This window comes from Actinomadura fibrosa, from assembly GCF_900659615.1.
Taxonomy (GTDB): domain Bacteria; phylum Actinomycetota; class Actinomycetes; order Streptosporangiales; family Streptosporangiaceae; genus Spirillospora; species Spirillospora fibrosa.
This window is the reverse complement of record NZ_CAACUY010000062.1, coordinates 1-43,177: the sequence shown is the minus strand read 5'-3', so window position 1 is coordinate 43,177 and position 43,177 is coordinate 1. Positions and strand designations below refer to the sequence as shown.

General features: G+C 74.1%; 27 protein-coding genes and 1 pseudogene. 15 read left to right on the top strand and 13 right to left on the bottom strand.

The features are described from left to right. From E1300_RS21895 to E1300_RS21885, 3 genes and pseudogenes are all read right to left on the bottom strand, one after another. A pseudogene (locus E1300_RS21895) lies at positions 1-288 on the bottom strand (hypothetical protein); the annotation flags it as partial. A gap of 13 nt (positions 289-301) precedes the next feature. Then, the gene (locus tag E1300_RS21890; RefSeq protein WP_131758898.1) at positions 302-1,885 is read right to left on the bottom strand and encodes an Hsp70 family protein; all 1,584 of its coding nucleotides are present in this window, start codon (positions 1,883-1,885) and stop codon (positions 302-304) included. 7 nt (positions 1,886-1,892) lie between these two features. Further along, complete coding sequence (locus E1300_RS21885; protein WP_242619312.1) at positions 1,893-2,792, bottom strand: nucleotide exchange factor GrpE; 900 nt, start codon at positions 2,790-2,792, stop codon at positions 1,893-1,895. A 184-nt stretch (positions 2,793-2,976) separates the two neighbouring features. On the opposite strand from E1300_RS21885, the gene E1300_RS21880 reads away from it, so the two are divergent. Both E1300_RS21880 and E1300_RS21875 read left to right on the top strand, forming a co-directional pair. After that, complete coding sequence (locus E1300_RS21880) at positions 2,977-3,615, top strand: ACT domain-containing protein (RefSeq protein ID WP_131758897.1); 639 nt, start codon at positions 2,977-2,979, stop codon at positions 3,613-3,615. 123 nt (positions 3,616-3,738) lie between these two features. Next, entirely contained in the window at positions 3,739-5,298 is a 1,560-nt protein-coding gene (locus E1300_RS21875) for an AMP-binding protein (protein WP_131758896.1), read from the top strand. 27 nt (positions 5,299-5,325) lie between these two features. Here E1300_RS21875 and E1300_RS21870 read toward each other — a convergent pair whose 3' ends face one another. Beyond that, a complete protein-coding gene (locus E1300_RS21870) occupies positions 5,326-6,270 on the bottom strand; it encodes a carbohydrate kinase family protein (protein ID WP_131758895.1) in 945 nt (314 codons plus the stop codon). A 113-nt stretch (positions 6,271-6,383) separates the two neighbouring features. On the opposite strand from E1300_RS21870, the gene E1300_RS21865 reads away from it, so the two are divergent. From E1300_RS21865 to E1300_RS21855, 3 genes are read left to right on the top strand one after another with little or no spacing between them, the layout of a single operon-like run. Then, positions 6,384-7,031, top strand: coding sequence for a class II aldolase/adducin family protein (locus E1300_RS21865; RefSeq protein ID WP_131758894.1), 648 nt, complete (start codon positions 6,384-6,386; stop codon positions 7,029-7,031). 31 nt (positions 7,032-7,062) lie between these two features. Further along, positions 7,063-7,866 carry an enoyl-CoA hydratase gene (locus E1300_RS21860; RefSeq protein WP_131758893.1) on the top strand — a complete coding sequence of 268 codons (804 nt, stop codon included), beginning with the start codon at positions 7,063-7,065 and terminating at the stop codon, positions 7,864-7,866. Positions 7,867-7,923: 57 nt separating this feature from the next. Continuing rightward, positions 7,924-8,352 carry a TIGR03668 family PPOX class F420-dependent oxidoreductase gene (locus tag E1300_RS21855; protein ID WP_131758892.1) on the top strand — a complete coding sequence of 143 codons (429 nt, stop codon included), beginning with the start codon at positions 7,924-7,926 and terminating at the stop codon, positions 8,350-8,352. A 9-nt stretch (positions 8,353-8,361) separates the two neighbouring features. Here the strand turns inward: E1300_RS21855 and E1300_RS21850 are convergent, their stop codons facing one another. The 3 genes from E1300_RS21850 to E1300_RS21840 all read right to left on the bottom strand — a co-directional run bounded on the left by E1300_RS21850 (position 8,362) and on the right by E1300_RS21840 (position 11,090). Further along, on the bottom strand, positions 8,362-9,171 hold the full coding sequence (locus tag E1300_RS21850; RefSeq protein ID WP_165502927.1) for an alpha/beta fold hydrolase: 810 nt from the start codon (positions 9,169-9,171) through the stop codon (positions 8,362-8,364). Positions 9,172-9,246: 75 nt separating this feature from the next. Then, entirely contained in the window at positions 9,247-10,254 is a 1,008-nt protein-coding gene (locus tag E1300_RS21845) for an ADP-ribosylglycohydrolase family protein (RefSeq protein WP_242619311.1), read from the bottom strand. Between the two features lie 20 nt (positions 10,255-10,274). Next, complete coding sequence (locus E1300_RS21840) at positions 10,275-11,090, bottom strand: AraC family transcriptional regulator (protein ID WP_242619310.1); 816 nt, start codon at positions 11,088-11,090, stop codon at positions 10,275-10,277. Positions 11,091-11,158: 68 nt separating this feature from the next. Here E1300_RS21840 and E1300_RS21835 point away from each other — a divergent pair, with 68 nt between their 5' ends. After that, positions 11,159-11,569: a DUF2000 domain-containing protein gene (locus E1300_RS21835; protein ID WP_131758890.1), complete on the top strand. Its 411-nt coding sequence runs from the start codon at positions 11,159-11,161 to the stop codon at positions 11,567-11,569. Here the strand turns inward: E1300_RS21835 and E1300_RS21830 are convergent. From E1300_RS21830 to E1300_RS21820, 3 genes are read right to left on the bottom strand one after another with little or no spacing between them, the layout of a single operon-like run. Then, the gene (locus E1300_RS21830) at positions 11,544-12,647 is read right to left on the bottom strand and encodes an acyl-CoA dehydrogenase family protein (RefSeq protein ID WP_131758889.1); all 1,104 of its coding nucleotides are present in this window, start codon (positions 12,645-12,647) and stop codon (positions 11,544-11,546) included. The genes E1300_RS21835 and E1300_RS21830 overlap by 26 nt on opposite strands. A gap of 48 nt (positions 12,648-12,695) precedes the next feature. Continuing rightward, a complete protein-coding gene (locus E1300_RS21825) occupies positions 12,696-13,178 on the bottom strand; it encodes a nucleoside deaminase (protein ID WP_131758888.1) in 483 nt (160 codons plus the stop codon). A 52-nt stretch (positions 13,179-13,230) separates the two neighbouring features. Next, positions 13,231-13,464 carry a hypothetical protein gene (locus E1300_RS21820; RefSeq protein ID WP_131758887.1) on the bottom strand — a complete coding sequence of 78 codons (234 nt, stop codon included), beginning with the start codon at positions 13,462-13,464 and terminating at the stop codon, positions 13,231-13,233. 184 nt (positions 13,465-13,648) lie between these two features. Between E1300_RS21820 and E1300_RS21815 the strand changes: the two genes are divergently transcribed. Together E1300_RS21815 and E1300_RS21810 are read left to right on the top strand one after the other, a co-directional pair. Then, entirely contained in the window at positions 13,649-14,233 is a 585-nt protein-coding gene (locus tag E1300_RS21815) for a Uma2 family endonuclease (RefSeq protein ID WP_207399885.1), read from the top strand. Positions 14,234-14,298: 65 nt separating this feature from the next. Further along, positions 14,299-14,859, top strand: coding sequence for a Uma2 family endonuclease (locus E1300_RS21810; protein WP_131758886.1), 561 nt, complete (start codon positions 14,299-14,301; stop codon positions 14,857-14,859). Between the two features lie 11 nt (positions 14,860-14,870). On the opposite strand, the gene sbnB is transcribed toward E1300_RS21810, so the two are convergent. Both sbnB and sbnA read right to left on the bottom strand, forming a co-directional pair. Then, on the bottom strand, positions 14,871-15,896 hold the full coding sequence (gene sbnB, locus E1300_RS21805; protein WP_131758885.1) for a 2,3-diaminopropionate biosynthesis protein SbnB: 1,026 nt from the start codon (positions 15,894-15,896) through the stop codon (positions 14,871-14,873). 26 nt (positions 15,897-15,922) lie between these two features. Then, entirely contained in the window at positions 15,923-16,912 is a 990-nt protein-coding gene (gene sbnA / locus E1300_RS21800; protein ID WP_131758884.1) for a 2,3-diaminopropionate biosynthesis protein SbnA, read from the bottom strand. Between the two features lie 245 nt (positions 16,913-17,157). Here sbnA and E1300_RS21795 point away from each other — a divergent pair, with 245 nt between their 5' ends. The 7 genes from E1300_RS21795 to E1300_RS21765 all read left to right on the top strand — a co-directional run bounded on the left by E1300_RS21795 (position 17,158) and on the right by E1300_RS21765 (position 42,135). After that, on the top strand, positions 17,158-18,681 hold the full coding sequence (locus E1300_RS21795; protein ID WP_131758883.1) for an amino acid adenylation domain-containing protein: 1,524 nt from the start codon (positions 17,158-17,160) through the stop codon (positions 18,679-18,681). A gap of 488 nt (positions 18,682-19,169) precedes the next feature. Beyond that, on the top strand, positions 19,170-28,766 hold the full coding sequence (locus E1300_RS21790; RefSeq protein WP_131758882.1) for a non-ribosomal peptide synthetase: 9,597 nt from the start codon (positions 19,170-19,172) through the stop codon (positions 28,764-28,766). Then, positions 28,763-36,517 carry a non-ribosomal peptide synthetase gene (locus tag E1300_RS21785; protein ID WP_131758881.1) on the top strand — a complete coding sequence of 2,585 codons (7,755 nt, stop codon included), beginning with the start codon at positions 28,763-28,765 and terminating at the stop codon, positions 36,515-36,517. The genes E1300_RS21790 and E1300_RS21785 overlap by 4 nt, the downstream gene beginning before the upstream one ends. Further along, on the top strand, positions 36,514-40,500 hold the full coding sequence (locus tag E1300_RS21780) for a non-ribosomal peptide synthetase (RefSeq protein ID WP_242619309.1): 3,987 nt from the start codon (positions 36,514-36,516) through the stop codon (positions 40,498-40,500). The genes E1300_RS21785 and E1300_RS21780 overlap by 4 nt, the downstream gene beginning before the upstream one ends. 42 nt (positions 40,501-40,542) lie before the next feature. Further along, positions 40,543-40,752: an MbtH family protein gene (locus E1300_RS21775; RefSeq protein ID WP_131758879.1), complete on the top strand. Its 210-nt coding sequence runs from the start codon at positions 40,543-40,545 to the stop codon at positions 40,750-40,752. Then, positions 40,745-41,401, top strand: coding sequence for a GNAT family N-acetyltransferase (locus E1300_RS21770; protein ID WP_242619308.1), 657 nt, complete (start codon positions 40,745-40,747; stop codon positions 41,399-41,401). The genes E1300_RS21775 and E1300_RS21770 overlap by 8 nt, the downstream gene beginning before the upstream one ends. After that, a complete protein-coding gene (locus E1300_RS21765) occupies positions 41,398-42,135 on the top strand; it encodes a thioesterase II family protein (protein ID WP_207399884.1) in 738 nt (245 codons plus the stop codon). Before E1300_RS21770 ends, E1300_RS21765 begins: the two co-directional genes overlap by 4 nt. Before the next feature lie 85 nt (positions 42,136-42,220). Here the strand turns inward: E1300_RS21765 and E1300_RS21760 are convergent. Beyond that, positions 42,221-43,177 (bottom strand): S1 family peptidase (locus tag E1300_RS21760; RefSeq protein ID WP_131758878.1); only part of this gene is annotated, 957 nt, incomplete at its 5' end.

Genomic DNA, 43,177 nt, shown 5'->3' with positions numbered 1-43,177 from the left:
TGTGCTCTTCCGATCTAGGCGCAGGTCGCCGCGCTCGGCGGCGGCGAACAGCGGCGCGAGCTCGCGGTGCTCGGCCTCCAGCCGGTCGATGAGCCGCCGGTACTTCAGCTGGCCGCGCGACCGCCGCCAGCACTGCCGGACCTCCCGGACCCGCGCCGCGACGGCCTCCGCCGTCAGCTCGTCCGGGCCGGGCAGCGCGTACCGGAGCCGCAGGTCCGCCGGCGGCTGGTCGCCCGCGGCGCGCGCCGGCTCCAGCACGTCCCGCCGGTAGTCCTCGTCGAACGGCACGGAGGCGCCCGCCTCAGCTCACCTGGACCCGGGAGAGCGCCTTGCGGGAGCGTTCGACCTCCTCCTCGGACATGCCGCCGACGTCGACCTTCAGCTCCAGCCGCTCGCCGGTCTCCTTCTCCACCGCGGTGACGTTGAGGAGGCCGGACGCGTCCAGCGCGAACGTCACGCCGATCGGCCAGCCCGCCTTCTTGCCCGGCGGGACGCGGATCTCCCCGGTGGCGATCTCGGTGTTGTCGATCAGCTCGGCCGACTCGACGCTGCCCGCCTGCTCCATGACGCGGATGTCGGCGGACGTCTGGTCGTCGTAGACGGTGAAGAAGTCCTCGGTCTTCGCCGCGGGGAGGTCGTCGTTGGCGTGCACGAGGTGCGCGACGGTCTCGGCGCCGGTCTCGCGGTCGACCACGACGATGCCGAACGCGTGCGAGGCGACCGTCTTGATCTGCCGGCCGGCGATCTGCTTGCGCTGCTCGGCGGACAGGCCCGCCCGGCTCGCCATCTCCTCGGCGCGCTCTGCCGCGCCCTCCCGGACGAGCCGCCGGTACGTCTCCTCGAACGCGTACAGCGCCGCGCCCTTGGCGACGGCGAGGTCGGGGTCCTGGAGGCGCGGCGCGAGGCCGACCTCCGTCTCCAGCCGCGCCGCCACCACCGGCATCTTGGTGGACCCGCCGACGAGGACGAGGTCGTCGTAGTCGTGCACGCCCTTGTCGGCGGCGGTCGCGAGGGTCCGGCCGGTGATCTCGACGGTGCGGTCGAGGAGGTCCTTGGTCAGCTCCTCCAGCTTCTCCCGGGTCACCTCGACCGCCGCGACGCGCCCGCCGTGCATGACGCGGACGGTGTGCGCGGTGCGGGTCGTCAGGGCCTTCTTGGCGTCCTCGGCGTCGCGGCGGAGCTGCTGCTCGGTCTGCCGGTCGTCGAGCGGGTCGCCGGCGTCCGGGTGCTCGGCGCGGAACCGCTCCGCCAGGTGCTCGACGAGCCGCGCGTCCCAGTCGGCGCCGCCGAGCTCGTGGTCGCCGTCGGTGCACACGACCTCGATGTGGCCGCCGCGCAGCGCGATGACCGTCGTGTCGAACGTGCCGCCGCCGAGGTCGTAGACGAGGATCGTGCGGTCGGTCTCCGGGTTCAGCACCCCGTAGGTGATCGCGGCGGCGATCGGCTCGGACACGATGTCGATGACGTTCAGCCCCGCGATCCGGCCGGCCTTGCGCGTCGCGTCGCGCTCGGCGGCGCCGAAGTAGGCCGGGACGGTGATGACCACGTCCCGGGTCTCCTCGCCGGTCGTGGTGCGCGCGTCGGTGGCGAGCTTCAGCAGGATGAACGCCGACAGCTCCTCGGGGGTGAAGTCGATCCCGTGGATCGGGCGGGTGACGTCGCGGCCCATGTCCCGCTTGATCAGGCTGACGACGTTGTCGGGGTCCAGGACGGCGGTGTCCTTGGCGGTGGCGCCGACCACGACGTTCTCGCCGCTCTCGAAGTACACCACCGACGGCGTGGTGTCGGTGCCCTCCAGGTTGCGGAGGACCGCGGGCCGTCCCACGTCGTCGATGGAGGCGATGCACGAGTACGTGGTTCCGAGGTCGATCCCGTAGACAGCCATGTTCCTCTCACCCATCGGTGCCGAGTCCGGTGTTCATCGTCCCGCCGCGCCCGGTCGCGCGGCGGGGACTTGACCCAGCCCTGACGGCGGTCCCGGCGTCGCCGGCCTCGCCGTTCCGGCCGGGCCCGCCCGCTCCGGGCCCGTCGCCGCCGAGCCTGCCGACGCAGACGGCGGCCTTGCGGAGCACCTTGCCGCCCTGCTCGAACCCGTCGGACTGGACGGTCACCACAGTGCCGTCCCGGCCGGGCTCGGTGACGGATGTGACCGCGACCGGCCGGTGCCGGGCCGCGTCGTAGGGGTCGCCGGGCTGGACCCGGAACCGCTCCACGCCGAGCCTGGCGAGCGCGTCGGCGACGTCGTCGGCGACGGCCTCCAGCAGCGCGGCGGCGTGCCGCGGGTCGGGCGGGTCGCCGTCCGGGGCGGCCAGCCGCCCGGACTCGCGGCGCGCCTGGTCGTGCAGCCGGTACAGGGCGGCGCGGACGGGTTCCAGCATCTGCTGGAGCTCGCCCCGGCGGAGCCGCTGGTTCTCCTCGTGCAGCCGGTCGATGACGGCCTCCCGGTGGGCGGCGCGCTCGTGCTCGCGGTCCAGCCGCGCGGTGAGCCCGGCGATGGCGTCGCGCAGCTCGGCCTGGAAGGCGGCGGTCTCTCCGTCCGTGTTCGGCTCGCTGCCGGCCGGAGCGTTCTTCGCCGAACCGTTCCCGGCGGAGCCCTTGGCTGCCGAGCCGTTCTCTGCCGGACCGTCCGCCGCCGGGCCGTTCGCCGCCGAGGCGTCGTCGGTCAGAGCGCTCTCCGCCGGCTCGGGCCCCGGCGCGCCCTCGGCGGCGGGCGCCGCGCCGTCCTCGCCGGGCGACGGCTCCGGCCGGGCTCCGGAGCCCGCGCTGACTGGACGATCGGGGTCCCTCGACACGTGCAGTTACCTTAATGGTGAGGCGGCGTGCGGCGATAGATCTGCAGTTGACCTTCCGTGGACTCTAGTTTTACCCCCCTCCCGCGTTCCAGCACCGGGTTCTCGGCGGCGACACGCTCGGGTAACACGATGGAAACGCGCCTCCCGCAACCTGAGGGCACTCACACGGATACAGGAGGTGGCGATGTTGCTGCGGATCCGCGTACGCCTGCCGGACCGCCCCGGGTCGCTGGGGCAGGTGGCGCGCACCCTGGGCGCCGCGGGTGCCGACGTCGTCCAGATGGCGGTGCTGGAGCGCGCGGAGGGCCGGGCGCTGGACGACTTCACGGTCGCGTGGCCCGCCGGGGCGGGCATCGAGCGGCTGACCGGGGGTCTGGGCTCGGTGCCCGGTGTGGACGTCGTCGGCATCTGGCCGACGGTCGAGCCGCAGGGGGCGTTCCCGGACGCCACGGTGATCGGGCAGGTCGCGGCCGTCCCGGAGCGCGGGGCGGAGATCCTCGCCGACGCCGTCCCGGGCATCCTCAGCGCCGACTGGGCCGCGCTGGCCGAGGACGGGCCCGGCGGCGAGACAGTGCTCGTGCACGCGAGCGTCGGGGGGATGGAGGGCGCCCGGCTGCCCGGGCTGCGGCCGCTGCGCCCGCGGGCCTTCACCGCCCCGGACGGCGTGCAGTACGCCGTCTGCCCGCTGGGGACGGGCGGTCTCGCGCTCGTGATCGCGCGGACCGGCGCCCCGCCGTTCCACGCGACCGAGGTGCTCCGGCTGGAGCAGCTCGCCGCGGCGGCGGCCGCCGTGCTCCCCGCGGAACTGGTGAGCACTTCCTGACCGTTCGCCGCCCCCCGGCGCCGTACCTTCATGTCCGAAATCCGGGTTCGGGACTGTTCCTCCTGGTCGCCACCGTTCTAGAGTCACATTCTAGGAATTGTCGCGTTCCACGGAGGTGGCTCCATGGCCGAACTGCTCCGCCCGCACGCCGCGGCCGATCCGGACGGCGCCGCGCTCGCCGACGAGCGGGGAAGCACGTCCTGGCGGGACCTCGACGCGCGGACCGACCGGCTGGCGGGCGCGCTGCGCGGCCTCGGCCTGGGCGTCGGGGACGCGATCGCGATCCACTCCGGCAACCGCCGCGAGTACTTCGAGCTGATGTGCGCCGCCGGGCACATCGGGCTCCGGTTCGTCCTGGTCAACTGGCACTGGACGGCCGACGAGCTGCGCTACGTGCTGGAGGACGCCGGGGTGCGCGCGCTGTTCTCCGAGGACGCCTTCGGGGACGTCGCGCGGGAGGCGTCCGAGGGGCTCGGCCTGACCGCGCGGGTGGCGCTCGGCGAGGGCATCGGCGGCTTCACCCCGTACGAGGAGTTCCTCGCCGGCGGGGAGCCCGGGGGAGGGACCGGGATCCCCGACCCGGCGATGGGCTATCCGATGTTCTACACGTCGGGCACCACGGGCCGCCCGAAGGGCGTGTCCCGCAAGCTCATGGCGGCGGGCGCGCCGATCGAGACCGTGAAGCTGATCGGCGACGTGTTCGCCGAGGTGCTCCGGATCCCCGACCCCGGCCGGACGCTGCTCGTCGGGCCCGTCTACCACTCGGCCCAGTGGCTGTGGTCGTACATGTTCCTGCTGGCCGGACGGCCGGTGGTGATGCGGCGGAACTTCGACGCGGCGGAGACGCTGCGGCTCATCGACGAGCACGCCATCACGAACGTCCACCTGGTGCCGACGCAGTTCGTCCGGCTGCTCCGGCTGGACGAGGAGACCCGCGCGTCGTTCGACGGCTCCAGCCTCCAGGTCGTCTGGCACGGCGCCGCGCCCTGCCCGCCGGAGGTCAAGCGGCGGATGATCGACTGGCTCGGCCCGATCGTGCACGAGTACTACGGGTCCACCGAGGCGTCGGTGAACAGCGTCATCACCGCGTCCGAGTGGCTGGAGCGGCCGGGCAGCGTGGGCCGCCCGCTGCCGACCACCGAGGTCCGGATCCTGCGCCCGGACGGTGAGCCCGCCGCGCCCGGCGAGCGCGGCCAGATCTACTTCCGGTACACGAGCGGCGACGACGTCGAGTACTGGGGCGACGAGGAGAAGACCCGCTCGGTGCACCGCGCGGACGGCCTGTTCACCACCGGCGACGTCGGCTACCTGGACGAGGACGGCTACCTCTTCCTCGCCGACCGCGTCATCGACATGATCATCAGTGGCGGGGTGAACATCTACCCGGCCGAGATCGAGGGCGTGCTGATCACCCATCCGGCCGTCCGGGACGTGGCGGTGTTCGGCGTGCCGGACGAGGAGTTCGGCGAGCAGGTGAAGGCGGCCGTCGAGCTCGCCCCGGGCACGGAGCCGTCCGGCGCCCTCGCCGAGGAGCTGATCGCGCACGTCCGGGCCTCGCTGGCCGGGTACAAGGCGCCCCGCTCGGTCGACTTCGTCGAGGCGATGCCGCGGACGCCCACCGGCAAGCTCTACAAGCGGCTCCTGCGCGACCCCTACTGGGCGGAGCAGAAGCAGAAGATCTGACTCTTGAAGCGGCCCCGGACGAGGGGCTTACTTCAGGAGGGCGAGGACGGCGTCCAGGTCGGTGAGGCAGGCGTCGGAACCGAGCCCCTGCGCGACGGTCGCGGCCGCGGCGGTGCCCCAGCGCGCCGCCTCGGCGACGTCCCGGCCGTGCAGGAGGCCGGTGATGAACCCGGCGCAGTACGCGTCGCCGCATCCGGTCGTGTCGACGACCTCGACCGGGAGCGCGGGCAGCCGCCGCACGCCGTCGGCCGTCGCGACGAGGCTGCCCTTCTCGCCGAGGGTGACGACGACCGAGGCGGGCCCCTCGGCGAGCAGCGCGAGCGCGGCCCGCTCCACGTCCTGCTCGCCCGTCATCGCCACCGCCTGCTCCTCGTTGGGGAGGAAGTGGTCGACGTGCGGGAGGAACGCGGCGGCGCCCCGGACGAGGTCGGGCATGTTCGACAGCAGGTCCATCGTCACGACCGTGCCGCCGGCGCGCGCGGCCTCCAGGACCGTGAAGAAGGCCGGGTCGTTCAGCCCGAACGTGACGTCCGGACCGCCGAGGTGCACGACGGCCGCCGCCGCGAGCAGGCCGGCGCCGACCGCGCCGGGGGTGAGGGTCAGGTTCGCGCCGGGCACGTGGAAGCTCGGGCGGCCCCCGTCCGGGCGGATCGGCAGGATGGACGCGCTGGTCTGGTCGGCGGTGCGGCGGACGAGCCCGCCGACGTCCACGCCCTCCCGCGTCATGATCGTGACGAGCAGGTCGCCGAGGTCGTCCTCGCCGATGGCGCCGACCGAGACGACGGCGTTGCCGAGCCGGGCGAGCGCCACCGCGGTCCCGGCGGCGGCGCCGGCCGCGGTCACCCTGATCCGGTCGACGACGACGGTGTCCTGGCCGGCCGGGATGCCCTCGACGGGACGGGCGAGCACGTCGAGGATGTGGGCCCCGACCGTGACGACAGGGCGGGGCTCGGCGTCGGTCGGCGCGGCCATCGGGGTCTCCCTGGTGCTCGGTGCGGGGCCGGCCCACGGCCGGCCGGTTCGGTTGATGATCGGCAGAGCCGTAGCGTACGCCGTGGAGCCCGTCGGACGTGAGAGGTGTTCACATGTTGCTGGAGGACGAGCGGACCGCGCTGTGCCGCATCGGGACCAGGCTGGCGGAGACGGGGCTGGTGACCGGCGCGTCCGGCAACATCAGCGTCCGGGCGGGCGACCTGGTCGCGGTCACGCCGGGCGGGATGATGCTCGACCGGATGGAGCCCGCCGACTGCCCGGTCGTCGACGTCGCGGGACGGCTGGTGGACGGGGAGCGCGCCCCCTCGTCCGAGACCCCGATGCACCTGGCGCTGTACGAGGCGACGCCCGGCACGGCGATCGTCCACACGCACTCCACCTATGGGGCGGTCGTGGCGAGCACCATGACCGAGCTGCCGCCGATCCACTACAACACCCTCCTGCTGGGCGGCGTGGTGCGGGTCGCCGAGTACGCCACCTACGGCACGCCCGAGCTGGCGGAGAACGTCCGGAAGGCCATGGAGGGCGGCAAGCGGGCCGCGCTTATGGCCAACCACGGCGGCGTGGCGATCGGCCGCGACCTGGACGAGGCGTTCGAGAACGCGCGCCTGCTGGAGTGGCTGTGCGGCGTGTACGTGCGGGCGAAGACGATCGGCGAGCCGCGGATCCTGACGGACGAGGAGCTGGCGCGGGTGGTCGAGCGGGGGCTCACGCCGCCGGAGTTCCCGCGTGTAACCTAGCGCTTGCTAGGTAGTGCTACCGGGAGGTCGGATGCCCTTCGTTCGGATCGACGCGCCGCGGCCCGGCGTCGCCCTCGTCACCCTCGACCGGCCGGAGCGGATGAACGCGATGGCGTTCGACGTCATGGTGCCGTTCCGCGAGGCCCTGGAGGAGGTGAGCCGGGACAACGCCGTCCGCGCCGTCGTCGTCACGGGCGCCGGGCGCGGCTTCTGCTCCGGCGCCGACCTGGAGTCGCCGGGCCGGATCCCCGGCATCGACGGGCTCACCGTGTCCTCGATCGCGCTGCGCTCGATGGAGCTGCTCGACGACGTCGTCCGCGCGATGCGGCGCGTCCACCAGCCGGTCATCGCCGCGGTCAACGGCCCCGCGATCGGCGGCGGGCTGTGCCTCGCGCTCGCCGCCGACATCCGCGTCGCCTCCGAGGCCGCCCTGTTCCGCGCGGCGGGCATCAACAACGGGCTGACCGCGAGCGAGCTCGGCCTCAGCTACCTGCTGCCGCGCGCGATCGGCGCGTCCCGCGCGTTCGAGATCATGCTGTCCGGACGGGACGTCGGCGCCGGCGAGGCCGAGCGGATCGGCCTCGTCTCCCGGACCGTCCCCGGCGAGAAGCTCCTCGACGACTGCTACGACCTCGCCGAGCGGATCGCCGCGTTCAGCCGCCCCGGCGTGGAGCTGACCAAGCGGATGCTGTGGTCGAGCCTGGACGCGGCGAGCCTGGAGGCCCACATGGGCCAGGAGGGGCTCGCGCAGCTGTTCGTCCGGCTCACCACGCGGAACTTCGAGGAGGCGATCAAGGCGCGCAAGGAGGGCCGCCCGCCCGAGTTCGCGGACTGACGCCCGCGGCGGGCGCCGCCGTGGCGGGACGGCGGCCGGCGTGGGAGGCTGCTCGGCGTGCCCAGGCTCTCACCGGACGGCGCCCGCCGCCTGCTCGCCGCGGCGCCCGTCGCGCGCCTCGCGACCGTCGGCGAGGACGGCCGGCCGCACCTCGTCCCCGTGACGTTCGCCGTGCACCGCGGGACCGTCTACACCGCGGTCGACCACAAGCCGAAGAGCAGCCGCGCCCTGCGGCGGCTGGCCAACATCCGCGCCAACCCCCGCGTCGCGCTGCTCGCCGACCACTACGAGGACGACTGGGACCGCCTCTGGTGGGTCCGCGTGGACGGCCACGCGGCCGTCGTCGAGGACGCCGCCGCCATGGCCGGTCCGATCGGGCTCCTCGCGGCCCGCTACCCGCAGTACCGCGACCGCCCGCCCGAGGGCCCGCTCATCGCCGTGACCATCGACGACTGGACCGGCTGGTCGGCGTCCGAGGAGTCCTGACCAGGCTTTTCAGGCCTGGCCGAGGGAGCGCTGGAACCGCTCGACGGCCTCGGCGATCCGCTCCGGGAACTCGACGTGCGGGTGGTGCCCGGCGCCCTCCAGCAGGACGACCTCCGCGTCCAGGCGTCCCGCGACCCACGCGGCCTCGGCGGCGGGGTCGGGCCAGTCGACGTCGGCCGTGCCCATGATGACCAGCGCGGGCGCGGTCACCCGGTCGAGCCGCGCCTCGGCCTCGGCGTGCGACATGGACATGTACTCGGCGATCACCTTGCTCCGGCCGGGCCGCTTGAGGCTCGCCGCGAGCAGCGCCTTGTGCTCGGCGAAGTCGGCCGGGGGCTTCGGCTCCCACTTGGGGTAGTAGCCCAGGTAGAGCGGGCGGGCGAGCCCGGGGACCCGGAACAGCGCCATGGTCAGCCTCTGCGCGAACCCGGCCTCGCCGTCGCGGACGAACGGCGCCGACAGCACGAGCCCGCCGATCAGCTCGGGCGCCTCGGCGGCCGCCCACACGCCCGCCGCCGCGCCGTTCGAGCAGCCGTAGACGAGCGCGGGCCCCGCGTCCAGGTGCCGCAGCAGCGCGACCAGGTCGCGGCCGAGCGGGGTGCTCCCGTACTCGGGCCACGCGGCGTCGCTGTCGCCCATCCCGCGCTGGTCGACGGTCACGACCCGGTACCCGGCCTTCAGCAGCAGCGGCCTGAGGAACCGGAACTGCGAGCGGAGGTCGAGCATCGACGGCAGGCAGACGACGAGCGGCCCGGCGCCCTCGTCGTCGTAGGCGAGGCGGCCGTCGGGAAGGTCGAGGTAGCGGGTCTGCTCGCTCATCGCGTTCTCCAGTGCTCGTAACTCAGTAGCTCTATGGCTAAGAACATTAGCCATAGAGCTTCGCCCTGTCAATGCTCAGTCCCAGGCGGCGCCGATCCGCGCGAGGTCGCCCGCGTACTCGATGCGGCCGGCCCACCCGCCCGGCCACGCGTCCATGCCGAGGTGCGCCCCCGCGAAGGCGCCCGCGAGGCAGGCGATCGAGTCGGAGTCGCCGGAGCTCGCGGCGCCCCGCCGGATCGCCGCGACCGGCTCGTCCGGGAACAGCAGGAAGCACAGCAGGCCGGTGGCCAGCGCCTCTTCGGCGATCCAGCCCGCGCCCGTCGCCTCGCACGGGTCGGACGAGCGGTCCGGCGAGGCGAGGGCCGCGTCGAGGCGGTCGAGCACGACGAGGCACTCGTCCCAGCCCCGGGAGATGAACGTCGCCGGGTCGGTCATGCCGGGCCGCCGCCACAGATCGCCCAGCCAGCGCTCGTGGTAGACGGCCCGCTGCGCGTGGCAGCGGTCGCGCAGCGCCGCCGGGAGATCGGCGGGCGCCGTCCCGTCGGCCAGCCACCGGACGGCGAACGCGGTCAGCTCGCTCGCGGCCAGGCCGGTCGGATGCCCGTGCGTCATCGCGGCCTGGAGCTGCGACGCGCCCGCCCGCGTCTCGTCCGTCAGGCCCGGCGCCAGGCCGACCGGCGCCACCCGCATGTTCGCTCCGCAGCCCTTGGACCCGGCCTGGGTCGCCTTCACCCACGGCTTCCCGGCCTCAAGGCCCCGGCACGCGCGGATGCACGTCTGGCCGGGCGCGCGAGTGTTGTCCGGGCTGTTCAGCCAGTCGACGAAGCGCCGCCGCCACATCGGCGTGACCAGCTCGGGGGTGAACGGCGGGTTCGCCAGGGCGTCCAGCAGCGCCAGGCCGACGGCGATCGCCATCTGCGTGTCGTCGGTGACGAGCGCGGGGGAGCCGTCGAGCTCCGCCGGGCCGTCGTCCCCGAAGCGCCGCCGGATCTGCTTCATGCTCAGGAACTCGGTGGCCGCGCCGAGCGCGTCCCCGTACGCCAGCCCGAACATCGCCCCGCTGGCCCGTCGATTCGCGTCCATGGTGCAGATTGTTCCGTAGATCAGCCGGTACGGGCGTCCCGGTACGCGCCGGGCGTCATGCCGTAGCACCGGACGAACCAGCGCGTCAGATGGCTCTGGTCGGCGAAGCCCGCCCGCGCCGCCGCGTCCGCGAGCGCGGCGCCGGAACCGATGAGGCGCCGCGCCGCGCGCAGCCGGAGCTGCCGCTGGTAGTCGCCGGGTGCCATCCCGTACGCGGCCCGGAACGCCCGGTACAGCGCGAACCGGCTGCACCCGGCCGCGTCCGCCAGCGCGTCGGCCCCGACGTCCTCCAGATAGCGCGCGTCGAGCAGTTCCCGGGCGCGCTCGGCGGACGACCGCCCGGCGTGCGCGCCCCCGACCCGGAGCCGCCCGGTGGAGGCCCGCGCCACCAGCGACCCGAGCGCGGCGGTGAGCAGCTCGTCCCGGCGCAGCGCCGGAGCGCCGCCGAGCAGCGCCGCGTGCAGCCCCCGCAGGTTCCGCGCGAGGACCGGATCCGCGACGACCGGCGACGCGAACAGCGGCGGGACCGCGGCCCCGTCCGCGACGTCGGCGAGCACGCCCGCCACCAGCTCGGGCCCGATATGGACGATCCGGTAGGTGAAGCCCAGCTCGTCCGCGGCGCGGCCGTCGTGCGGATCGTCCGGATTGAACGCCATCACCATCCCGGACGCGCTGGTGTGCGCGCCGCCCCGGCACCGGAACGCCTGATACCCGTCCTCGGTCACGCCGAACGAGTAGGCCTCGTGGCTGTGCCGGTGGTAGACGTGCCGCTCGAAGTGGGCGTGCATCGCCTCCAGCGGCCGGTCGGGCGACCGCCAGTACTCGCTCCAGTCCACGCCCCCAGTCTGGACCGGCGCACGAGCGTCCAAGACGCGGCGCCGCCCGCCGCGCCAGCGTGGCCCGCATGCGCTTCGACACCAAGATCGCGATCGCCGTCCGGGACGACCTGGCCGCCTGGCAGCGGCTCAACGTGACCGCGTTCCTCGCCGGCGCGGTGGCCCGGGGCGTCCCGGACATCGTCGGCGAGCCCTACGAGGACGGCTCCGGCAACACCTACCTGGCGATGTTCCGGCAGCCCGTCCTCGTCTACGAGGCGGACGCCGTGGGCCTCGCCACCGCGCACGGCAAGGCCCTGGTCCGCGGGATGCACCTCGCCGTCTACATCGAGGAGATGTTCGCTACCGGCAACGACGAGGACAACCGCGCGACCGTCCGCGCGGTCCCCGCCGACGGGATGCCGCTCGTCGGCATCGCCGTGCACGGCCCGCGGAACGCCGTCGACAAGGTCCTCAAGGGGCTTCGGCTCCACCCGTGATCCCGGCGAGCGCGCCGAGGCGCTCGCGGTGCCGGTCCGGCGTCCCGAAGAGCTGCCGCGACGCCTGCGCCCGCTTGAAGTACAGGTGGGCGTCGTGCTCCCACGTGAACCCGATGCCGCCGTGGAGCTGGATCGCCTCGCCCGCCGTGTGGACGAAGGCGTCCGAGCAGTACGCCTTCGCCAGCGCCGCGGCCGCCGGCAGCCCGCCGGGCGCCTCGTCGACCACCGCCGCCGCGTTGAGCACGGCCGACCGCGCCGACTCCACCAGCACGAACATGTCCGCGCACCGGTGCTTGACCGCCTGGAACGACCCGATCGGACGGCCGAACTGGCGGCGCACCTTCGCGTACTCGACGGTCATCTCCAGCGTCCGCTCCGCGCCGCCCAACTGCTCGGCCGCGAGCGCCACGGCGGCGACGTCCAGGGCCCGCGCCAGCGCGTCCTCCCCGCCGACCCGCCGCCCCGGGACGCCGTCCAGCCCGATCCGGGCCAGTCTCCGAGTCTGGTCGAGCGTCGGAACGAGCGTCCTGGTGAGGCCCTCCGCATGCCCGTCCACGACGTAAAGGCCCACGGACCCGTCCTCCTCGCGGGCCGCGACGACGAGGAGATCGGCGAGATGCCCGTCCAGCACGAACGCCTTGGCGCCCCGCAGCAGGCCGCCCTCGACGGTGGCCTCCACGGCGGCCGGATCCCAGAGACCGCGCTCCTCAGCGACGGCCAGGGTGGCGATGACCGTCCCGTCCGCGATGCCGGGCAGCAGGTCGTGCCCGCCCTCCCCGGCGAGCAGCGCCGCCGCCGCCACCGTCGTCGCGAGGAACGGCGCGCAGACGAGCGCCCTGCCCATCTCCTCGAACACCACCGCCAGCTCGCGGAACCCGAACCCGGCGCCGCCGTGCTCCTCCGGGACCGCGAGCCCCTGGAGGCCGAGCTGCCCGGCCATCTGCTTCCAGACGGCCGGGTCGTACCCCTCGTCCACCGCCATCAGCCTGCGCACCTCGGTCGCGGGCGACCGGTCGGCGAAGAAGCGCCGCAGCGCGTCCCGCAGCTCGCGCTGCTCCTCGGTGACGGCGAGCCTCATCGGGCGACCTCCCAAACAGATGCTTGCTTGGCCGCCATTCTGCCAGAGTCAGGACGCCGCGCGCCTGTGCAGCTCCCGGATCTCCGCCTCCAGCGCGGGCACGGGCCCGTCCACCTGGACGCCCGGAGCCACCTCCTGGACCGGGATCGCGTTCACCGGCCCCCGCTCGACGCCCAGCGCCGTCCGCCACTCCACGAGCTGCGCCGACGACGCCACGTAGACGATGCGCCCGAGCCCCACCCAGCCGTGCGCGGCCGAGCACATCGGGCAGTGCTCCCCGGACGTGAACACCGTCGCGACCGCGCGGTCCTCCGGCGCCATGTTGTTGGCCGCCCACCGCGCCAGCTCGAACTCGGGATGCCGTGTCTGGTCGCCGCCCGCCGTCCGGTTGCGGTCCTCGGCGAGCACCTCCCCAGACGCGGACACGAGCACGCTGCCGAACGGCTCGTCGGCCGCCTCCAGGGCCTCGGCCGCCAGTTCGAGGCAGCGCTTCAGATGGGCGAGCTCGGCGGGAGTCGGTTCGTAGGCCATGGCGGTCCCCTTCGCGGCGTGATCGGTCCGCGAATGATCCTAAGAGGCCGCCTCAGGGCGCCCAGTCATGCGACGCGAGCACGTACCCGTGGTCGGTCGAGCGCACATGGTTGACCGAGACCAGATGGCCCAGCGCAGCCCAGAGATCCTCCTCCGGACCGCCCACCAGCCGCCCGAGCGTCGCGAAGTCCGCCGCGCCGCCCCCCTTGTCGATCTCCGCGACGGTCTCGTACACCGTGAGCTCGAAGTCGCTCAGCTCCTGGACGTCACCACGCATGTCATCCATGACCCATCCGTGCCCGCTCCCGCCCCATCCATGACCCCGGAACACGCCGAACGCGAATCGCGCGCCCGACGCGTACGTCCGCACGAACACGCCTAGGCTGGGACCGGACGGCACGGAAACTACGATCTGTATGCGAAGGGTGGCGCTCTGCTTATAGCCTCGTCTCGGAGGAAAGGAGCAGAGCATGGCTGTGATGGTTCAAGAACCGCCGGTGCAAGAGGAGCAGGACGCCCTCCTCGAAGTCTTTCTCTCCCTCGACACCCCCAAGGGCTTCCGAGCCGAGCTGATCGACGGAGAGATCGTCGTGACACCACCCCCCGTGAGCCAGCATGAGATGATCGTCGGAGAGATCACCATGCAGGTTGGCCGAGACGCCTCCGCGCGGTTCCACGCTGCGGCTAACAAGGGCCTCATCATGCCGAGCGGAGGCCGTTGCCCCAGCGGCTACGTGATACCAGACGGCACATTCGCGCTCGCTGAACTCCTCGTGTTCAAGAACGAGAAACCCTGGACCGAGCCGGACGGCGTGGCCATGGTCGTGGAGGTCACCTCCAGGCGTGCAGAGCGGGATCGGGGAGCGAAGCGGTACTGCTACGCACGCGGAGGCATCCCGCTCTACCTGCTGGTGGACCGGGAACGGGAAGAAGTGACGCTCCACTCCAAGCCGGAAGACGGCGACTACCACCAACTGAACGTGATGCCGTACGGCAAACCGCTGCCGATCCCCGAGCCGTTCGGGTTCGACCTGGACACCGCCGACTTCTCCTGAGGGAGCCCGGAACCGAGCCGTCGTGTGCTGCCGTCGCGCGGCCTCGTTCAGTTCGAAGGAAGACAGTGGACAAGGATCCTCTTCTGGAAGGCTTCCTCGCCTTCGGGACTCCCAAGGGCTTCAAGGCCGAGCTGCTCGACGGGGAGATCGTCGTGACACCGCCCCCTGTGGGCAGGCATGAGAAGAGCATCAGCCGGCTGATCGCCCAGGTCGCCCAAGGCACCTCTGCCGAGCTCGATGTCGCGTGCAACATGGGGCTGATCCTGCCGAGCGGCGGTGATCACCCGGACGACCGGGTGATCCCGGACGCGACGTTCGGCCTCGCCGAGCTCGACATCTTCGATGACGAGGAGTCCTGGGTGGCGCCGGAGGGCGTGGCCATGGTCGTGGAGGTCACCGTGAAGCGGGCGGACCTTGCGGAACGGGACCGGGTGGCGAAGCGGTATGGCTATGCGCGTGGAGGGATTCCGCTCTACCTGCTCGTCGACCGGGAGCGGCGCGAGGTGACGTTGTTCAGCCAGCCTGAGGACGGGGACTACCGTCGGTCCTCGGGGGTCTCGTTCGGCAGGGCGTTGGCGTTGCCCGGGCCGTTCGGGTTCGAGTTGGACACCGCCGACTTCTGCTAGCGGCGGGGGTGTCAGCCGTAGCGCTTCAGTTCGTGGAAGAAGCCGGGGACGGTGATCAGGGCGCCGGAGGCGGAGACCTCGTCGTAGACGTAGCGGGCGACGGCGAGGTCGAGGACGCCGAGGCCGAAGGGGGAGAAGACCACGGGGCGGTCGGCGGGCGGGGTCGTGGCGCCGGTGAGGACGTCGTAGAGGGTGCCCGCGACGAAGTCGCGGTTGCCGACCTTCTGCTCGGCCAGGTGCGGGGACGTGTTGGCCTTCATGCAGTGCTCGACGTCGTCCACGACGTTGCAGGACGCGAGGATGATCTCGGGGGAGAGGTCGCGCAGGGAGACGTGCAGGACGAGGGGGTTGTGCGCGAACCAGGCCGGGTCGTGGACGTGGGGTTCGCCGGCGACGGTGGCGAACACGATGAGGTCGGACGCGCGGATCAGCGACTCGGCGGAGTCGTGGACCGTGACGGGGCCCTTCTCGGTGCGCTCCAGGTAGCCCTTGAAGCCCTCGGCGTGCTCGGCGGAGAGGTCGTGGACGGCGAGCTCGTCGAAGGCGAAGCCGTTGCCGGCGAGGTAGGTGTGGATGTAGCGGGCGATGAGGCCGGTGCCGACGAAGCCGACGCGGCGGGGACGGTCGCCGCGCCGGTCGGCGAGGGTCGCGGCGGCGAGGGCCGCGGACGCGGCGGTGCGGGCCGCGCTGATGATGGAGCTCTCCAGGCAGGCGAACGGGTAGCCGGTCTCGGCGTCGTTGAGGATCAGCACGGCGGACGCGCGGGGGATGCCGTTCGCGACGTTGCCGGGGAAGCTGGAGATCCACTTGATGCCGTGCACGCCGACGTCGCCCTTGACGGAGGCGGGCAGCGCGATGATGCGGTCGGACGGCCGGTCGGGGAAGCGCAGGAAGTAGGAGTCGGGGTTGACCGTGAGGCCCTCGCCGTGCAGCCGGTAGGCCGCCTCGACCATCCGGGTGACCTGCTCCTCGCGCCCGGCGACCGCCTCGTGCACCTGGGCGCCGGAGATCACGGCGAATGCGGGGACCTGCGTCATGGGGACAACTCCGTTTGTCTAGATGATCAGACGCCGAGGATATCGGCGCCGGGCAGGTCCAGTTCCGGGAGCAGTTCGCCGAAGTGCTCGCGGAGCCAGCCCTCCTCGTAGATCGAGTCGAGGTAGCGCTCGCCGAGGTCGGGCGCGATGGCGACCGCGACGGGGTCCTCGCCGGGGTACTTGGCCTCCAGCCACCGGGACGCGCCGGACACGACGGTGCCGGTGGAGCCGCCGAACAGGAACCCGCGCGAGGACAGCGCGTGGACGGTCCGGATCGTGTCGGTCTCCGGGACGTGCACGACGTCGTCGACGTAGGACTCGTCCACGAGCGCGGGCCTGGTGCTGGTGCCGAGGCCGGGCACCATGCGGCGCTCGGGGATGCCGCCGAAGGTGACCGAGCCGACCGCGTCGACGGCGACGATCGTGACGGGCCGGCGGTGCTCGCGGAAGTAGCGCGCGCAGCCCATCAGGGTGCCCGTCGTGCCGGCGCCGACGAAGAGGACCTCCAGGTCAGGGAACTGCCGGTCGATGGCGGGCGCGGTCCCGCGGTAGTGCGCGAGCCAGTTGTTGCGGTTGGCGTACTGGTTCAGCCAGACGTACCCGCCGCCGGACGCGCAGAGGTCCCGGACGTACCTGATCCGGCTCTCCAGGTAGCCGCCGTTGGCGTCCTTGTCGGAGACGACGCGGACCTCGGCGCCGAGCGCGCGCATCACCCGCATGGACGCGGGGTTGCAGCGCGGGTCGGTGACGCAGACGAAGCGGAGGCCGCGGTCGGCGGCGATGAGGCTGAGCGCGATCCCGAGGTTGCCGGAGGACGACTCGACGATCACCGAGCCGGGGGTGAGCGCGCCGTCGCGCTCGGCGGCCTCGATCATGGCCGCGGCGGCCTTGAGTTTCACCGAGCCCGCGAAGTTGAATCCCTCGCATTTGAGGTAGAGCGGACGGGCGAGAACGTGCCGCAAATCGACGTAAAGGTCGTCGACATTGAATTCCTGCGGCGAGGTGATTATCGGCACGCTGTCACCCTTGAATGAAAGAACAATTCACTCATCTTCCCCGAGTTCGCCGCGGGCGCGTCGTGCTACCGCCATGGCGGAGGATCACGCTACCTTCGGCCATCTTCCCCCGCAACCCCGACTTACCCGTCAGTAGTGTTGAATACCAGCAATCACCGACGCTTCTGGACGGCTCCCGACATAAGCTATGCCCTCCGCTTTCATTGCGATGACGGTGGAGAAGTCCTACATCACGGAGAGTAATAATGATCTCTGGCGGATCCGCCCTGGACCGGCTGCTGCCCCTGGACGGCCTTCCCGCGCTCGCGGTCCCGGCGGACGAGGCCGGGCGGGCGCGCGAGCTGGCCGTCCGGCACGGGATGCTGCGCGAGCGGGACCTCGATCTGGCGGATCCGGTCATCACCCGGGTCGAGCGGTTCGCGGCCGAGCGGGACCGGCCCGCGGTGACCGACCGGGACCGGTCGCTGTCGTACGGCGAGCTGGCCGCGGAGGCGCGCCGGATCGCCGCGCTGCTGGAGCGGGAGGGCGTGCGGCCGGGGACGGTCGTCGGCGTCGGCGGCGGGCGCAGCGCCGCCGTGGTCGCGGCGTTCCTGGCGATCGAGCTGGTCGGCGCCCTGTACGTGCCCGCGGACGAGACGTGGCCCGCGGGACGGGTCCGCGACGTCCTCGGCCAGGCCGGGGCCGGGGTGCTGCTGCTGGTGGACCGGGGGGAGCCGGCGCCGGCGCTGCTGGAGGGGGCCGCGGAGGCGGGGTGCCGCGTGGTGCCGGTCGCCGGCGCGGACGGCCTGGAGCCGTGGCGGGGCGCGCCGCGCCTCGCGTCGCTCGACCGGCCCCGCTACGTCCTGTTCACCTCGGGGTCGACGGGCCGCCCGAAGGGCGCGGTCGTCGAGCACCAGGGGATGGTCAACCACCTGTGGGCCAAGATCATCGACCTGGGGCTGACCGGCGACGACGTGGTGGCGCAGACGGCGCCGCTCGGCTTCGACATCTCGGTGTGGCAGATGCTGTGCCCGCTGCTCGTCGGCGGGCGCGTGGACGTGATCGGGGACGAGGTCGGCCACGATCCGGCGGCGTTCGCGCGGGCGGTCGACGAACAGGGGATCACGATCGTCGAGCTCGTCCCGACCATGGTCAGGCACCTGCTGGACGATCTCGGGGAGGCCCCGGCGGGCTCGCTGGGCGGGCTCCGCTGGATGATCGCCACCGGTGAGGAGCTGCCCGCCGAGCTGTCGCGGCGCTGGCTGGAGGCCATGCCGCACGCCCGGCTGCTGAACGCCTACGGGCCCACCGAGTGCTCCGACGACGTCACGCACCACACGGTGACCGCCGGGGACCTGGAGCTGCTGCGGCTGCCGATCGGGACGCCCGTCGTCAACGCGCGCCTGTACGTGCTGCGCGCGCCCGAGGACGGCGCGGACGAGGGCTGGACCGCCTGCGACGTGGGGGAGACGGGGGAGCTGTTCGTCGGCGGCGTGGTCGTCGGGCGCGGCTACCTGGGCGACGACGAGCGGACGCGGGAGGCGTTCTACCGGGACCCGTTCGGCGAGTCCCCGACCGGGCGGCTCTACCGGACGGGCGACGCGGTGCGGCTGCTGCCGGCCGGGGCGGGCGGCGAGGACCGGCCGACGCTCCAGTACCTCGGACGGGTGGACCGGCAGGTCAAGATCTCGGGCGTCCGGATGGAGCTGGGCGAGATCGAGGCGGTGTTGCAGCGGCATCCGGCGGTGCGGGCCGCGGCGGTGGTCGTGCACGAGTACCCCGCCGGGTGACGCCGGCGGCCGGCCGCGGCGCCGCGACGAGGACGTGTGACGCAGCGTGATCGGGTTGGGCGGATCGCGTTGCCAACCTTTGTCACTGGGTGAGCGTCGAGCGGCGGAGCGTGCCCCCTTGCGCCCGGGAGTTTTGTCACTCCTGTGAGCAATTAGCGGGGTCAAGTTCTACTTTCGAGGGGATTGCGAGCCATGTGACAGGCTGGTTAACTGTGCTCCCGCTACTCCTGAGTAGGGCGTAGGTCGAGGGGGCGGGGTCCGGTCGAGGGCGGAAAGCGGCGCCGCTCTGTGTCACTGGGGCCACGGCGCGTCCGTCTCCCGGGGGATCACGCGGCCGCGTCCGCGTTCCCGGCGGGAACTCGGGGAAAGGGGACGGGGACAACCGATCGATTCGTGGTCAATTCCTTCTGGATTTCTGCCCGCCGGCGCCTTCCCGGCACCGATGCCGAGCACTGAAGCAACCCCTTCGACCGGGAAAGTACCGCTTGATGTCGTCCACTGAGCACGTTCCCCTTTCGGCCGCGCAGCAGAGCGTCTGGTACGCGCAGCAGCTGGCCCCGGAAACGCCGATCCACATCGCGCTGTACATCGAGATCGAGGGGCCGGTCGACCACGAGCTGTTCGACCGGGTCGCGCGCATCGCCGCGCACGAGGGCGAGTCGCTGCATGTCCGCTTCGTCGAGCGGGACGGCGTCCCCTTCCAGGTGCTGAACCCGGATCCGAAGGCCACGATCCCGCTCGTCGACCTGAGCGGGGAGCCGGACCCGCGCGCCGCCGCGCGCGCCTGGGTGAAGGAGCGGATGGCCGAGCCGCTGCCGCTGGACTCCGACCCGCTGTGGCGGACGGCGCTGCTGCGGCTCGGGCCCGACCTGCACTGGTGGTTCATCCGCGTCCACCACGCGCTCCAGGACGGCTTCTGCGGGCCGCTGGTGAGCCACCGCGCCGCCGAGATCTACACGACGCTCGCGAACGGCGGCGAGTACGAGCCGAAGATGCACGGCTCGTACCGGAGGCTGCTCGCGGAGGAGGCCGCGTACCGGGAGTCGGAGAAGTTCGAGCGGGACCGCGCCTACTGGACGGAGCGGTTCGCCGACCGGCCGGTCGCGGTCAGCCTGGCGGACGAGATGGCCCCGCCGGCCGCGGACTACCTGAGCCGGATCACGGTGATCCCGGCGGAGGAGAGCGCCGCGCTGGCGGCGGGGGCGCGGCGGCTGCGCACCGCGGCGCCGGGCCTGGCGCTCGCGGCGACGGCCGCGTACGTGGCGCGGATGACCGGCACCGAGGACGTCATCCTGGGCCTCGCCGTCACCGGGAGGGCGACGCGGTTGGCGCTGGAGACGCCGGCGATGCTGTCGTCGGTGATGCCGCTGCGCGTCACGGTCCGCCCGGACATGACCGTGGACGAGCTGGTGCGGACGGTGACGCGGGCGACCGCGCGGGCGCTGCGGCACCAGCGCTACCGGCGCGAGGACCTGCTGCGCGACCTGAAGCTGCTCGGCGAGCAGCGGCGGCTGTACGGCCCGGTCATCAACATCATGGCGTTCGACTACCGGCTGGACTTCGCCGGCACGCCCGGGCGGATGCACGCCATCACCACCGGGCCGGTCGAGGACCTGTCGATCAACATCTACGACAACCTCGACGGCGCCGGGACGCGGATCGACTTCGAGGCGAACCCCGCCCTCTACACCGAGGGGGAGGTCGCCGCGCACCAGGAGCGCTACGTCCGGCTGCTGCGGACGCTCGGCGAGGTGGACCCGTCGACGCCGATCGGCGACGTGGAGCTGCTGGACGAGGAGGAGCGCGCGCTCGTCCTGGACCGTTGGAACGCGACGGACCTGCCCGTCGAGCCTGCCGTCGTCGCGGACCTGTTCGAGGCGCAGGCCGCCCGCACCCCGGACGCCCGCGCGGTCGTCCACCGCGGCGAGGCGCTGACGTACCGGGAGCTGAACGAGCGCGCCAACCGGCTGGCGCACCTGCTGATCGCGCGGGGCGTCGGGCCGGAGGACCTCGTCGCGCTCGCGCTGCCGCGGAACGCCGACCTGGTGGTGGCGGCGCTGGCGGTGCTGAAGGCCGGCGCGGCGTACCTGCCGGTCGACCTGGCCTACCCGCCGGACCGGCTCGCGTTCATGCTGGCGGACGCGGCGCCCGCCTGCGCCATCACGACCGCGGGCGCGGACCTGCCCGGCGCGACGCCGCGCGTCCTGCTGGACGAGGTGGACCTGAGCGGCCACCCCGACCGGAACCCGGCCGACGCCGACCGCGTCCGGCCGCTGCACCCGGGGAACGCGGCCTACGTCATCTACACGTCGGGTTCGACGGGCCGCCCCAAGGGCGTCGTCATCTCCCAGGCCAACGTCGTGGACTTCTGCGCCGAGTCCGTCGCCGGGTGGGGCGCGGAGCGGATGGCGCGCGTCCTGTTCTCGACGTCGCTGAACTTCGACGTGTCGGTGTTCGAGTGGCTGGTGCCGCTCACCCTCGGCGGCGAGATCGAGGTCGTCCGCGACCTGCTGGAGGTCGCCGAGCGCGGCGGCTGGTCCGGGACGCTGGTCAGCGGCGTCCCGTCCGCCGTCGCGGTGCTGCTGGCGCGCGGCGGCCTGCGCCTCGACGTGGGCGACGTGGCGCTCGGCGGCGAGGCGCTGCCGCCGCGGCTCGTCCGGGACATCCGGGCGCTGCTGCCGGACGCGCGGATCTCCAACATCTACGGCCCCACCGAAGCGACGATCTTCGTGACGGGCTGGTACGACGACGGCAACGCCGAGGGCGTCGCGCCGATCGGCCGCCCGATGGCCAACACCCGCGCGTACGTGCTGGACGCCCGGCTGAGGCCGGTGCCCGTCGGCGTGCCCGGCGAGCTGTACGTCACCGGGGACGGCCTGGCCCGCGGCTACCTGAACCGGCCGGGCCTCAGCGCCGACCGGTTCGTGGCGTGCCCGTTCGGGCGGCCGGGCGCCCGGATGTACCGCACCGGCGACCTCGTCCGCTGGAACGCGGCGGGGAACATCGAGTACCTGGGCCGGCTGGACCACCAGGTGAAGGTCCGCGGGTTCCGCATCGAGCTGGGCGAGATCGAGGCCGCGCTCGCTGCGCACCCCGAGGTGACGCAGAGCGTCGTCGTCGCGCGCGAGGACGCGGCGGGCGACACCGTCCTCGTCGGCTACACCGTCGGCGGCCGCGACCCGGCGGCGCTCCGCGCGTTCGTGGCGCGGACGCTGCCCGACTACATGGTGCCCCTCGCGGTCGTCGTGCTGGACGCGATGCCGCTCACCCCGAACGGCAAGCTCGACCGCGCCGCGCTGCCCGCGCCCGACTTCGCCGCGTCCGCGGGGAGCCGGGGGCCGCGCGACGCCCGCGAGGAGATCCTCTGCGGGATCTTCGCGGACGTGCTCGGCGTCGAGCGCGTCGGCGTGGACGACGGGTTCTTCGACCACGGCGGCGACTCCCTCAAGGCCACCCGGGTCGTGTCCCGGGCCCGCGCCGCGCTCGGCGTGGAACTGCCCGTCCGGGCGCTGTTCGAGACGCCGACGGTCGCCGGGCTCGCCGCGTACATCGCCGCCGCCTCCGCGGAGCCGGTGCGCCCCGCGCTGGTGCCGGCCGACCCGCGCCCCGACCCGCTGCCGGTGTCGCACGCGCAGGAGCGGCTCTGGTTCCTGAACCGGCTCGAAGGGCCGACGGCCACCTACAACCTGCCGATCCCGCTGCGCCTCACCGGCGCCCTCGACGAGGACGCGATGCGCGCGGCGCTCCGCGACGTCGTCGCCCGGCACGAGCCGCTGCGGACGCTGTTCGGCGACGCCGACGGCGAGCCCTGCCAGATCATTCTCGGCGTGGACGAGGCCGAGCCCGTCCTGACCACAGGCGAGATCGTCGGCGACCCGCTCGCGGCGCTGTTCGCGGACGCCACCCGCGGGTTCGACCTGGCGAAGGAGCCGCCGCTCCGCGCCCACCTGTACCGCCTCGCCCCGGACGAGCACCTGCTGCTGATCGTCCTGCACCACATCGCGGGGGACGGCTGGTCGATGGCGCCGCTCGCCCGCGACCTCATCACCGCCTACCTGGCCCGCCGCGACGGCGCGGCGCCCGCGTGGGCGCCGCCGCCCGTCCAGTACGCCGACTACGCCGTGTGGCAGCGGGAGCTGCTCGGCTCCGAGGACGACCCGGACAGCCTCGCCGCCCGCCAGCTCGCCCACTGGAGGGACGCGCTCGCCGGGCTGCCCGCCGAGATCGCGCTGCCCGCCGACCGGCCGCGCCCCGAGCGGGCGTCCTACCGCGGCGGCCAGGTCGCCTTCGCGGTCCCCGCGGACGTCGCCGAGGGGCTGCGGACGCTGGCCCGCGACCACCAGGTCAGCGTGTTCATGGTGCTCCAGGCCGCGCTCGCGGCCCTGCTCACCCGGCTCGGCGCCGGCACCGACGTCCCGATCGGCTCGCCCGTCGCCGGGCGCACCGACGCGGCCCTCGACGACCTCGTCGGCGTGTTCGTCAACACGCTCGTGCTGCGCACCGACACCTCCGGCGACCCGGCGTTCGCCGAGCTGCTCGCCCGCGTCCGGGAGACCGACCTCGCCGCCTACGCGCACCAGGACGTCCCGTTCGAGCGGCTCGTCGAGGTGCTCAACCCGGTCCGGTCGCTGGCCCGGCACCCGCTGTTCCAGGTCATGCTGACCCTCCAGAACAACCCCGAGGCGTCCGTCGAGCTGCCCGGCCTGAACGTCGCCGTCGAGCCGGTCGACCCGGGCGTCGCCAAGTTCGACCTGGAGTTCCTGCTGGAGGACTCCCGCACCGAGCCGGGCGCCCTCGCCGGGACGCTGGAGTACGCGCTCGACCTGTTCGACCGCGGCACCGCCGAGCGGCTCGCCGGCTGGTTCCGGGACGTCCTGGAGGCCGCCGTCGCGACCGGCGGCGCCGTGACCGTCGAGGGCCTCGACCTGCCCGGCGCCGAGGAGCGCCGCGCCGCCGCCCTCGCCCCGGCGCCGCTTCCGGCGCCCGCTCCGGCGGAGGCCGGACCCGGCGTGAAGCGGCTCGTCGCCTACGTCGTCGCCGCGCCCGGCGAGACCGTGGACCCCGAGGAGCTCCGCGCCCACGTCCGGGAGAGCCTGCCCGAGGCGATGGTGCCCGCCGCCGTCGTCGTCCTGGACGCGCTGCCCCTCACCCCGAACGGCAAGGTCGACACCAAGGCGCTGCCGAGGCCCGAGCTCGCGCCCGCCGCCGGGACCGCCTACCGCGCCCCCGCCGGGCCGCGGGAGGAGGCCGTCGCGGCCGTGTTCGCCGGGCTGCTCGGCGTGGACCGCGTCGGCGCCGACGACGACTTCTTCGCGCTCGGCGGCAACTCGCTCATCGCCATGCGGGTCGTCGGCCGCGTCCGCCGCGCGCTCGGCGTGGAGCTGCCCGTCCGCGCGCTGTTCGAGGCGCCGACCGTCGCGGGCCTCGCCGCGCGGCTGGACGGGCTGCTCGACGGGCCCGGCGGCGAGCCGGACCGGCCCGCGCTGGAGCGGCGCGAGCGGCCCGCCGTGGTGCCGCCGTCGTACGCGCAGCAGCGGCTGTGGTTCCTCAACCGGTTCGAGGGGCCGTCCGCCACCTACAACATGCCCGCCGCGATCCGCATCCGCGGCGCCCTGGACGTGGCCGCGCTCCGCGCCGCGATCGGCGACCTCGTCGAGCGGCACGAGACGCTCCGCACGGTCCTGCCCGACAGCGGCGGCGTGCCCCGCCAGCTCGTCCTGGACGCGGCCGCCGCCCGCCCCGAACTGGAGATCACCGAGACGGGCGAGGCGGAGCTGCCGATGCGGCTCGCGATGGCCGCGGGCTACGCCTTCGACATCTCCGCCGAGCCGCCGCTGCGCGCCCACCTGTTCCGCGTCGGCCCCGAGGAGCACGTCGCGCTGCTGCTCATGCACCACGTCGGCGGCGACGGCTGGTCGATGGCGCCGCTCGCCCGCGACCTCATCACCGCCTACGCGGCCCGTGCCGAGGGGCGGGAGCCGGACTGGGCGCCGCTGCCCGTCCAGTACGCCGACTACACGCTCTGGCAGCAGGAGCTCCTCGGCTCCGAGGACGACCCGGACAGCCTGGTCTACCGGCAGATCGCGTACTGGCGGGACGCCCTCGCCGGGCTGCCCGAGGAGCTGCCGATCCCCGCCGACCGGCCCCGCCCGGAGCAGGCGACCTACCGCGGCGCGACGGCCCGGTTCCGGCTGGGCACGGACGTCCGAGACCGGCTGCTCGGCCTCGCCCGCGACACCGGCGCCAGCGCGTTCATGGTCGCGCAGGCCGCGTTCGCCGCCCTGCTGACGCGGCTCGGGGCGGGCACGGACGTGCCGATCGGCTCGCCGATCGCGGGCCGGACCGACGAGGCCCTGGACGACCTCGTCGGCATGTTCGTCAACATGCTCGTGTTCCGCACCGACACCTCCGGCGACCCGTCGTTCCGCGACCTGGTCGCGCGGGTCAAGGAGACCGACCTCGCCGCCTACGCGCACCAGGACGTCCCGTTCGAGCGGCTCGTCGAGGTCCTCAACCCGCCGCGGCACCTCGGCCGCCACCCGCTGTTCCAGATCGGGCTGACGTTCCAGAACAATCCCGAGGCGCGGCTGGAGCTGCCCGGGTTCAGCGCCGTGCTGGAGCCGCTGCACGCCGGCGTGTCCCGGTTCGACCTGCTGATGATCCTCACCGAGCGGCCCGACGGCTTCGACGGCGAGCTGGAGTACGCGCTCGACCGCTACGACCCGGCGACCGCCGAGCGCCTCATCGCCCGCTTCGAGCGGTACCTGTCCGCGCTGCTCGCCGACCCGGACGCGCCGATCGGCGCCGCCGACGTCCTCGCCGCCGAGGAGCGCGCCGCGATCCTCGGCCACTGGGCGGGCAGGCGCGCCGAGCCGGTGGAGCGGGCGACGATCCCGGCACTGTTCGAGGCGCAGGCGGCGGCGTCCCCGGATGCGCTCGCGGTCACGTTCGAGGGCGTGTCGTGGACGTATGGCGAGGTGAACGCGCGGGCGAATCGGCTGGCGCGTCATCTGGTGGATCGGGGTGTCGGCCCGGAGCAGTTCGTCGCCTTGGCACTGCCGCGTTCGGCTGACCTGGTCGTGGCGATTCTGGCGGTGTTGAAGGCGGGCGCGGCTTATGTGCCGATCGACCCTGACTATCCGGCCGATCGCATCGCCTACATGGTCGAGGACGCCAAGCCCGTGTTGACCCTGGGCCCGGACGACCTCGACGCGGCGGGCTACGCCGACACCGACCTGGGCGTGGAGATCTCGCCCGACCATCCGGCGTACGTCATCTACACGTCGGGCTCGACCGGCCGTCCCAAGGGCGTGGTGATCCCGCATCAGAACGTCGTGCGGCTGCTGCGCTCGACGGAGCAGTGGTTCGACTTCGGGCCGGACGACGTCTGGACGCTGTTCCACTCCTACGCCTTCGACTTCACCGTGTGGGAGCTGTGGGGCTCCCTCCTGTACGGCGGGCGCCTCGTGGTCGTCCCGTACCTGACCTCGCGCTCGCCGGAGGAGTTCCTGCGGCTGCTGGAGGCGGAGCGGGTCACCGTCCTGAACCAGACGCCGTCGGCGTTCTACCAGCTCATGGCCGCCGACCGGGAGAACCCGGGCGCCGATCTGGCGCTGCGGTACGTGGTGTTCGGCGGCGAGGCGCTGGAGCTGGGCCGCCTGGAGGACTGGTACTCCCGGCACGCCGAGAACGCCCCGACCCTGGTCAACATGTACGGGATCACCGAGACCACGGTGCACGTCTCGTACATCGCGCTGGACCGGGCCACAGCGGCGACCGCGTCCGGCAGCGTCATCGGAACGGGTATCCCTGACCTGCGCGTCTACGTCCTGGACGGGCGGCTCCAGCCGGTTCCGCCGGGCGTGACGGGCGAGCTGTACGTGGCGGGCGCGGGCCTGGCGCGCGGCTACCTCAACCGGCCGGGCCTGTCCGCCGAGCGGTTCGTGGCCGACCCCTACGGCGAGCCCGGCACCCGCATGTACCGGACGGGCGACGTCGGGCGGTGGCTGGACGACGGCCGCCTCGAATACCTCGGCCGCAGCGACCAGCAGGTGCAGCTGCGCGGGTTCCGGATCGAGCCGGGCGAGATCGAGGCCGTCCTCGCGCGGCACGAGGCCGTCAGGGACGTGGCCGTCGTGGTCCGCGACGGGCGCCTCGTCGCCTACGTGGCGGGCGAGGGCACCGACTCGGTGATCGACTCGGCCGAGCTGCGCCGGTTCGCGGGTGCGGAACTGCCCGACCACATGGTCCCCGCGGTGGTCGTCGAGCTGGAGGCGCTCCCGCTCACGGTCAACGGCAAGCTCGACCGCGCGGCGCTGCCCGACCCCGGCCTGTCGGCGAAGGTGTCGTCCCGCGCGCCCCGCACCGCGCAGGAGGAGATCCTCGCCGGGCTGGTCGCGGAGGTCCTGAACCTGGAGCGGGTCGGGATCGACGACGGGTTCTTCGACCTCGGCGGCGACTCGATCATCGCGATCCAGCTCGTGTCGCGGGCCCGCCGGTCCGGGCTCGTCATCACGCCGCGCGAGGTGTTCCAGCACCAGACCGTGGAGGAGCTGGCCGCCGTCGCGCGGCCCGCGGGCGAGGACGAGCGGATCGAGGCCGAGCCGCCCGGCGCGGGCGTCGGGCCGGTCCCGGTCACCCCGATCGTGGCGTGGCTGCGCGACCGGGTCGGCGGCGACGCGTCGCTGATCGCCGGGTTCCACCAGTCGATGCTGCTCCGCACGCCCCCGGACCTCGGCGCGGACCGGCTGGCCGCCGCGCTCCAGACCCTCCTGGACCACCACGACGTCCTCCGCCTGCGGCTGGACGTCGAGGACGGCGCCTGGCAGCCGGTCGTCCGGCCGCCCGGCGCGGTGGACGCCGCCCCGCTCGTGACCCGCGTGGACACCGGCGGCATGGACCCCGACAAGCTCGCCGCCGTCGTCGCCGAGCAGGCCGCCGCCGCCCGCGACCGCCTGGACCCGGTGGCCGGGACGGTGGCGCAGCTCGTCTGGTTCGACGCGGGCCGCGACCAGGGCCGGCTGCTCGTCGTCCTGCACCACCTCGTCGTGGACGGCGTGTCGTGGCGGTTCCTCCTCCCGGACCTCGTCACCGCGTGGGCCGGGGGAGAGCTGGAGCCCGTGCCGACCTCGTTCCGCCGCTGGGCGCAGCGCCTCACCACCGCGGTCCCGGACGCGGACGAGCTGGAGGACTGGCTCGACATCGCCGACGGCCCCGACCAGCGGCTCGCCGCCCGCCCGCTCGACCCGCGCGCCGACATCGCGGCCCGCGCCCGGTCGCTGTCGGTCGAGCTGCCCGCCGACGTCACCGGGCCGCTGCTCACCGACGTCCCGGCGGCGTTCCACGGCCGCGCCAACGACGTGCTGCTCACCGGCCTCGCGCTCGCCGTCGCGCAGTGGCGGCGGCACCGCGGCGGCCGCGGCACCGGCGTGCTCGTCGACCTGGAGGGGCACGGCCGCGACGACACCGTGCCAGGCGCGGACCTGTCGCGCACCGCGGGCTGGTTCACCACGATCCACCCCGTCCGCGTCGACGCCGGGGCCGCCGACTGGGCCGAGGTGCGGTCCGGCGGCCCCGCCGCGGGCGCCGCGCTGAAGAACGTGAAGGAGCAGCTCAGGGCCGTCCCGCCCGGCACCGGGTACGGGCTGCTGCGGTACTGCGGCGGGGACCCGGACGGGGAGCTCGCCGAGCTCCCGCCCGCGCAGATCGCCTTCAACTACCTGGGCCGGATCGCGCCCGGCGCGGAGGGCTCCGACTGGAGCGTCGCGCCGGAGGAGCCGCTCCCCGGCGAGGACCCCCGGATGCCGGCCGCGCACGTCCTGGAGGTCAACGCCGTCACCCGGGACCTGCCCGGCGGGCCCGTGCTGTCCGCGACCTGGACGTGGCCCGGCGGGCTGCTCGACGAGGACGCGGTGCGGGAGCTGGCGGACGCCTGGGCCGACGCGCTGCGCGGCCTCGTCGCGCACGTCGCCGCGGCCGCGGACGACGGCGCGGCGGCCGGCGGGTTCACTCCGTCCGACCTGCTCGTCGACCTGGACCAGAACGAGATCGACAAGCTGCAGAGCGCGTGGAGGAACCAGCATTGAACCGCGGTGACCTTGAGGACATCCTGCCGCTGTCGCCGCTGCAGCAGGGCTTCTTCTTCCACGCGCTGTTCGACGCGGACGACACCGACGTCTACACGGCGCAGCTCGTCCTCGACCTGGAGGGGCCGCTCGACGCCGCCGCGCTGCGGACCGCCGCGGGCACGCTGCTGCGCCGGCACTCCAACCTGCGCGCCGCGTTCTGGCACGAGGACCTGTCGCGGCCGGTCCAGGTCGTTCCGCGGACGGTGGACCTGCCGTGGGAGGAGGTCGACGCGGCCGGCGACGCCGAGGCCGACGCCGTCGTCGCGCGGGAGCGGGCGCGCGGCTTCGACATGACGGCGCCGCCGCTGCTGCGGTTCGTCCTGGTGCGCCGGGGCGCCGACAGGCACCGCCTCGTCCTCACCAACCACCACATCCTGCTGGACGGCTGGTCCACGCCGATCCTCGCGACCGAGTTGTTCCTGCTGTACGTGCAGGGCGGCCACGACACCGGGTTCCCGCGCGTCACCCCGTACAAGAACTACCTGGCGTGGCTCGCGAAGCAGGACCGCGCCGCCGCCGAGGAGGCGTGGCGGAGCGCCCTCTCCGGCGTCGGCGAGCCGAGCCTCGTCGCGCCGGAGGCGGCGGGCCGCCCGCCCGCGCGGCCCGAGCGGACCGCCGCCGAGCTCGACGAGCGCACCACCCGGCGCCTCACCCGCGCGGCCCGGCGACACGGCGTCACGCTCAGCACCGTGCTCCAGGGCGCGTGGGGCCTCGTCCTCGGCCGGCTGCTCGGCTCGCAGGACGTGGTGTTCGGCTCGACCGTCTCCGGGCGGCCACCGGAGCTGCCCGGCATCGAGCAGATGATCGGGCTGTTCATCAACACGCTGCCGGTCCGCGTCCGGTACCGGCGGGACGAGCCGCTGTCCGCGCTGATGGAGCGGCTCCAGGAGGAGCAGACCGCGCTGCTGCCGCACCACCACCTCGGCCTCACCGACATCCAGCGGATCGCCGGGCACGGCGGCGCGCTGTTCGACACCATGACGGTGCTGGAGAACTACCCGTTCGACCCGTCCTCGATGGACGGGTCGCTCAACGGCGTCCGCATCGCCGCCGCCGACTCCTACGACGCGACGCACTTCCCGCTGTCGTTCGTCGCCGTCCCCGACGACCGGCTGTCGCTGCGCCTGCACTACCGCCCCGACGTCTACGAGCGCGAGGTAGTCGAGGCGCTGCTCACCAGAGTCCGGCTCTTCCTGGAGGCGTTCGCCGAGGACTCGTCCCAGGCCATCGGCGCCGTCGCCCTCGCCACCGAGGACGAGCGGCTCCGGCTCGCGGCCTGGAACGACACCGCCGCGGACCTCCCGTCCGGGACCGTGCCGGAGGTGTTCGAGGCGCAGGCCGCCCGCACCCCGGACGACGTCGCGCTCGTCTGCGGCACCGAACGGCTCACCTACGCCGAGCTGAACGCGCGCGCCAACCGGCTGGCGCACGAGCTGATCGCGCGCGGCGTCGGCTCCGAGGACCGCGTCGCGCTGGTCCTGCCGCGCACGCCCGCGATCGTCGTCGCGATCCTCGGCGTGCTGAAGGCCGGTGCCGCGTACGTCCCGATCGATCCCGAGTACCCCGACGACCGCATCGCCTACATGCTGGACGACTGCCGTCCCGCGCTGACCCTCACCCCGGAGACGTTCACCGACCTGGAGGAGGACGCCGCCGGACGGCCCGCCTCCGACCCGGCGGACGCCGACCGCGTTCGGCCGCTGAGCCGGGACAACGCCGCCTACGTCATCTACACCTCCGGCTCGACCGGACGCCCCAAGGGCGTGAGCGTCCCGCACCTCGGCGTCCTCAACTACTACGAGGCGCACCGCGACGCGTTCATGGACCCGGCGGTCGCCGAGGCGGGCGGGCGCCGCCTCCGGTTCGCGCACCTCGCGTCCTTCTCGTTCGACACGTCGTGGATGGGCCTGCTCTGGATGGTCCACGGCCACGAACTGCACCTCATCGACGACCGCACGCGCCGCGACGTCGAGGCCTACACCGCCTACGTCGCCCGGGAGCGGATCGACCTCGTCAACACGACGCCGTCCCATTTCCAGGCGCTCCGCGAGGCGGGCCTGCTCGACGGCGACGGCCGGCACCGCCCCGCGCAGATCCTCCTCGGCGGCGAGGCGATCGGCGACGTCCTGTGGGACGAGCTGCGCGCCCTGCCCGCGGGCCTCACCGCCCGCAACTTCTACGGGCCGACCGAGGCGACCGTCGACACGCTGAACCAGGTCGTCGCCCGCAGCGAGCGGCCCTCGATCGGCGCCCCCTACCGCAACACCCGCGCGTACGTGCTGGACACCGCGCTCCAGCCCGTCCCGCCCGGCGTCCCCGGCGAGCTGTACCTGGCGGGCGCGCAGCTCGCCCGCGGCTACTTCGAGCGGCCCGCGCTGACCGCCGAGCGGTTCGTCGCCGACCCGTTCGGCGCGCCCGGCGACCGCATGTACCGCACCGGGGACCTCGCCCGGTGGCGCCCGGACGGCACCGTCGAGTACCTCGGCCGCGCCGACGACCAGGTCAAGATCCGCGGCTTCCGCGTCGAGCCCGGCGAGATCGAGGACGTGCTGCGCGGCTTCGACGGCGTCGCCCAGGTTGCCGTCGCCGTCCGCGAGGACCGGCCCGGCGACCGGCGCCTCGCCGCCTACGTCGTCCCCGCCGCCGGGACCGCCGGCGAGCTCGACCTCGCCGCGCTGCGCCGGTTCGCCGCCGCGCGCCTGCCCGACTACATGGTCCCGTCGTTCACCGCCCTGGACGCGCTGCCGCTGACGGTCAACGGGAAGCTGGACCGGTCCGCGCTGCCCGCCCCCGACGCCCCCGTCGTCACCGAAGGCCGCGCGCCGCGCACGCCCCAGGAGGAGATCCTCTGCGGGCTGTTCGCCGAGGTCCTCGGCGTGCCGAGGGTCGGCGTGGACGACGGGTTCTTCGACCTCGGCGGCGACTCGCTCACCGCGACCCGCCTGGTCAGCCGCGTCCGCTCCGCGCTCGGCGCCGAGCTGCCCGTCCGCGCGCTATTCGAGGCACCGACCGTCGCGGGCCTCGCAGCCCGTCTCGGTGAGGCGGTGGGGACGGCGCGCCCGCCGCTCGTCCCGGCCGAGCGCCCCGGCGTGGTCCCGCTGTCGTACGCGCAGCAGCGGCTGTGGTTCCTCAACCGGTTCGAGGGCGCCTCCGCCACCTTCCTCATGCCGGTCGCGCTCCGGCTGTCCGGCGCGATCGACCGGGACGCGCTGCGCGGCGCGCTCGCCGACATCACCGCCCGGCACGAGCCGCTCCGCACGATCTTCCCGGACGGCTCCGGCACCCCCCGGCAGCTCGTCCTCGACCCCGCCGACGCCCGCCCCCGCCTCGACGTCGTCGAGACGGACGAGGCGCGGCTGCCCGCCGCGCTGGCCGCCGCCGTCGGGCGCGGCTTCGACCTGTCGGTCGAGCCGCCGCTGCGGGCCCTGCTGTTCGGCCTCGGCGGCGGCGAGCACGTCCTCCTGCTCGTCCTGCACCACATCGCCGCGGACGGCTGGTCGATGGCGCCGCTCGCCCGCGACGTCCTGCTCGCCTACGCGGCGCGCGCCGAGGGGCGGGAGCCGCGGTGGGCGCCGCTGCCCGTCCAGTACGCCGACTACACGCTCTGGCAGCGCGAGCTGTTCGGCTCCGAGGACGACCCGGACAGCCTGGTCTCGCAGCAGATCGCGTACTGGCGGGACGCCCTCGCCGGGCTGCCCGAGGAACTGCCCCTCCCGGCGGACCGCCCGCGTCCCGCCGAGGCGTCCTACCGGGGCGGCACCCACGCCTTCACCCTGGACGCCGACGTGCACGCCGGGCTCCTCGCCCTGGCGCGCGAGAGCGGCGCGAGCCTCTTCATGGTCATGCAGGCCGCGTACGCGGCGCTGCTGACGCGGCTCGGGGCGGGCACGGACGTGCCGATCGGCTCGCCGATCGCGGGCCGGACCGACGAGGCCCTGGACGACCTCGTCGGCATGTTCGTCAACATGCTCGTGCTGCGCACCGACACCTCCGGCGACCCGTCCTTCCGCGACCTGGTCGCGCGGGTCAAGGAGACCGACCTCGCCGCCTACGCGCACCAGGACCTGCCGTTCGAGCGGCTCGTCGAGGTCCTCAACCCGGCCCGGTCGATGGCGCGGCACCCGCTGTTCCAGGTCGTCCTGTCGTTCCAGAACAACCCCGAGGCGACGCTCGAACTCGACGGCCTGACGGGCGGCGCCGAGCCCCTCCCGTCCACCGCCGCCAAGTACGACCTGTCGCTGTACCTGGAGGAGCGGCACGGCGGCGACGGCGCCCCCGCCGGGATCGAGGCCGCCCTGGAGTACGCGCTCGACCTCTTCGACCCGGCCACCGCGGAGTCGATCGCGGCGCGCTTCGACCGGCTCGTCCGCGAGCTGGTCGCGGCACCGGACGCGCCGATCGGCGCCGCGGAAATCCTGGAACGCGCCGAGCGCCGCACGATCCTCCGCAAGTGGGCGGGCGGGCGCGCCGAGCCGGTGGAGCGGGCGACGATCCCGGCGCTGTTCGAGGCGCGGGCGGCGGCGTCCCCGGATGCGCTCGCGGTCACGTTCGAGGGCGTGTCCTGGACGTATGGCGAGGTGAACGCGCGGGCGAATCGGCTGGCGCGTCATCTGGTGGATCGGGGTGTCGGCCCGGAGCAGTTCGTCGCCTTGGCACTGCCGCGTTCGGCTGACCTCGTGGTCGCGATCCTGGCGGTGTTGAAGGCGGGCGCGGCTTATGTGCCGATCGACCCGGATTATCCGGCCGATCGCATCGCCTACATGGTGGAGGATGCCAAGCCCGTCCTGACCCTCGGCCCGGACGATCTCGACGCGGCGGGCTACGCCGACACCGACCTGGGCGTGGAGATCTCGCCCGACCATCCGGCCTACGTCATCTACACGTCCGGCTCGACCGGACGTCCCAAGGGCGTGGTGATCCCGCACCAGAACGTCGTGCGGCTGCTGCGCTCGACGGAGCAGTGGTTCGACTTCGGCCCGGACGACGTCTGGACGCTGTTCCACTCCTACGCGTTCGACTTCTCGGTCTGGGAGCTGTGGGGGCCGCTGCTGTACGGCGGGCGCCTGGTCGTCGTCCCGTACCTGACCTCGCGGTCGCCGGAGGACTTCCTGGCGCTGCTGGCGTCCGAGCGCGTCACCGTGCTCAACCAGACGCCGTCGGCGTTCTACCAGCTCATGGCCGCCGACAAGGCCAGTCCGGGAACCGATCTGGCGCTGCGGTACGTGGTGTTCGGCGGCGAGGCGCTGGAGCTGGGACGCCTGGAGGACTGGTACTCCCGGCATCCCGAGAACGCCCCGACGCTCGTCAACATGTACGGGATCACCGAGACCACGGTCCACGTCTCGTACATCGCGCTCGACCGGGCCTACGCCGCCACGGCGCCCGGCAGCTTGATCGGCACCGGCATCCCTGACCTGCGCGTCTACGTCCTGGACGGGCGGCTCCAGCCGGTCCCGCCGGGCGTGACGGGCGAGCTGTACGTGGCGGGCGCGGGCCTGGCCCGGGGTTACCTGAACCGGCACGCGCTGACCGCCGAGCGGTTCGTGGCCGACCCCTACGGCGAGCCCGGCACTCGCATGTACCGCACCGGCGACCTCGGCCGCTGGCGCCGCGACGGCACGCTCGAATACCTCGGGCGCGCCGACCAGCAGGTGCAGCTGCGCGGGTTCCGCATCGAGCCGGGCGAGATCGAGGCCGTCCTCGCGCGGCACGAGGCCGTCGAGGACGTCGTCGTGGTCGTCCGCGACGAGAAGCTGATCGCCTACGTGGCCGGCACCGGCACCGATATCGACTCCGCCGGGCTGCGCCGGTTCGCGGGCGCGGAGCTGCCCGGCCACATGGTCCCGGCCGCCGTCGTGGCGCTGGACGCCCTGCCGCTGACCGCCAACGGCAAGCTCGACCGCGCGGCGCTGCCCGCCCCGGACTTCGGTGCCGCGGTGTCCTCGCGGGCGCCCCGGACGGCCGCGGAGGAGACCCTCGCCGGGCTGTTCGCCGAGGTCCTCAACCTGGACCGGGTCGGGATCGACGACGGGTTCTTCGACCTCGGCGGCGACTCGATCATCGCGATCCAGCTCGTGTCGCGGGCGCGCCAGTCCGGCCTGCTGGTCTCGCCGCGCGAGGTGTTCCAGCACCAGACGGTCGCGGAGCTGGCCGCCGTCGCGCGGCCCGCCGCCGAGGGCGAGCGGGTCGAGGCGGAGGCGCCCGGCGCGGGCATCGGCCGGGTCCCGGCCACGCCGATCATGCGCTGGTTCCAGGACCTCCACGGGCCGACCCGCGACTACAGCCAGCGGATGCTGCTCCAGGTCCCGCCCGGGCTCGGCGTGGACCGGCTCACCGCCGCGCTCCAGACCGTCCTGGACCACCACGACATGCTGCGGCTCCGCGTCACCGGCACTGACGATCCGGGCGGCGCCGACTTCGAGGTCGCGGAGCGGGGCGCCGTGGACGCCGCGCCGCTCGTCCGCCGGGTGGACGTGGCCGGGCTCGACGGCGAGGCGCTACGCGGGGTCCTGCGCGAAGAGGCCCTCGCCGCCCGCCGCGGCCTCGACCCCGAGGCCGGGCGGATGGCGCGGCTCGTCTGGTTCGACGCCGGTCCGGACGCGCCGGGACGGCTCCTGCTCACCCTCCACCACCTCGTCGTGGACGGCGTGTCGTGGCGGATCCTCCTGCCCGACCTCGTCACCGCCTGGGCCGGCGGAGAGCTGGAGCCCGTCCCGACCTCGTTCCGCCGCTGGGCGCAGCGCCTCGCCGCCGAGGCGTCCGACCCCGCCCGCACGGCGGAGCTGCCGCTGTGGGAGGACGTCCTCGCCACGCCGGACCCGCTCCTCGGGACGCGCCCGCTCGACCCGTCCGCCGACACGTTCGGGACGGCCCGGCACCTCACCGTGGACCTGCCCGCGGACGTCACGGCGCCGCTGCTGACCGACGTGCCCGCCGCGTTCCACGGCCGCGTGAACGACGTGCTGCTCACCGGCCTCGCGCTGGCCGCCGCCGAGTGGCGGCGCGAGCGCGGCGTGTCCGACGAGACGGCCGTCCTCATCGACCTGGAGGGGCACGGCCGCGAGGAGGTCGTGCCGGGCGTGGACCTGTCGCGCACGGCCGGCTGGTTCACCTCGATCTTCCCGGTGCGGCTCGACGCCGGCTGGGTGGAGCCCGCCGACGTCCGGGAGGGCGGCCAGGCCGTCGGCACCGCGCTGAAGCGGGTCAAGGAGCAGCTCCGCGAGATCCCCGACAACGGGATCGGATACGGCCTGCTCCGCCACCTGAACCCGGTCACGGGCGAGCGCCTGGGCGGCCGCCCGGACCCGCAGATCGCGTTCAACTACCTCGGCCGCTCGGCCGCCGACGAGGCCGCCGACTGGGGCCCGGCCGGGCAGGCCGAGGCCGCGGCGCTCGGCGGCGGGCAGGACGACGCGCTCGGCCTCGTCCACGCCGTCGAGGTGAACGCGCACACCCGCGACCTGCCCGGCGGCCCCGAGCTGTCGGCGACGTGGACGTGGGCCGGGGGCCTGCTCGACGAGGCGGCGGTGCGCGACCTCGCGGACCGCTGGTTCGCGGCGCTGCGCGGGCTCGTCGCGCACGTCGTGGACGGGGCCGCGGACGGCCCGGTCGGCGGGTTCACCCCGTCCGACCTGTCGCTGGTGGACGTCAGCCAGGACGAGATCGACGAGCTGGCCGCCGAGCTGGACGGCGAATGGGAGCCGGAGTGACGACGAAGTCTCAGCTGGAGGACATCCTCCCGCTGTCCCCGTTGCAGCAGGGACTGTTCTTCCACGCGCTGTACGACTCGGGGCACGACGTCTACACCGCGCAGATCGTGTTCGACCTGCGCGGCCCCCTCGACGCGGACGCGCTGCGGGCCGCGGCGGCGACGCTGCTGCGGCGGCACGCCAACCTGCGGGCCGGGTTCCGGCAGCGCAAGGAGGGCACGCCGGTCCAGGTCGTCCACCGCCAGGTGCGGCTGCCGTGGGAGAACGCCGACCTGTCCGGCCTCGGCGAGGCGGAGCGGGAGGCGGAGGCGCGCGCGCTGGCCGAGCGCGAGCGGGCCCGCCCGTTCGACATGGCGAAGCCGCCGCTGCTGCGCTTCCTGCTGATCCGGCTCGCCGACGACCTGCACCGGATGGTGTTCACCAACCACCACATCCTGCTGGACGGCTGGTCCACGCCCGTCCTCCAGACGGAGCTGTTCGCGCTCTACCTGGCCAAGGGCGACGACACCGGGATGCCCCGCGTCACCCCGTACAAGAACTATCTGGCGTGGCTCGCCCAGCAGGACCGTTCCGCCGCCGAGGAGGCATGGCGGCGCGCCCTGGACGGCGTGCACGAGCCCACGCTCGTCGCGCCCGGAGCGTCCGAGCCTGGCACGGAACCGCCTGGACGGGTGCGGCGCCAGTTGAGCGAAGACCTCACGGCGGCGCTCGGCGCGCGCGCACGCGCCCAAGGCGTCACGCTCAACACCGTCTTGCAGCTCGCGTGGGGCATGCTCGTCGGCGGCCTCACCGGCGGCACGGACGTCGTGTTCGGTGCCGCGGTGTCCGGCCGCCCGCCGGAGCTGCCCGGCGTCGAGCAGATGATCGGCCTGTTCATCAACACGCTGCCGGTCCGCGTCCGGGTGCGGCCGGGCGACACCGTCGCGCAGGCGCTGACCCGCCTCCAGGCCGAGCAGGCCGCGCTGATGGCCCACCACCACCTCGGCCTCGCCGACATCCAGCGGCTCGCCGGGACCGGGACGCTGTTCGACACCATGACCGTCCTGGAGAACTACCCGTTCGACCCCGACGCGGCGGGCACCTCCCTCGGCGGCCTGTCCCTCCACGACGCCGGCGGCTACGACGCCACCCACTACCCGCTGTCGCTCGCGGCCGTGCCGGGCCGGGGCCTGTCGCTGCGGCTCGACCACCGGAGCGACCTGTACTCCGCGGACGACGCCGAACGGATCATGGGGCGGCTCGTCCGGATCCTGGAGGCCGTCGCGCACCGCCCCGACCTGCCGCTCGGCCGGGTCGGCACGCTCGACGAGGCCGAGCGCGACCTCGTCCTGCGCGCCTGGCAGGGCCCGGCGACGCCGCGGACGCCCGGCACCGTCACCGCGCGTTTCGCCGAGCAGCGCGACCGCACGCCGGACGCCGCCGCCGTCCGCGCGCTGGGCGAACCCTCCGCGGAATCGACGTTCACCGAACTGACCTATGCGGAGCTGGACGCCCGCGCCAACCGGCTCGCGCACCGGCTGGCCGCGCTCGGCGTCGGCCGCGAGACGCCCGTCGCCGTCCTGCTCGAACGGTCCGCCGCGACGGTCGTCGCGACCCTGGCGATCATCAAGGCGGGCGGCGCGTGCGCGCCGATCCACCACGCCTACCCGCGCGAGCGGATGGAATGGGCCGTCGCCGAGGTGGGCGCGCCCGTCCTGCTCACCGACACCGCGATGCGCGACCGGGTCGCCGGACTGGACACCGCCGCGCACCTCCTGGTGCTGGACGACGACCCGGAGACGGACGCGCAGCCGTCCACCGATCCGGGAGTGGCCTGCGACCCCGACCAGCTCGCCTTCGTGCTGTTCACGTCCGGCTCCACGGGCGTGCCGAAGGGCGTCATGCTCCGCCACCGGGACGCGGTCGGCCTCGCCACCGACGGCGGGCTGCGCGGCGCCCACGAGCGCGTCCTCGTCCACTCGCCGCACGCGTTCGACGCCTCGATCTACGAGATCTGGACGCCGCTGCTCAACGGCGGCACCGCCGTCGTCGCGCCGCCCGGCCACCTGGACGGCGCCGCCCTCGACGCCGCCATCGCCGCCGGGGACGTCACCGGCCTGTTCATCACCACGACGCTGTTCAACCTCGTCGCCGACGAGCGGCCGCGCGCGTTCGCGCGGCTCCGCGAGGTCCTCACCGGCGGGGAGGCGGGCTCGCCGGCCGCGATGCGTAAGGTCCTCGCGGCCTGCCCGGACACCGGAGTCGGCCACGTCTACGGCCCCACCGAGGCCACCACCTACACCACTCACGCGGCGCAGCGAGCCCGGCTCGCCGACCCGGTCGAGACGGTCCCCGTCCTGGGCCGTCCCATGGAGGACCGGCAGGTTTACGTGCTGGACGCGGCGCTGCGGCCCGTCCCGCCGGGCGTCGTCGGCGAGGCGTACATCGCCGGGTCCGGGCTCGGCCGCGGCTACCTGCGGCGGCCCGGCCTCACCGCCGAGCGGTTCGTCGCCGACCCGTTCGGGCCGCCCGGCGGGCGCATGTACCGCACGGGCGACCTGATGCGGTGGCGGCCGGACGGCACGCTGGAGTACGTCGACCGCGCCGACGGGCAGGTCAAGGTCCGCGGGTTCCGGATCGAGCTGGGGGAGATCGAGGCCGTGCTCGCCTCGCATCCGTCCGTCGCCAACGTCGCCGTGCTCGCCCGCGAGGACGCGCCGGGCGCCAAGAGCCTGGTCGCCTACGTCATCCCCCAGGGCTCCGCGTCGGCACAGGCCCTGGTCCCGGGCGCCCCGACCCCGGCGACCGCCGACCGGAGCGCGGGCCTGGAAGGGCTCAAGCGGTACGCCGCGGAGCGGCTCCCCGGCTACATGGTGCCCGCCGCGTTCGTCCGCCTCGACACCTTCCCGGTCGGGCCCAACGGCAAGCTCGACCGGCGCGCCCTGCCCGCCCCCGACTACGCCGAGGCGGCGGCGGGCCGCGACCCCGCGACCCCGGAGGAGGAGCGGATCTGCGGGATCCTCGCCGAGGTCCTCGGCCTGGACCGGGTCGGCGCCGACGTCAGCTTCTTCGACCTCGGCGGCGACAGCATCGCCGCGCTCCGCGTCGTCACGCGCGCGCGGCAGGCGGGCGTCGAGCTCACCCCGCGCGACGTGTTCACCCACCAGACCGCCGAGGCCCTCGCCCGCGCCGGCGACCCCGAGGACCGGCTCGGCTTCGAGGTGCTGCTCCCGATCCGCGCGTCCGGGACCCGGCCGCCGCTCTTCCTCGTCCACCCTGCGGGCGGCCTCGCCTGGAGCTACCTCCAGTTCCAGCGGCACCTCGGCCCCGACCAGCCGGTGTACGGGCTCCAGGCCACCGGGTTCACCCGCCCCGAGCTGCCCGGCTCCGTCGAGGACATGGCCGAGGAGTACGTGCGGCAGATCCGGACCGTCCAGCCGTCCGGCCCCTACCATCTCGGCGGCTGGTCCCTCGGCGGGCTCGTCGCCTACGAGATGGCGGTGCGGCTCCAGGCGGCCGGCGAGGAGATCGGGCTGCTCGCGCTGATCGACGCCTACCACGGCCAGGACCTGGAGTCGGAGAAGCGCGAGATCCTGCCCGAGCTGCTGGAGAGCATCGGCGTCGACGCGAGGATGGTCGCCGAGGACGGCAACCCCGACATGGAGCAGATCATGGCGGTGCTGGCCGAGCGCGAGGACGCCCTCGCCACCCTCGGCGAGGACGACCTCGTCAACGTCTACCGCAACTACGAGAACGGCCTGCACTGCGCCGAGCGGTACCGGCCCGGCCCGTTCCGCGGCGACATCGTCTTCTTCACCGCGCTCCGGGACCGGACGCCCGAGTCGCCGACCGGCCCGTCCAACTGGGGGCCGCTCGTGGACGGCGGGATCGAGGACTACCCCCTCGACGCCGAGCACCACCTCCTCATGGAGCCAGGCACGGCCGCCGAGATGGGCGCCGTGCTCGCCGCCAAGCTCGACAAGCTGCGCACCGCCGAGGGCTGACCCGCACGACCCGCCCGCCGACTCCCCGTTGAAAGGAATGCCATGACCAACCCCTTCGAGGACCCCGAGGGCACCTACGTCGTCCTGACCAACGACGAGGGCCAGCACTCGCTGTGGCCGTCATTCGCCGAGGTGCCCGCCGGGTGGACGGTCGCCAAGGCCGAGGACACCCGGCAGGCCTGCCTGGACTACATCGAGGAGAACTGGACCGACATGCGGCCGAAGAGCCTCATCGAGGCGATGGGTGGCTGACGGGCCGCGCCCCGGCGGGACCGGCCACCGGGAGGTGCCCGCGGTCACCGAGTGGACGATGGAGATGCTCCACGCGTCCGACCTGCGGCCCGCGCCGCCGCCGGACACCGAGATGGCCTTCACCCAGGCCCGGGTGCCGTCCGCCGACCTCAACCGCGCCCTGTACGCGGCGGTCGGCGCGCCCGTCTGCTGGACCGACCGGTTCGCGTGGACGCACGCCGACTGGCGGGCCTGGGTGGAGCGGCCGGAGCTGAGCACCTGGCTCGCGATGGCCGAGGGCACGGTCGCGGGCTTCTTCGAGCTGGAGGCCCAGCCGGGCGGCGACACCGAGGTCCACCTCGTCGGGCTCACGCCCGCGTTCGTCGGCCGCGGCTACGGCGGCCACCTCGTCGAGCAGTGCGCCCGCCGCGCGTGGCGGCGCGGGGAGCTGTGGGCGCCCGGGACGGGCCCCGCGACGCGGGTGTGGCTGCGCACCAGCACCCTCGACCACCCGAACGCGATGGCGAACTACCGGCGGCGGGGCTTTAAGGTGGCCGCGGAGACCACCGCGTCCAAGCTCGTCCCGGACCCCCGGCTCGCGCCGTGGCCGCTGCCGCACGACCCGCGCGTGGCCTCCCGCCGGCACGAGCAGGAGGAGTTGATCACGTGAGCTGGTTCCGTTGCCCGGAGACGCGCCCCTGGGCGTCGATGCGGCTGTTCTGCCTGCCGCACGCGGGCGGGTCCGCGGTCTTCTACCGGCCGTGGGCCAAGGAGATCAGCCCGGCCGTCGAGGTGCACGCCGTCCAGTACCCGGGCCGGGCCGACCGGATGGCGGACGCGTTCGTCACCGACGCGCACCAGCTCGCCCGGCTCGTCGCCGGGGCGATGGCGCCGCTGCTGGACCGCCCCGCCGCGCTGTTCGGGCACAGCATGGGCGCCGTCCTCGCCTACGAGGTGGCGCGGCTGCTCCAGGAGCGGGGGAGCGCCCCGGTGCACGTGTTCGCCTCCGGCGCCCGCGCGCCGCACGACCGCGGCGACGAGCGGGTCGCCGAGCGCGACGACGACGGCGTGGTCGAGGAGATGCTCAAGCTCGGCGGCACCGACGCCGAGGTGCTCCAGGACCCGGAGCTGCGCGAGCTCGTCCTGCCGTACGTGCGCAACGACTTCGCGCTGATCGAGGGCTACGCCCACCGGCCCGGCGCCCGGCTGTCGGTCCCGGTCACGGCGATCATCGGGGACGCCGACCCGCACGTCACCGAGGAGCAGGCCGCGCGCTGGGGCGAGCTGACCGACGGCCGGTTCGCGCTGAAGGCCCTGCCCGGCGACCACTTCTACCTCGTCGAGCGGCAGCGCGAGGTCATCGCCGAGGTCCTCCGCACCCTCGAAGTCCCCGCCGCCTACTGAGGCGCGTCCTCTCGCGGGACGCGGAACCCCCGCCCTCGGACGGGCCGAGGACGGGGGCCGTGCTCGCGCGGAGCGCTCTCCCGATCTAGTAGACCGAGACGCCGTAGCGGCTGAGCGCCTCGGTGACCGGCTGGAAGTACGTCGTGCCGCCGGAGCTGCAGTTGCCGCTGCCGCCCGAGGTCAGCCCGATCGCGGTGGACCCGGAGAACAGCGAGCCGCCGCTGTCGCCCGGCTCGGCGCAGACCGTCGTCCTGATCAGGCCGCTGACCGACCCCTCGGCGTAGTTCACCGTCTGGTTGAGGGCGGTGACCTGGCCGCCGTGCACGCCGGTGGTGCTGCCGCTGCGCTGCACGCTCATGCCGACGGTCGCGTTCCCGGCGCCGGTGATGTCGCGGGTGCCGCCGCTGTACAGGCTGACGGAGCCCTGCGTGTCGGTCGGCGTCGAGCTGTACCGGACGATGCCGTAGTCGTTGCCGGGGAAGCTCGTCCCGTACCTGGTGCCGAGCAGCTGGGTGCGGCTGGAGTTGGCGTACCAGCTCGACCCGATGTTGGTGCAGTGCCCGGCCGTCAGGAAGTAGTACGTGCTCCCGCTCCTGACGTTGAAGCCGAGCGAGCAGCGGGCGCTGCCGGTGTAGATCGCCTCGCCGCCGCGGGTGAACAGGCGGAACGCGCCCGCGACCCGCTCGGTGCGGACCGCGGCGCCCTGCTTGGCCGCCGCCGCCTTCACCTTGGCGAGCTTCGCGCCGGTGACCGTGCTGTCCATGGACAGGACGACCTTGTTCGCGGCCGGGTCCACGGCCCACGCGGTGCCGGGGACGGTCGCGTCGCGCTTGAGCGCGGCCATGACCTTCGCCAGGTCCTTGCCGCTGCGCGTGACGGTGGCCGCCTCGGCGCCGGCCGCGCGCACGGCCCGCGCCGCGCTCGCGTCGGTGACCGCGACCTTGAGCCGGCCGGTGGACTGGTCGATCCACGATCCGGCGGTGCGGGAGCCGAGCTGCTTGGCGAGCGCCGCCGCGGTGTCGCCGAGCGAGACCGCGGAGGG

What these genes read in the sequence shown, in the direction of transcription:
- E1300_RS21890 (WP_131758898.1), bottom strand. Translation starts at nt 1,885, where the DNA reads ATGGCTGTCTACGGGATCGACCTCGGAACCACGTACTCGTGCATCGCC.
- E1300_RS21880 (WP_131758897.1), top strand. Translation starts at nt 2,977, where the DNA reads ATGTTGCTGCGGATCCGCGTACGCCTGCCGGACCGCCCCGGGTCGCTG.
- E1300_RS21875 (WP_131758896.1), top strand. Translation starts at nt 3,739, where the DNA reads ATGGCCGAACTGCTCCGCCCGCACGCCGCGGCCGATCCGGACGGCGCC.
- E1300_RS21870 (WP_131758895.1), bottom strand. Translation starts at nt 6,270, where the DNA reads ATGGCCGCGCCGACCGACGCCGAGCCCCGCCCTGTCGTCACGGTCGGG.
- E1300_RS21865 (WP_131758894.1), top strand. Translation starts at nt 6,384, where the DNA reads ATGTTGCTGGAGGACGAGCGGACCGCGCTGTGCCGCATCGGGACCAGG.
- E1300_RS21860 (WP_131758893.1), top strand. Translation starts at nt 7,063, where the DNA reads ATGCCCTTCGTTCGGATCGACGCGCCGCGGCCCGGCGTCGCCCTCGTC.
- E1300_RS21850 (WP_165502927.1), bottom strand. Translation starts at nt 9,171, where the DNA reads ATGAGCGAGCAGACCCGCTACCTCGACCTTCCCGACGGCCGCCTCGCC.
- E1300_RS21845 (WP_242619311.1), bottom strand. Translation starts at nt 10,254, where the DNA reads ATGGACGCGAATCGACGGGCCAGCGGGGCGATGTTCGGGCTGGCGTAC.
- E1300_RS21835 (WP_131758890.1), top strand. Translation starts at nt 11,159, where the DNA reads ATGCGCTTCGACACCAAGATCGCGATCGCCGTCCGGGACGACCTGGCC.
- E1300_RS21830 (WP_131758889.1), bottom strand. Translation starts at nt 12,647, where the DNA reads ATGAGGCTCGCCGTCACCGAGGAGCAGCGCGAGCTGCGGGACGCGCTG.
- E1300_RS21825 (WP_131758888.1), bottom strand. Translation starts at nt 13,178, where the DNA reads ATGGCCTACGAACCGACTCCCGCCGAGCTCGCCCATCTGAAGCGCTGC.
- E1300_RS21820 (WP_131758887.1), bottom strand. Translation starts at nt 13,464, where the DNA reads ATGGATGACATGCGTGGTGACGTCCAGGAGCTGAGCGACTTCGAGCTC.
- E1300_RS21815 (WP_207399885.1), top strand. Translation starts at nt 13,649, where the DNA reads ATGGCTGTGATGGTTCAAGAACCGCCGGTGCAAGAGGAGCAGGACGCC.
- sbnB (WP_131758885.1), bottom strand. Translation starts at nt 15,896, where the DNA reads ATGACGCAGGTCCCCGCATTCGCCGTGATCTCCGGCGCCCAGGTGCAC.
- E1300_RS21795 (WP_131758883.1), top strand. Translation starts at nt 17,158, where the DNA reads ATGATCTCTGGCGGATCCGCCCTGGACCGGCTGCTGCCCCTGGACGGC.
- E1300_RS21790 (WP_131758882.1), top strand. Translation starts at nt 19,170, where the DNA reads ATGTCGTCCACTGAGCACGTTCCCCTTTCGGCCGCGCAGCAGAGCGTC.
- E1300_RS21775 (WP_131758879.1), top strand. Translation starts at nt 40,543, where the DNA reads ATGACCAACCCCTTCGAGGACCCCGAGGGCACCTACGTCGTCCTGACC.